At 55.8% G+C, this 49,544-nt stretch carries 58 protein-coding genes and 4 tRNA genes; 54 read left to right on the top strand and 8 right to left on the bottom strand.

The genetic code is table 11. The features are described from left to right. Positions 1-176 precede the first annotated feature (176 nt). From birA to bfr, 49 genes are all read left to right on the top strand, one after another. Positions 177-1,136: a bifunctional biotin--[acetyl-CoA-carboxylase] ligase/biotin operon repressor BirA gene (birA, locus tag ABJ99_RS13665; protein ID WP_054086290.1), complete on the top strand. Its 960-nt coding sequence runs from the start codon at positions 177-179 to the stop codon at positions 1,134-1,136. Beyond that, positions 1,126-1,875 (top strand): pantothenate kinase, encoded by a 750-nt coding sequence (locus tag ABJ99_RS13670; protein ID WP_054086291.1) that lies wholly within the window; start codon positions 1,126-1,128, stop codon positions 1,873-1,875. The genes birA and ABJ99_RS13670 overlap by 11 nt, the downstream gene beginning before the upstream one ends. Before the next feature lie 7 nt (positions 1,876-1,882). Continuing rightward, positions 1,883-2,311, top strand: coding sequence for a hypothetical protein (locus ABJ99_RS13675; RefSeq protein WP_054086292.1), 429 nt, complete (start codon positions 1,883-1,885; stop codon positions 2,309-2,311). Positions 2,312-2,453: 142 nt separating this feature from the next. Further along, a tRNA-Tyr gene (locus tag ABJ99_RS13680) sits at positions 2,454-2,538 on the top strand. 24 nt (positions 2,539-2,562) lie between these two features. Next, positions 2,563-2,636, top strand: a tRNA-Gly gene (locus tag ABJ99_RS13685). Between the two features lie 26 nt (positions 2,637-2,662). Further along, positions 2,663-2,738: transfer RNA gene (locus ABJ99_RS13690), tRNA-Thr, on the top strand. After that, entirely contained in the window at positions 2,739-2,915 is a 177-nt protein-coding gene (locus tag ABJ99_RS28270; RefSeq protein WP_154864428.1) for a hypothetical protein, read from the top strand. Further along, positions 2,906-2,981, top strand: a tRNA-Trp gene (locus ABJ99_RS13695). The genes ABJ99_RS28270 and ABJ99_RS13695 overlap by 10 nt, the downstream gene beginning before the upstream one ends. Before the next feature lie 46 nt (positions 2,982-3,027). Then, positions 3,028-3,396, top strand: a complete 369-nt coding sequence (gene secE / locus ABJ99_RS13700; RefSeq protein ID WP_005887064.1) for a preprotein translocase subunit SecE — start codon at positions 3,028-3,030, stop codon at positions 3,394-3,396. A gap of 9 nt (positions 3,397-3,405) precedes the next feature. Next, on the top strand, positions 3,406-3,939 hold the full coding sequence (nusG, locus tag ABJ99_RS13705) for a transcription termination/antitermination protein NusG (RefSeq protein ID WP_003186097.1): 534 nt from the start codon (positions 3,406-3,408) through the stop codon (positions 3,937-3,939). A gap of 118 nt (positions 3,940-4,057) precedes the next feature. Further along, positions 4,058-4,489: a 50S ribosomal protein L11 gene (gene rplK / locus ABJ99_RS13710; RefSeq protein WP_054086293.1), complete on the top strand. Its 432-nt coding sequence runs from the start codon at positions 4,058-4,060 to the stop codon at positions 4,487-4,489. Next, complete coding sequence (rplA, locus tag ABJ99_RS13715) at positions 4,489-5,184, top strand: 50S ribosomal protein L1 (protein WP_054086294.1); 696 nt, start codon at positions 4,489-4,491, stop codon at positions 5,182-5,184. Before rplK ends, rplA begins: the two co-directional genes overlap by 1 nt. A gap of 196 nt (positions 5,185-5,380) precedes the next feature. Further along, positions 5,381-5,881, top strand: coding sequence for a 50S ribosomal protein L10 (gene rplJ, locus ABJ99_RS13720; RefSeq protein ID WP_007253316.1), 501 nt, complete (start codon positions 5,381-5,383; stop codon positions 5,879-5,881). 79 nt (positions 5,882-5,960) lie between these two features. After that, entirely contained in the window at positions 5,961-6,326 is a 366-nt protein-coding gene (gene rplL, locus ABJ99_RS13725; RefSeq protein WP_002555497.1) for a 50S ribosomal protein L7/L12, read from the top strand. Between the two features lie 221 nt (positions 6,327-6,547). Continuing rightward, complete coding sequence (rpoB, locus tag ABJ99_RS13730) at positions 6,548-10,621, top strand: DNA-directed RNA polymerase subunit beta (protein WP_054086295.1); 4,074 nt, start codon at positions 6,548-6,550, stop codon at positions 10,619-10,621. A 63-nt stretch (positions 10,622-10,684) separates the two neighbouring features. Continuing rightward, positions 10,685-14,884 (top strand): DNA-directed RNA polymerase subunit beta', encoded by a 4,200-nt coding sequence (gene rpoC / locus ABJ99_RS13735; protein WP_054086296.1) that lies wholly within the window; start codon positions 10,685-10,687, stop codon positions 14,882-14,884. 197 nt (positions 14,885-15,081) lie between these two features. Continuing rightward, the gene (rpsL, locus tag ABJ99_RS13740; protein ID WP_002555494.1) at positions 15,082-15,453 is read left to right on the top strand and encodes a 30S ribosomal protein S12; all 372 of its coding nucleotides are present in this window, start codon (positions 15,082-15,084) and stop codon (positions 15,451-15,453) included. A gap of 122 nt (positions 15,454-15,575) precedes the next feature. Next, entirely contained in the window at positions 15,576-16,046 is a 471-nt protein-coding gene (gene rpsG, locus ABJ99_RS13745) for a 30S ribosomal protein S7 (protein ID WP_004397077.1), read from the top strand. A 30-nt stretch (positions 16,047-16,076) separates the two neighbouring features. Further along, on the top strand, positions 16,077-18,182 hold the full coding sequence (fusA, locus tag ABJ99_RS13750) for an elongation factor G (RefSeq protein ID WP_007253312.1): 2,106 nt from the start codon (positions 16,077-16,079) through the stop codon (positions 18,180-18,182). A gap of 31 nt (positions 18,183-18,213) precedes the next feature. After that, positions 18,214-19,407, top strand: a complete 1,194-nt coding sequence (tuf, locus tag ABJ99_RS13755; RefSeq protein ID WP_007245455.1) for an elongation factor Tu — start codon at positions 18,214-18,216, stop codon at positions 19,405-19,407. A gap of 141 nt (positions 19,408-19,548) precedes the next feature. Continuing rightward, positions 19,549-19,860 carry a 30S ribosomal protein S10 gene (gene rpsJ / locus ABJ99_RS13760; protein WP_003186070.1) on the top strand — a complete coding sequence of 104 codons (312 nt, stop codon included), beginning with the start codon at positions 19,549-19,551 and terminating at the stop codon, positions 19,858-19,860. Between the two features lie 81 nt (positions 19,861-19,941). Continuing rightward, complete coding sequence (rplC, locus tag ABJ99_RS13765; protein ID WP_007253310.1) at positions 19,942-20,577, top strand: 50S ribosomal protein L3; 636 nt, start codon at positions 19,942-19,944, stop codon at positions 20,575-20,577. Between the two features lie 12 nt (positions 20,578-20,589). Further along, positions 20,590-21,192, top strand: coding sequence for a 50S ribosomal protein L4 (rplD, locus tag ABJ99_RS13770; RefSeq protein ID WP_002555489.1), 603 nt, complete (start codon positions 20,590-20,592; stop codon positions 21,190-21,192). Continuing rightward, positions 21,189-21,488 carry a 50S ribosomal protein L23 gene (gene rplW / locus ABJ99_RS13775; RefSeq protein ID WP_002555488.1) on the top strand — a complete coding sequence of 100 codons (300 nt, stop codon included), beginning with the start codon at positions 21,189-21,191 and terminating at the stop codon, positions 21,486-21,488. Before rplD ends, rplW begins: the two co-directional genes overlap by 4 nt. 14 nt (positions 21,489-21,502) lie before the next feature. Beyond that, a complete protein-coding gene (rplB, locus tag ABJ99_RS13780; RefSeq protein ID WP_024646118.1) occupies positions 21,503-22,327 on the top strand; it encodes a 50S ribosomal protein L2 in 825 nt (274 codons plus the stop codon). Positions 22,328-22,343: 16 nt separating this feature from the next. Further along, positions 22,344-22,619, top strand: coding sequence for a 30S ribosomal protein S19 (gene rpsS / locus ABJ99_RS13785; protein ID WP_002555486.1), 276 nt, complete (start codon positions 22,344-22,346; stop codon positions 22,617-22,619). A gap of 13 nt (positions 22,620-22,632) precedes the next feature. Beyond that, a complete protein-coding gene (rplV, locus tag ABJ99_RS13790) occupies positions 22,633-22,965 on the top strand; it encodes a 50S ribosomal protein L22 (protein WP_002555485.1) in 333 nt (110 codons plus the stop codon). A gap of 13 nt (positions 22,966-22,978) precedes the next feature. After that, a complete protein-coding gene (rpsC, locus tag ABJ99_RS13795) occupies positions 22,979-23,665 on the top strand; it encodes a 30S ribosomal protein S3 (RefSeq protein WP_003176422.1) in 687 nt (228 codons plus the stop codon). A 12-nt stretch (positions 23,666-23,677) separates the two neighbouring features. After that, positions 23,678-24,091, top strand: coding sequence for a 50S ribosomal protein L16 (rplP, locus tag ABJ99_RS13800; RefSeq protein ID WP_002555482.1), 414 nt, complete (start codon positions 23,678-23,680; stop codon positions 24,089-24,091). After that, positions 24,091-24,282, top strand: a complete 192-nt coding sequence (gene rpmC, locus ABJ99_RS13805; RefSeq protein WP_002555481.1) for a 50S ribosomal protein L29 — start codon at positions 24,091-24,093, stop codon at positions 24,280-24,282. Before rplP ends, rpmC begins: the two co-directional genes overlap by 1 nt. Before the next feature lie 2 nt (positions 24,283-24,284). Then, a complete protein-coding gene (gene rpsQ / locus ABJ99_RS13810; RefSeq protein ID WP_002555480.1) occupies positions 24,285-24,551 on the top strand; it encodes a 30S ribosomal protein S17 in 267 nt (88 codons plus the stop codon). Between the two features lie 23 nt (positions 24,552-24,574). Beyond that, complete coding sequence (rplN, locus tag ABJ99_RS13815) at positions 24,575-24,943, top strand: 50S ribosomal protein L14 (protein WP_002555479.1); 369 nt, start codon at positions 24,575-24,577, stop codon at positions 24,941-24,943. Positions 24,944-24,954: 11 nt separating this feature from the next. Beyond that, positions 24,955-25,269, top strand: coding sequence for a 50S ribosomal protein L24 (gene rplX, locus ABJ99_RS13820; RefSeq protein WP_002555478.1), 315 nt, complete (start codon positions 24,955-24,957; stop codon positions 25,267-25,269). 20 nt (positions 25,270-25,289) lie between these two features. Further along, the gene (gene rplE, locus ABJ99_RS13825; protein WP_002555477.1) at positions 25,290-25,829 is read left to right on the top strand and encodes a 50S ribosomal protein L5; all 540 of its coding nucleotides are present in this window, start codon (positions 25,290-25,292) and stop codon (positions 25,827-25,829) included. 13 nt (positions 25,830-25,842) lie between these two features. Next, positions 25,843-26,148: a 30S ribosomal protein S14 gene (gene rpsN, locus ABJ99_RS13830; RefSeq protein ID WP_003400428.1), complete on the top strand. Its 306-nt coding sequence runs from the start codon at positions 25,843-25,845 to the stop codon at positions 26,146-26,148. Between the two features lie 213 nt (positions 26,149-26,361). After that, positions 26,362-26,754 (top strand): 30S ribosomal protein S8, encoded by a 393-nt coding sequence (rpsH, locus tag ABJ99_RS13835; RefSeq protein ID WP_002555475.1) that lies wholly within the window; start codon positions 26,362-26,364, stop codon positions 26,752-26,754. Positions 26,755-26,766: 12 nt separating this feature from the next. Continuing rightward, positions 26,767-27,300, top strand: coding sequence for a 50S ribosomal protein L6 (gene rplF / locus ABJ99_RS13840; RefSeq protein ID WP_002555474.1), 534 nt, complete (start codon positions 26,767-26,769; stop codon positions 27,298-27,300). A 10-nt stretch (positions 27,301-27,310) separates the two neighbouring features. Beyond that, entirely contained in the window at positions 27,311-27,661 is a 351-nt protein-coding gene (gene rplR, locus ABJ99_RS13845; RefSeq protein ID WP_002555473.1) for a 50S ribosomal protein L18, read from the top strand. A 3-nt stretch (positions 27,662-27,664) separates the two neighbouring features. Further along, on the top strand, positions 27,665-28,165 hold the full coding sequence (rpsE, locus tag ABJ99_RS13850) for a 30S ribosomal protein S5 (protein ID WP_003317099.1): 501 nt from the start codon (positions 27,665-27,667) through the stop codon (positions 28,163-28,165). 2 nt (positions 28,166-28,167) lie between these two features. Next, positions 28,168-28,344, top strand: a complete 177-nt coding sequence (rpmD, locus tag ABJ99_RS13855) for a 50S ribosomal protein L30 (RefSeq protein ID WP_002555471.1) — start codon at positions 28,168-28,170, stop codon at positions 28,342-28,344. 3 nt (positions 28,345-28,347) lie between these two features. Next, positions 28,348-28,782: a 50S ribosomal protein L15 gene (rplO, locus tag ABJ99_RS13860; protein ID WP_002555470.1), complete on the top strand. Its 435-nt coding sequence runs from the start codon at positions 28,348-28,350 to the stop codon at positions 28,780-28,782. Next, complete coding sequence (gene secY / locus ABJ99_RS13865) at positions 28,783-30,117, top strand: preprotein translocase subunit SecY (protein ID WP_002555469.1); 1,335 nt, start codon at positions 28,783-28,785, stop codon at positions 30,115-30,117. It begins immediately after the preceding gene. 28 nt (positions 30,118-30,145) lie between these two features. Continuing rightward, on the top strand, positions 30,146-30,262 hold the full coding sequence (gene rpmJ / locus ABJ99_RS27120) for a 50S ribosomal protein L36 (RefSeq protein ID WP_002555468.1): 117 nt from the start codon (positions 30,146-30,148) through the stop codon (positions 30,260-30,262). Between the two features lie 130 nt (positions 30,263-30,392). Continuing rightward, a complete protein-coding gene (gene rpsM / locus ABJ99_RS13870; RefSeq protein WP_002555467.1) occupies positions 30,393-30,749 on the top strand; it encodes a 30S ribosomal protein S13 in 357 nt (118 codons plus the stop codon). Between the two features lie 30 nt (positions 30,750-30,779). Next, the gene (gene rpsK / locus ABJ99_RS13875) at positions 30,780-31,169 is read left to right on the top strand and encodes a 30S ribosomal protein S11 (protein WP_002555466.1); all 390 of its coding nucleotides are present in this window, start codon (positions 30,780-30,782) and stop codon (positions 31,167-31,169) included. An 18-nt stretch (positions 31,170-31,187) separates the two neighbouring features. Then, complete coding sequence (gene rpsD / locus ABJ99_RS13880) at positions 31,188-31,808, top strand: 30S ribosomal protein S4 (protein ID WP_002555465.1); 621 nt, start codon at positions 31,188-31,190, stop codon at positions 31,806-31,808. A 22-nt stretch (positions 31,809-31,830) separates the two neighbouring features. Then, positions 31,831-32,832, top strand: a complete 1,002-nt coding sequence (locus ABJ99_RS13885; protein WP_003176403.1) for a DNA-directed RNA polymerase subunit alpha — start codon at positions 31,831-31,833, stop codon at positions 32,830-32,832. A 41-nt stretch (positions 32,833-32,873) separates the two neighbouring features. Further along, the gene (rplQ, locus tag ABJ99_RS13890) at positions 32,874-33,260 is read left to right on the top strand and encodes a 50S ribosomal protein L17 (protein WP_003317096.1); all 387 of its coding nucleotides are present in this window, start codon (positions 32,874-32,876) and stop codon (positions 33,258-33,260) included. Between the two features lie 261 nt (positions 33,261-33,521). Continuing rightward, positions 33,522-33,986 carry a bacterioferritin gene (bfr, locus tag ABJ99_RS13895; RefSeq protein WP_054086297.1) on the top strand — a complete coding sequence of 155 codons (465 nt, stop codon included), beginning with the start codon at positions 33,522-33,524 and terminating at the stop codon, positions 33,984-33,986. Between the two features lie 96 nt (positions 33,987-34,082). On the opposite strand, the gene uvrA is transcribed toward bfr, so the two are convergent. Further along, entirely contained in the window at positions 34,083-36,917 is a 2,835-nt protein-coding gene (gene uvrA / locus ABJ99_RS13900; RefSeq protein ID WP_054086298.1) for an excinuclease ABC subunit UvrA, read from the bottom strand. A 129-nt stretch (positions 36,918-37,046) separates the two neighbouring features. On the opposite strand from uvrA, the gene ABJ99_RS13905 reads away from it, so the two are divergent. Further along, positions 37,047-38,441 carry an MFS transporter gene (locus ABJ99_RS13905; protein WP_054086299.1) on the top strand — a complete coding sequence of 465 codons (1,395 nt, stop codon included), beginning with the start codon at positions 37,047-37,049 and terminating at the stop codon, positions 38,439-38,441. Positions 38,442-38,450: 9 nt separating this feature from the next. Further along, positions 38,451-39,020, top strand: coding sequence for a single-stranded DNA-binding protein (locus tag ABJ99_RS13910; RefSeq protein ID WP_054086300.1), 570 nt, complete (start codon positions 38,451-38,453; stop codon positions 39,018-39,020). A 342-nt stretch (positions 39,021-39,362) separates the two neighbouring features. Here the strand turns inward: ABJ99_RS13910 and ABJ99_RS13915 are convergent, their stop codons facing one another. The 7 genes from ABJ99_RS13915 to ABJ99_RS13945 form a co-directional block, all read right to left on the bottom strand. Further along, entirely contained in the window at positions 39,363-39,662 is a 300-nt protein-coding gene (locus ABJ99_RS13915) for a hypothetical protein (protein WP_054086301.1), read from the bottom strand. A gap of 200 nt (positions 39,663-39,862) precedes the next feature. Further along, a complete protein-coding gene (locus ABJ99_RS13920; protein WP_054086302.1) occupies positions 39,863-40,606 on the bottom strand; it encodes an inositol monophosphatase family protein in 744 nt (247 codons plus the stop codon). Next, positions 40,603-41,364, bottom strand: coding sequence for a glycerophosphoryl diester phosphodiesterase (locus ABJ99_RS13925; protein WP_054086303.1), 762 nt, complete (start codon positions 41,362-41,364; stop codon positions 40,603-40,605). The genes ABJ99_RS13920 and ABJ99_RS13925 overlap by 4 nt, the downstream gene beginning before the upstream one ends. A gap of 6 nt (positions 41,365-41,370) precedes the next feature. Beyond that, positions 41,371-42,477, bottom strand: a complete 1,107-nt coding sequence (locus tag ABJ99_RS13930; RefSeq protein WP_054086304.1) for an ABC transporter ATP-binding protein — start codon at positions 42,475-42,477, stop codon at positions 41,371-41,373. After that, positions 42,474-43,367 (bottom strand): ABC transporter permease subunit, encoded by an 894-nt coding sequence (locus ABJ99_RS13935; RefSeq protein ID WP_054086305.1) that lies wholly within the window; start codon positions 43,365-43,367, stop codon positions 42,474-42,476. The genes ABJ99_RS13930 and ABJ99_RS13935 overlap by 4 nt, the downstream gene beginning before the upstream one ends. Further along, positions 43,364-44,257: a carbohydrate ABC transporter permease gene (locus ABJ99_RS13940; RefSeq protein ID WP_054086306.1), complete on the bottom strand. Its 894-nt coding sequence runs from the start codon at positions 44,255-44,257 to the stop codon at positions 43,364-43,366. The genes ABJ99_RS13935 and ABJ99_RS13940 overlap by 4 nt, the downstream gene beginning before the upstream one ends. Further along, complete coding sequence (locus ABJ99_RS13945; protein WP_054086307.1) at positions 44,254-45,570, bottom strand: extracellular solute-binding protein; 1,317 nt, start codon at positions 45,568-45,570, stop codon at positions 44,254-44,256. The genes ABJ99_RS13940 and ABJ99_RS13945 overlap by 4 nt, the downstream gene beginning before the upstream one ends. A 165-nt stretch (positions 45,571-45,735) precedes the next feature. Here ABJ99_RS13945 and ABJ99_RS13950 point away from each other — a divergent pair, with 165 nt between their 5' ends. The 3 genes from ABJ99_RS13950 (at position 45,736) to hxsB (ending at position 49,017) form a co-directional block, all read left to right on the top strand. Next, positions 45,736-46,860: an ROK family transcriptional regulator gene (locus ABJ99_RS13950; RefSeq protein ID WP_054086308.1), complete on the top strand. Its 1,125-nt coding sequence runs from the start codon at positions 45,736-45,738 to the stop codon at positions 46,858-46,860. Positions 46,861-47,176: 316 nt separating this feature from the next. Continuing rightward, entirely contained in the window at positions 47,177-47,524 is a 348-nt protein-coding gene (locus ABJ99_RS13955; RefSeq protein WP_230081027.1) for a His-Xaa-Ser system protein HxsD, read from the top strand. 2 nt (positions 47,525-47,526) lie between these two features. Next, a complete protein-coding gene (gene hxsB, locus ABJ99_RS13960; RefSeq protein WP_054086309.1) occupies positions 47,527-49,017 on the top strand; it encodes a His-Xaa-Ser system radical SAM maturase HxsB in 1,491 nt (496 codons plus the stop codon). Positions 49,018-49,544: the final 527 nt, after the last annotated feature.

Raw genomic sequence — 49,544 nt, forward strand, 5'->3', positions numbered from 1 at the left:
GTAGTGTGGGGTTTCCCCATGTGAGAGTAGGTCATCGTCAAGATTAAATTCCAAAAACCCTCATCGCTCACGCGTTGAGGGTTTTTGTTTTTTTGGGCGCAGAAAACCTGTTTTCGTTTCTATGCACCATGCTCCTGCATGGCTATGATGCGTGCCTTATTGCCGGGCGATTCTAAATGCTGACCTTGTTAAAGCTTCTTGCCGATGGTGCGTTTCATTCCGGACAGGCTCTGGGTGAAGTGCTCGGTGTGAGTCGTAGTGCTGTATGGAAGCAGCTTCAACAGCTTGAAGCTGAGCTGGGAATTGAATTTCATAAAGTGCGTGGCCGTGGCTACCGGCTGGCGACGCCTATCTCTCTTTTGAGTCCTTCTGCCATTACCCAATCTGGACTTCCCGCAGGCTGGACTGTTCGTACTTATGATTCCATCGATTCAACCAACGCCGAGGCTGCGCGGTTGATTGCTGAAGGTATCTCCATGCCGCTTTTGGTGCTCGCCGAACAGCAGACCTCAGGCCGGGGGAGGCGTGGCCGAAAGTGGGTGAGCCCCTTTGCGGAAAATCTTTATTACAGCGTGGTTTTGCGCATTGACGGCGGAATGCGCCAGCTCGAAGGCATCAGCTTGCTGGTAGGACTGGCAGTGATGAATGTCTTGCGCGATCTCGGCGTGTCAGGTGCTGGCCTTAAATGGCCTAATGATGTGCTGGTCGGCAAGCAGAAAATTGCCGGTATTCTTCTCGAGCTGATCGGTGATCCTGCTGACGTCTGCCATGTGATTATCGGTATAGGTGTGAACGTGAATATGCAGGCCTCGACTGAAGTGGACCAGTCATGGACATCCATCCGTCTCGAAACAGGAAGCCTCGCTGATCGCAATGATGTAGCGGCCCGTATAAGCACCAGGCTGGACGCCCTCCTTCATGTGCATCGTGACAAAGGCTTTGCCGCATTTCGGGAAGATTGGGAGCGTGGCCATCTATGGCAGGGTGCTGCTGTCACGCTGCTTTCAGGCGTCCAGACGGTCGAAGGTGTGGTGCTGGGGGTCGACTTGCTCGGCGCTCTAAGGCTGGAAATCAATGGTGTGGAAAAGAGCTTTAGCGGTGGTGAGCTCAGCCTGAGGTTGCGCGATGATTCTTGAACTCGATTGTGGCAACAGCTTCATCAAGTGGCGCGTCATGGGAACTGACGGTACATCACTGTTGAGCGGTGGCGTTGTTGACTCGGACCAAGCCCTGTTGGAGCAACTGGGCAGTTTGGCGAGTGTAGAAGTGACTGGCTGTCGGCTCGTCAGTGTTCGCAGTTCTGAGGAGACCGACGAACTGGTGTCTGCGTTGACTGCTGCTCTGGCGATATCGCCCGTACGTGCGTTGCCCGCGCGCGAGCTTGCGGGCGTGACCAATGGCTATGATGACTACATGCGTCTTGGGCTGGATCGCTGGCTTGCTTTCGTGGGTGCATACACCATCGTCCGAAATGCATGCATGGTGATTGATCTGGGTACTGCAGTCACGTCGGACTTCGTTGACGCCCAAGGGCAGCACCTCGGCGGTTTCATATGCCCTGGCATGCCGTTGATGCGCAGTGAGTTGCGAACCCATACCCGGCGTATCAGGTATAACGACACCGAAGCTGAAAAAGCGCTTGTTCGGCTCGTCCCGGGGCGGGCTACGGCTGAAGCCGTAGAGCGAGGATGTTCGTTGATGCTGCGCGGTTTTGTTCTGACTCAGCTCGAAATAGCACGCGGGTATTGGGGGGATGACTTTACTGTCTTCGTGACCGGAGGAGACGCTCCTCTGGTTTCTGATGTCGTACCAGGAGCGCGCGTGGTGCCCGATCTGATATTCGTTGGCCTGGCTCTCGCTTGCCCTTTGCGTTGAGGTCTTTATGCGTTGGTTATTTCTTCTGCTGTTGATGCTCAATGGCTTCTACTACGTGTGGCACCAGCAGGAAGCGCCGCTCAAGGCCAAACAGATCATGCCTTTATCGCTTAATCGGGCTCCGCAGCAGGATATCCGCCTGCTGAGTGAGTCCGACGCGGGGCACTCGTCGCGCGATGTCGACAGCAATTGCCTGTATCTGGGTGGGCTTGCGCGGCAGGAAGATGTGCGCATGGTTGAGCAGCGCCTGAACAGCCTTGATATTCAGTCGAAATTTCAGGTGCAGCAGGTGAATGGCTCTGTCGTGTACTGGGTAAAAATTGCCCCGGAAAGCAGGCGTCTGGTGGAGTCTGATCTGATCACTCAGATGGGCAAGGATTTCCCGCAATTAAAAAATCAAATAATGTCGTGCGAGGGCATTGCAACTACGCAGTAGTTTACATAGAATGGCGCCCGCTTCGCAGCGAGCTGAAAATCTTGCGAACGGAGTGGAAGTTGTCAACGCATGTAACCTCAGGTTTTTAATGAGAAAAAGGTTGACAGAAGGGTAGCATGAGTTGAGAATGCTGCCTCGCTTAGGAGGGGTTCCCGAGCGGCCAAAGGGATCAGACTGTAAATCTGACGTCTACGACTTCGAAGGTTCGAATCCTTCCCCCTCCACCAGATTTAGCGCAAGCTGCAAATTGCGCGGGTATAGTTTAGTGGTAGAACCTCAGCCTTCCAAGCTGATGATGCGGGTTCGATTCCCGCTACCCGCTCCAAGCTTGCAGCTTATGCATTGTGTTTTGCTCTTGTAGCTCAGTTGGTAGAGCACACCCTTGGTAAGGGTGAGGTCAGCGGTTCAAATCCGCTCAGGAGCTCCATTGCTAAAGGCAGATATGAAAATATCTGCCTTTGTTTTAGGTGGGTCGGCCTTACTTGATCTGCCTGATGCTTTGTTCGGTTTCTGCTTTTGGGGCAGAGGTGTGCTGAATGAAGTGTTGAAAAACTCTCGTCAGGTCCGCATAATGGTCGGCCTGATTTCGCTTTTAGGTCAGTAGCTCAATTGGCAGAGCGACGGTCTCCAAAACCGTAGGTTGGGGGTTCGATTCCCTCCTGACCTGCCAGATTCCCTAGATGTAATCTGGCTTTCTTTTCACAGGATCTCCGTAGATGAATCCCAAGGCTGAAGCATCAGACTCTCGCTTTGACTTGCTGAAATGGCTCCTGGTGGTCGTTTTGGTTGTCGTGGGTGTCGTCGGTAATCAGTATTATTCTGCTGAGCCGATCCTGTACCGTGTTCTCGCTCTCCTTGTGATTGCCGCTGCCGCTGCCTTCGTAGCGCTGCAGACGGGTAAAGGTAAGGCTTTCTTCGTTTTGGCGAAAGAAGCTCGCGCTGAGATTCGTAAAGTCGTATGGCCTACTCGCCAAGAAACCACGCAAACCACTCTGATTGTTGTGGCTGTTGTGTTGGTTATGGCGTTGCTGTTGTGGGGGCTAGATTCCCTGCTCGGCTGGCTTGTTTCCTTGATAGTTGGCTAAGGGTGTCCCGTGGCTAAGCGTTGGTACGTAGTGCATGCTTACTCGGGTTACGAGAAGCATGTTATGCGCTCGTTGGTCGAGCGTGTGAAGCTGGCAGGCATGGAAGATGGCTTCGGCGAAATTCTGGTTCCCACTGAAGAAGTGGTTGAAATGCGTAATGGCCAGAAGCGGAAAAGTGAGCGCAAATTCTTCCCGGGTTACGTGCTTGTTCAGATGGACATGAATGAGGGTACTTGGCACTTGGTCAAGGATACCCCGCGTGTCATGGGCTTCATTGGCGGTACTGCCGATAAGCCAGCACCGATCACTGACAAGGAAGCAGAAGCGATTCTGCGCCGTGTTGCTGACGGTAGCGATAAACCGAAGCCAAAAACACTGTTCGAGCCGGGTGAGGTTGTACGTGTCACTGACGGTCCGTTCGCTGATTTTAACGGTACGGTTGAAGAAGTTAACTACGAAAAGAGCCGTATCCAGGTGGCGGTGCTCATTTTCGGACGTTCTACTCCGGTAGAGCTAGAGTTCAGCCAGGTCGAAAAGGTCTAGCTGATCTGCAATCCCATACCCCGCAGCCTTAGGCTGTGGGGTTTTTTCGTCACTGGGATATACGCGTAAGTAACCGGGGAGCCTTTATTGGCGCTTGAACCCGTAATTGGAGTGCCTCATGGCCAAGAAGATAACCGCATACATCAAGCTGCAAGTGAAAGCCGCTCATGCTAACCCTAGCCCGCCAGTTGGTCCTGCTCTGGGTCAGCACGGTGTGAATATCATGGAATTCTGCAAAGCGTTCAACGCCCGTACTCAGGGTATTGAGCAAGGTCTGCCGACTCCAGTGATCATCACTGTATACAGCGACCGTAGCTTCACTTTCGAAACAAAAAGTACCCCTGCATCGGTTCTGCTGAAGAAAGCTGCAGGCTTGACCAGCGGCTCGGCTCGCCCGAACACCGTTAAAGTTGGCACCGTGACTCGTGCTCAGCTGGAAGATATCGCTAAAGCAAAAAATGCGGATCTGACTGCAGCTGACATGGAAGCGGCCGTGCGTACCATCGCCGGTTCCGCTCGTAGCATGGGCCTTAACGTGGAGGGTGTGTAATGGCTAAGCTGACCAAGCGCCAAAAGGCAATCGCCAGCAAAATCGAAGCTGGCAAGTCTTACAATTTTGTAGACGCTGCTGCTCTGCTGGCTGAGCTGTCGACTGTCAAGTTCAGCGAGTCTGTAGACGTTGCTGTCAACCTGGGCGTTGATCCTCGTAAATCCGATCAGGTTGTTCGTAGCGCTACCGTACTGCCGCACGGCACCGGTAAAACTGTACGCGTTGCAGTTTTCACCCAGGGCCCTGCTGCTGAAGCTGCTCTGGCTGCTGGTGCTGATCGCGTTGGTATGGACGATCTGGCTGCCGAAATGAAAGCTGGCGATCTGAACTATGACGTCGTTATCGCTTCTCCTGATGCGATGCGTGTTGTAGGTCAATTGGGTCAGATTCTCGGTCCTCGCGGCCTGATGCCTAACCCGAAAGTCGGCACTGTTACTCCTGACGTGGCTAACGCTGTCAAGAACGCCAAGGCTGGTCAGGTTCGTTATCGCACCGACAAAAACGGCATCATCCACACTTCCGTTGGCAAGGTCGGTTTCGACGTTGTCAAGCTTAAGGAAAACGTTGAAGCCCTGATCGCTGATCTGAAGCGTATCAAGCCAGCTTCCTCGAAAGGTATTTATGTCAAGCGCATCACCCTGAGCACCACCATGGGCCCGGGCCTGGTCATCGACCAGGGTTCGCTGGAAGCGTAAGACAAAGCGGCATGGTTTTCCGTGCCGTTTGAAAGATTGGGGTCCCTGCCTGGCGGGGGCTATCCAAGACCGTAGGCGACGCAAGTCTTAAACCTCAAGCCTACGCAGATGGTGCTCCCGGTTCCTTACCGAATCAGACACCAAAACGACATCTGGCTTCGGTCGGATGAAACGGTAACAAGCAGGAGTTAAACCCGTGGCAATTAAACTCGAAGACAAGAAGGCCATCGTCGCTGAAGTCAACGAGGCTGCCAAAGCTGGTCTGTCCGCTGTCGTGGCTGATGCCCGTGGTGTGACGGTTAGCGCTATGACCGGACTCCGTAAAGAGGCTCGTGAAGCTGGCGTTTACGTACGCGTTGTACGTAACACCCTGCTCAAACGCGCTGTTGCTGACACTGAATTCAGTGTTCTCAACGACGTGTTCACCGGCCCGACCTTGATCGCGTTCTCCAACGAACATCCTGGCGCTGCTGCCCGTTTGTTCAAGGAATTCTCGAAAGGTCAGGACAAGTTCGAGATCAAGGCAGCTGCGTTCGAGGGCAAGTTCCTCGCAGCTAATCAGATCGATGTACTGGCAAGCCTGCCGACCCGTAACGAAGCAATTTCTCAGCTGATGAGCGTGATTCAAGGCGCTACCAGCAAGTTGGCTCGTACTCTGGCGGCTGTTCGCGACCAAAAAGAAGCAGCTGCAGCCTAAGGCTGAGTCAGATCTTTTCGCGTATTTTTGTTTATTTTGATGGTCGCGTAGGCCGTCCCCCAATTCAGGAAATTGAGTCATGTCCATCTCTCAAGACGATATCCTTAACGCCGTAGCTGAAATGTCCGTTCTGCAGGTTGTAGAGCTGATCAAGGCGTTCGAAGAGAAGTTCGGCGTTACTGCTGCTGCTGGCTCTGCCGGCCCAGCTGTTGCTGCAGCGGTTGTTGAAGAACAAACTGAATTCAACGTCATGCTGCTGGAAGCTGGCGAGAAGAAAGTTAACGTGATCAAGGCTGTACGTGAACTGACCGGTCTGGGCCTGAAAGAAGCCAAGGCAGTCGTTGACGGCGCTCCAGCCATGGTTCTGGAAGCTGTTGCCAAAGACGCAGCTGACAAAGCCAAAGCTACTCTGGAAGAAGCAGGCGCTAAAGTCGAGCTGAAATAAGCATCGATTTTGAGTGTCCAGCCCACGCGTTTAGCGAAAGGCTGATGGCTGGTGGCTTTTGCCACCGGCCTTTTTCCGTTATAGACGATTGGCGCTGTCAACGTTTGTAACGTGCGGTATCCACCGATGGCGGTGGCGCAAACCAAAGGGTTTGCAAGATTTTCTGGCTGCTTCCGTCGGGAGGGAGCCAAACAAGCAGGTGACCAAGCTGGGGAACGCTGATGGCTTACTCATATACTGAGAAAAAACGTATCCGCAAGGACTTTAGCAAGTTGCCGGACGTAATGGATGTGCCGTATCTCTTGGCCATTCAGCTGGATTCGTATCGCGAATTCCTGCAGGCGGGAGCGACCAAAGATCAGTTCCGCGACGTCGGTCTGCATGCAGCCTTCAAATCCGTTTTCCCGATCATCAGCTACTCCGGCAATGCTGCGCTGGAGTATGTAGGTTATCGCTTGGGCGAACCGGCATTTGATGTCAAGGAATGCGTGCTGCGCGGTGTGACTTACGCAGTACCTCTGCGGGTCAAGGTCCGTCTGATCATTTTCGACAAAGAATCGTCGAACAAAGCGATCAAGGACATCAAAGAGCAAGAAGTCTACATGGGTGAAATTCCCCTGATGACTGAAAACGGTACCTTTGTAATCAATGGCACCGAGCGCGTTATCGTGTCTCAGCTGCACCGTTCGCCAGGCGTATTCTTCGACCACGACCGTGGCAAGACGCACAGCTCCGGTAAGCTGCTTTACTCCGCTCGTATCATTCCTTACCGCGGTTCGTGGCTGGACTTCGAGTTCGATCCGAAAGACTGCGTATTCGTCCGTATCGACCGTCGTCGCAAGCTGCCTGCGTCTGTACTTCTGCGCGCGCTGGGTTACACCACCGAGCAAGTGCTCGATGCTTTCTACACCACCAACGTCTTCCATGTGCGCGGCGAAAACCTGAGCCTGGAACTGGTGCCTCAGCGCCTGCGTGGTGAAATTGCCGTTCTGGACATCCTGGACGACAAGGGCAAGGTCATTGTCGAGCAGGGTCGCCGTATCACTGCCCGTCACATCAACCAGCTGGAAAAGGCCGGGATCAAAGAGCTGGAAGTACCTCTGGACTACGTCCTGGGCCGTACGACTGCCAAGGTCATCGTGCATCCGGCAACCGGCGAGATCATTGCCGAGTGCAACACCGAGCTGAACACTGAAATCCTCGGCAAGATCGCCAAGGCTCAGGTTGTTCGCATCGAAACGCTGTACACCAACGACATCGATTGCGGCCCGTTCGTTTCCGATACGTTGAAGATCGACTCCACCAGCAACCAACTGGAAGCGCTGGTCGAAATCTATCGCATGATGCGTCCTGGCGAGCCACCGACCAAGGATGCTGCTGAAACCCTGTTCAACAATTTGTTCTTCAGCCCAGAGCGCTATGACCTGTCCGCTGTAGGCCGGATGAAGTTCAACCGTCGTATCGGTCGTACCGAAATCGAAGGTTCGGGGGTGTTGTGCAAGGAAGATATCGTCGCGGTTCTCAAGACCCTCGTTGATATCCGTAACGGCAAAGGCATCGTCGATGACATCGACCACCTCGGTAACCGTCGCGTTCGCTGCGTAGGCGAGATGGCCGAGAACCAGTTCCGTGTAGGTCTGGTCCGCGTCGAGCGTGCTGTCAAAGAACGTCTGTCCATGGCGGAAAGCGAAGGCCTGATGCCTCAGGACCTGATCAATGCCAAGCCTGTTGCGGCCGCGGTCAAAGAGTTCTTCGGTTCCAGCCAGCTTTCCCAGTTCATGGACCAGAACAACCCGCTTTCCGAGATCACCCACAAGCGTCGTGTTTCTGCACTCGGCCCTGGCGGTCTGACTCGTGAGCGCGCCGGCTTTGAAGTTCGCGACGTTCACCCGACTCACTATGGTCGTGTGTGCCCGATCGAAACGCCGGAAGGTCCGAACATCGGTCTGATCAACTCCCTGGCGGCCTATGCCCGCACCAACCAGTACGGTTTCCTCGAGAGCCCGTACCGTGTTGTAAAGGAAGGTCTGGTCACCGATGAAATCGTGTTCCTTTCGGCGATCGAAGAAGCTGACCACGTCATTGCCCAGGCTTCGGCTGCAATGAACGACAAGCAAGAGCTTATCGACGAGCTGGTTGCTGTGCGTCACTTGAACGAATTCACCGTCAAGGCGCCAGCCGATGTCACCCTGATGGACGTTTCGCCCAAGCAGGTTGTCTCGGTAGCGGCTTCGCTGATCCCGTTCCTCGAGCACGATGACGCCAACCGTGCGTTGATGGGTTCGAACATGCAGCGTCAGGCTGTACCAACCCTGCGTGCCGACAAGCCGCTCGTGGGTACCGGCATGGAGCGCAACGTTGCTCGCGACTCCGGCGTTTGCGTCGTGGCCCGTCGTGGTGGCGTGATCGATTCGGTTGATGCCAGCCGTATCGTTGTTCGCGTTGCTGATGACGAAGTTGAAACAGGTGAAGCAGGTGTAGACATCTACAACCTGACCAAATACACCCGTTCGAACCAGAACACCTGCATCAACCAGCGTCCGCTGGTCAGCAAGGGTGATCGTGTTCAGCGCAGCGACATCATGGCCGACGGCCCGTCCACTGATATGGGTGAGCTGGCACTGGGTCAGAACATGCGCATCGCGTTCATGGCCTGGAACGGTTTCAACTTCGAAGACTCCATCTGTCTCTCTGAGCGCGTCGTTCAGGAAGACCGCTTCACCACGATCCACATTCAGGAACTGACCTGTGTGGCTCGTGACACCAAGCTTGGGCCTGAGGAAATCACAGCTGACATCCCGAACGTGGGTGAAGCTGCTCTGAACAAGCTGGACGAAGCCGGTATCGTTTACGTAGGTGCCGAAGTTGGTGCTGGCGACATCCTGGTGGGCAAGGTCACTCCGAAAGGCGAGACCCAGCTGACGCCGGAAGAAAAACTGTTGCGCGCGATCTTCGGTGAGAAGGCCAGCGACGTTAAGGACACTTCCCTGCGTGTGCCTACCGGCACCAAAGGTACTGTCATTGACGTTCAGGTCTTCACCCGTGATGGTGTCGAGCGTGATGCACGTGCCCTGTCCATCGAGAAATCGCAGCTCGACGAGATCCGCAAGGACCTCAACGAAGAGTTCCGCATTGTCGAAGGCGCTACCTTCGAACGTCTGCGCTCTGCGCTGGTCGGTCGTGTAGCAGAAGGCGGTGCTGGCCTGAAGAAAGGCCAGGAAATCACCAACGAAGTGCTCGACGGTCTCGAGCATGGTCAATGGTTCAAGCTGCGCATGGCTGAAGACGCTCTGAACGAGCAGCTTGAGAAGGCGCAGGCTTACATCGTTGATCGTCGTCGTCTTCTGGATGACAAGTTCGAAGACAAGAAGCGCAAGCTGCAGCAGGGCGATGACCTGGCTCCGGGCGTGCTGAAAATCGTCAAGGTTTACCTGGCAATCCGCCGTCGCATCCAGCCGGGCGACAAGATGGCCGGTCGTCACGGTAACAAGGGTGTGGTCTCCGTGATCATGCCGGTTGAAGACATGCCGCACGATGCCAATGGCACGCCGGTAGACATCGTCCTCAACCCGCTGGGCGTACCTTCGCGTATGAACGTGGGTCAGATTCTCGAAACTCACCTTGGCCTCGCCGCCAAAGGTCTGGGCGAGAAGATCAACCGCATGCTCGAAGAGCAGCGTAAAGTGGTCGAGCTGCGCAAGTTCCTGAACGAGATATACAACGAGATCGGTGGTCGCCAGGAAAGTCTGGAAGACCTCTCCGACAAGGAGATCCTCGATCTTGCGAAGAACCTTCGCAACGGTGTGCCAATGGCTACACCGGTGTTCGACGGTGCTAAAGAAAGCGAAATCAAGGCAATGCTCAAGCTGGCAGATATGCCGGAAAGCGGCCAGATGCAGCTGTTTGACGGTCGTACTGGCAACAAGTTTGAGCGCCCGGTAACGGTCGGCTACATGTACATGCTGAAGCTGAACCACTTGGTGGACGACAAGATGCACGCGCGTTCCACTGGTTCGTACAGCCTGGTTACCCAGCAGCCGCTGGGTGGTAAGGCCCAGTTCGGTGGTCAGCGTTTCGGGGAGATGGAAGTGTGGGCGCTGGAAGCATACGGCGCGGCGTACACTCTGCAAGAAATGCTCACAGTGAAGTCGGACGATGTGAACGGTCGTACCAAGATGTACAAAAACATCGTGGACGGCGATCACCGTATGGAGCCGGGCATGCCCGAGTCTTTCAACGTGTTGATCAAAGAAATCCGTTCGCTCGGTATCGATATCGATCTGGAAACCGAATAACACGTGACGTGAATCGGGGGCAGGGCGGTCATGCCTGCTCCCTGCTCCGCCAGGAGGAAAGCCTTGAAAGACTTACTGAATTTGCTGAAAAACCAGGGTCAGGTCGAAGAGTTCGACGCAATCCGTATCGGACTTGCATCGCCTGAGATGATCCGTTCCTGGTCGTTCGGTGAAGTTAAAAAGCCGGAAACCATCAACTACCGTACGTTCAAGCCTGAGCGTGACGGTCTGTTCTGCGCCAAGATCTTTGGCCCGGTAAAAGATTACGAGTGCCTGTGCGGTAAGTACAAGCGCCTGAAGCACCGCGGCGTCATCTGCGAAAAATGCGGTGTTGAAGTGGCCCTGGCCAAGGTTCGTCGCGAGCGTATGGCTCACATCGAACTGGCTTCGCCGGTTGCCCACATCTGGTTCCTGAAATCGCTGCCGTCCCGTATCGGCTTGCTGATGGACATGACCCTGCGTGATATCGAACGCGTTCTCTACTTCGAGAGCTATGTCGTTATCGATCCAGGCATGACCACCCTTGAAAAAGGCCAGCTGCTGAACGACGAGCAGTACTTCGAAGCGCTCGAAGAGTTCGGTGATGACTTTGACGCCCGCATGGGTGCTGAAGCTGTTCGCGAATTGCTGCACGCTATCGATCTGGAACACGAAATCGGCCGTCTGCGTGAAGAGATTCCGCAAACCAATTCCGAAACCAAGATCAAGAAGCTGTCCAAGCGTCTGAAGCTGATGGAAGCCTTCCAGGGTTCCGGCAACCTCCCCGAGTGGATGGTGCTGACCGTTCTGCCGGTTCTGCCGCCAGATCTGCGTCCTCTGGTTCCGCTTGACGGTGGCCGTTTCGCGACGTCCGACCTCAACGATCTGTATCGTCGAGTGATCAACCGTAACAACCGTCTGAAGCGTCTGCTGGATCTGTCCGCTCCCGATATCATCGTGCGCAACGAAAAGCGCATGCTGCAGGAAGCGGTCGATGCACTGCTCGACAACGGTCGTCGCGGTCGCGCCATCACCGGTTCCAACAAGCGTCCTCTCAAATCCCTGGCTGACATGATCAAGGGTAAGCAGGGTCGTTTCCGTCAGAACTTGCTCGGTAAGCGTGTTGACTACTCGGGTCGTTCGGTAATTACCGTAGGTCCGACCCTGCGTCTGCACCAGTGCGGTCTGCCGAAAAAGATGGCTCTTGAGCTGTTCAAGCCGTTCATCTTCGGCAAGCTGGAAATGCGTGGCCTGGCTACCACCATCAAAGCTGCCAAGAAAATGGTCGAGCGCGAGCTGCCAGAAGTCTGGGACGTTCTTGCCGAAGTGATTCGCGAACACCCAGTGCTCCTGAACCGTGCGCCAACGCTTCACCGTCTTGGTATCCAGGCCTTTGAACCGGTTCTGATCGAAGGTAAGGCTATCCAGCTGCACCCGCTGGTCTGTGCTGCGTACAACGCCGACTTCGACGGTGACCAGATGGCCGTTCACGTGCCTTTGACGCTGGAAGCCCAGCTCGAAGCGCGCGCACTGATGATGTCGACCAACAACATTCTGTCGCCAGCCAACGGTGAGCCGATCATCGTTCCTTCTCAGGACGTTGTATTGGGTCTGTACTACATGACTCGTGAAGCGATCAACGCCAAAGGCGAAGGTCGTGTGTTTGCGGATCTGCAGGAAGTCGACCGCGTATTCCGCGCCGGCGAAGCGGCTCTGCACGCCAAGGTCAAGGTTCGTATCCACGAAACGGTCAATGATCGTGATGGTGGCAGCGTCAAGAACACTCGTATCGTTGACACCACTGTCGGCCGTGCGTTGCTGTTCCAGGTGGTTCCGGCCGGCCTGTCCTACGACGTCGTCAACCAGCCGATGAAGAAAAAAGCGATCTCCAAACTGATCAACCAGTGCTACCGCGTGGTTGGTTTGAAAGAGACCGTTATCTTCGCTGACCAGTTGATGTATACCGGTTTTGCCTACTCGACCATTTCGGGTGTTTCCATCGGCGTTAACGACTTCGTTATCCCGGATGAGAAAGCTCGCATCATCGACGCGGCCACCGAAGAAGTTAAAGAGATCGAAAGCCAGTACGCTTCCGGCCTGGTAACCCAGGGCGAGAAGTACAACAAGGTGATCGACCTTTGGTCCAAGGCGAACGACGAAGTCTCGAAAGCGATGATGTCGAACCTGTCCAAAGAGCGCGTTATCGACCGTCACGGCGTCGAAGTTGATCAGGAATCCTTCAACTCGATGTACATGATGGCTGACTCCGGGGCGCGTGGTTCTGCTGCCCAGATTCGTCAGCTGGCCGGTATGCGTGGTCTGATGGCCAAGCCTGACGGCTCCATCATCGAAACGCCGATCACTGCGAACTTCCGTGAAGGTTTGAGCGTACTTCAGTACTTCATCTCCACTCACGGTGCTCGTAAGGGTCTTGCGGATACTGCGTTGAAAACCGCTAACTCCGGTTATCTGACTCGTCGTCTGGTAGACGTGGCTCAGGATCTGGTCGTTACCGAAGTAGACTGCGGTACCGAACACGGCCTGCTGATGACTCCGCACATTGAAGGCGGCGACGTTGTAGAGCCGCTGGGTGAGCGCGTACTGGGTCGAGTCATTGCCCGTGACGTGTTCAAGCCGGGTACAGAAGAAATCATCGTGCCTGCAGGCACTCTGGTTGACGAGAAATGGGTTGAGTTCATCGAGCTGAACAGCATCGACGAAGTCATTGTCCGCTCGCCAATCAGTTGTGAAACCCGCTACGGTATTTGCGCCAAGTGCTATGGTCGCGACCTGGCTCGCGGTCACCAGGTCAACATCGGTGAAGCTGTAGGCGTTATCGCTGCACAGTCGATCGGTGAGCCGGGTACCCAGCTGACAATGCGTACGTTCCACATTGGTGGTGCGGCAAGCCGGACCTCGGCCGCCGACAGCGTTCAGGTGAAGAACGGCGGTACTGTCCGTCTTCACAACCTGAAGCACGTAGAGCGTGTCGACGGTCACCTGGTTGCGGTATCCCGCTCCGGTGAGCTGGCAATCGCTGATGACTTCGGTCGTGAGCGTGAGCGTTACAAACTGCCATACGGTGCAGTGATTTCGGTGAAGGAAGGCGACAAGGTCGACGCTGGTTCGATCGTGGCCAAGTGGGATCCGCACACTCACCCGATTGTCACCGAGATGAAAGGTACTGTTACCTACGTCGGCATGGAAGAAGGCATCACGATCAAGCGTCAGACAGACGAATTGACCGGTATGACCAACATTGAAGTGCTTGATGCCAAAGACCGCCCGGCTGCTGGCAAGGACATCCGTCCTGCCGTGAAGATGGTTGGTCTGGATGGCAAGGATCTGCTGCTGCCAGGTACCGACGTGCCGGCTCAGTACTTCTTGCCGGCTAACGCCCTGGTTGGTGTGGCTGACGGTGCGCAGATCGCGATCGGTGATGTTATCGCTCGTATTCCGCAGGAAACTTCGAAGACCCGTGACATCACCGGTGGTCTGCCGCGTGTTGCCGACCTGTTCGAAGCGCGTCGTCCGAAAGAGGCGTCGATCCTTGCAGAAGTCAGCGGTACCATCGCATTCGGTAAAGAGACCAAAGGCAAGCGCCGTCTGGTCATTACCCCGAACGACGGTAGCGATCCGTATGAGGAGCTGATTCCGAAGTGGCGTCACCTGAACGTCTTCGAAGGCGAGCAAGTGAACCGCGGCGAAGTTATCTCCGACGGCCCGAGCGATCCACACGACATCCTGCGTTTGCTGGGTGTGAGTGCGCTGGCCAAGTACATCGTCAACGAGATTCAGGACGTATACCGTCTGCAAGGCGTGAAAATCAACGACAAGCACATCGAGACCATCTTGCGTCAGATGCTGCGTAAAGTTGAGATTGCCGAGTCTGGCGACTCCAGCTTCATCAAGGGCGACCAGATGGAACTGACTCACGTACTGGTAGAAAACGAGCGTCTGAGCACGGAAGACAAGTTTGTTTCCAAGTTCACTCGTGTGTTGCTGGGTATCACCAAGGCATCGCTGTCCACCGAGTCGTTCATCTCTGCGGCCTCCTTCCAGGAGACAACCCGCGTACTGACCGAAGCGGCTGTGACAGGCAAGCGCGATTACTTGCGCGGCCTGAAGGAAAACGTGGTTGTGGGTCGTTTGATCCCGGCCGGTACCGGTCTGGCTTATCACAGCGAGCGCAAGCGTCGCCGTGAAATGGACAAACCAACCCGTGTCAGCGCCAGCGAAGTAGAAGCAGCTCTGACGGAAGCGTTGAACTCCAGCGGTAACTAAGACCAAAGCCTCGGCATTTTCATTCGGCAGGCAGCACATTTTGTGCTGTTTGCCAGACGAAGCGGCCGGGGCTTTGTCTTGACTGGGGGCGGGATCCTCTTTAGACTCTTGTACCCCTAAATTTGGCGGGGTCTGTGCCCTGTCATTTGCTTTTCTTGTAAGACAATAGCGTCGCAAGACAACAGTGGAGCTAGTAGATGGCAACTATCAACCAGCTGGTACGTCAGCCGCGTAAGCGTATCGTCGAGAAATCCGACGTGCCTGCGCTGCAGAATTGCCCGCAACGTCGCGGTGTGTGCACTCGTGTGTATACCACCACGCCGAAAAAACCTAACTCGGCATTGCGTAAAGTCTGCCGTGTGCGCCTGACCAACGGTTTCGAGGTTTCCTCGTACATCGGTGGTGAAGGTCACAACCTGCAAGAGCACAGCGTGGTACTGATCCGTGGCGGTCGTGTAAAAGACTTGCCAGGTGTTCGTTATCACACCGTTCGTGGTTCTCTGGATACCTCCGGCGTTAAAGGCCGTAACCAGGGTCGCTCGAAATACGGTACCAAGAAGCCTAAGTAGTCTTTGGCTTCTGTTTGAAATTGCAGATTTCTATTTTTCTGAGTCGATAAGAGTAAGGTCGGGCGCATCCTTAGCAGGATGGTGGTCCCGAGCTAACCTGAAGACCGTTTGAGGGCTTATCCATGCCAAGAAGACGCGTAGCAGCCAAGCGCGAAGTGCTTGACGATCCAAAATACGGCAGCCAGATTCTGGCCAAGTTCATGAACCACGTGATGGAGAGCGGCAAGAAAGCCGTTGCCGAGCGTATCGTTTATGGCGCGCTGGAAAAGGTTAAAGAACGTAAGAACAGCGATCCCCTGGAAATCTTCGAGAAAGCTCTCGACGCCATCGCTCCGCTGGTCGAAGTAAAGTCGCGCCGTGTAGGCGGTGCTACTTACCAGGTTCCTGTCGAAGTTCGTCCGTCCCGTCGTAATGCTCTGGCAATGCGTTGGCTGGTAGACTTCGCGCGTAAGCGCGGTGAGAAGTCCATGGCTCTGCGTTTGGCTGGCGAACTGATGGACGCCGCCGAAGGTAAAGGTGCTGCGGTCAAGAAGCGTGAAGACGTGCACCGTATGGCCGAGGCCAACAAGGCTTTCTCGCACTACCGCTTCTAATTTCAGCGTCACTAATTTTGCGAGGGCTTTATGGCTCGTACTACTCCGATTGGCCGCTACCGTAACATTGGTATCGTCGCTCACGTGGATGCTGGTAAAACCACCACCACCGAGCGCGTACTTTTTTACACCGGCAAAAGCCACAAAATGGGCGAGGTGCATGATGGCGCCGCGACCACGGACTGGATGGTTCAGGAGCAGGAGCGTGGTATTACCATTACTTCTGCTGCTATTACTGCCTTTTGGCAGGGTTCCGAGAAGCAACACAAAGACCAATACCGTTTCAACGTCATTGACACTCCGGGCCACGTTGACTTCACTATTGAAGTTGAGCGTTCCCTGCGTGTGCTCGACGGCGCGGTCGTTGTGTTCTGTGGTACTTCCGGCGTAGAGCCCCAGTCCGAAACTGTATGGCGTCAAGCCAACAAGTACGGTGTTCCACGTATCGTTTACGTGAACAAGATGGACCGTGCCGGCGCCAACTTTCTGCGCGTAATCGCTCAGATCAAGCAGCGTCTGGGTCACACTCCGGTGCCGATCCAGCTGGCTATTGGTGCTGAAGACAACTTCCAGGGTCAAATCGACCTGATGTCCATGGAAGCTGTTTACTGGAGCGATGCTGACAAGGGTATGGTTCCACGTCGCGAGCCTATTCCTGCTGAACTGCAGGAGCTGGCTAACGAGTGGCGCAGCAACATGGTTGAAGCTGCTGCTGAAGCCAACGAAGAGCTGATGAACAAATACCTTGAAGGTGAAGAACTCACCAATGAGGAAATCAAGGCCGCTCTGCGTCAGCGTACTATCGCTGGTGAGATCGTTCTTGCTGTTTGCGGTTCTTCCTTCAAGAACAAGGGCGTTCCCCTTGTTCTCGACGCCGTGATCGACTACCTGCCGGCTCCAATCGACATTCCAGCTATCAAGGGTTCCGATCCTGATAACGAAGAAGTGCTGATGGAGCGTCATGCAGACGACAACGAGCCGTTCTCGGCTCTGGCGTTCAAGATCGCCACCGACCCATTCGTGGGTACTTTGACTTTCGTCCGTGTTTACTCGGGCGTGTTGGCATCCGGCGACGGTGTGATCAACTCGGTCAAAGGCAAGAAAGAGCGCGTGGGTCGTATGGTGCAAATGCACGCAAACGCCCGCGAAGAGATCAAGGAAGTGCGCGCTGGTGACATCGCGGCCTTGATCGGCATGAAGGACGTCACCACTGGTGAAACCTTGTGCAACGCTGACAAGCCAATCATCCTGGTTCGTATGGACTTCCCGGAGCCGGTTATTTCGGTTGCTGTTGAGCCAAAGACCAAGGATGACCAGGAAAAAATGGGTATCGCACTGGGCAAACTTGCTCAGGAAGACCCGTCTTTCCGCGTCAAAACTGATGAAGAGACTGGTCAAACGATCATCTCTGGCATGGGCGAGCTCCACCTGGACATCCTGGTTGACCGGATGCGCCGTGAGTTCAACGTCGAAGCCAACATCGGCAAGCCTCAGGTTTCCTATCGTGAGCGCATCACGAAGAACTGTGAGATCGAAGGCAAGTTCGTTCGTCAATCCGGCGGTCGTGGCCAGTTTGGTCATTGCTGGATCCGTTTTGCACCTGCTGACGAAGGTCAGGAAGGTCTGCAATTCGTAAACGAAGTGGTGGGTGGTGTTGTTCCCAAGGAATACATCCCGGCTATCCAGAAGGGCATCGAAGAGCAGATGAAGAACGGCGTTGTTGCCGGTTATCCGCTGATCGGCCTGAAGGCTACCGTGTTTGATGGTTCCTACCATGACGTCGACTCGAACGAGATGGCGTTTAAGGTGGCTGCTTCCATGGCGACCAAGCAACTGGCCCAGAAGGGCGGTGGTGAGTTGCTTGAGCCGATCATGGCGGTAGAGGTTGTTACGCCTGAAGACTATATGGGTGACGTGATGGGCGACCTTAACCGTCGTCGCGGCATGATTCTGGGTATGGAAGATACGGTTTCCGGCAAAGTGATTCGTGCCGAGGTTCCGTTGGGCGAGATGTTCGGTTATGCGACCGATGTCCGCTCCATGTCCCAGGGTCGCGCAAGCTACTCTATGGAATTCAAAAAATACAATACAGCGCCGTCGCACATCGTCGAAACTGTAACCAAAAAACAAGGCTGATTCAGCGCCTTTAGGCTAGGAGTTATTTGTCGTGGCTAAAGAAAAATTTGATCGTTCCCTCCCGCATTGCAACGTCGGCACCATTGGTCACGTTGACCATGGCAAGACCACGCTGACCGCTGCTCTGACTCGCGTCTGCTCCGAAGTTTTCGGTTCGGCTCGTGTTGACTTCGACAAGATCGACAGCGCACCAGAAGAGAAAGCTCGCGGTATCACCATCAACACCGCTCACGTTGAGTACAACTCGGCTACGCGTCACTACGCGCACGTTGACTGCCCAGGTCACGCTGACTACGTGAAGAACATGATCACCGGTGCTGCGCAGATGGACGGCGCTATCCTGGTTTGTTCGGCTGCTGATGGTCCGATGCCGCAAACCCGTGAGCACATCCTGCTGTCCCGTCAGGTTGGCGTTCCGTACATCGTGGTCTTCCTGAACAAGGCTGACCTGGTAGACGACGCTGAGCTGCTGGAACTGGTTGAGATGGAAGTGCGCGATCTGCTGAGCACTTACGACTTCCCGGGCGACGACACTCCAATCATCATCGGCTCCGCCCGTATGGCATTGGAAGGCAAAGACGACAACGAGATGGGCACCACTGCCGTCAAGAAGTTGGTTGAGACTCTGGACAGCTACATTCCTCAGCCAGAGCGTGCTGTCGACAAGCCGTTCCTGATGCCAATCGAAGACGTATTCTCGATCTCCGGTCGCGGTACTGTTGTGACTGGTCGTGTTGAGCGCGGTATCGTCAAGGTTCAGGATCCACTGGAAATCGTTGGTCTGCGTGACACTACCGTCACCACCTGCACCGGTGTTGAAATGTTCCGTAAACTGCTCGACGAAGGTCGTGCTGGCGAGAACTGCGGCGTTCTGCTGCGTGGTACCAAGCGTGACGACGTTGAGCGTGGCCAGGTTCTGGTCAAGCCAGGCACTGTCAAGCCGCACACTCAGTTCGAAGCTGAAATCTACGTTCTGAGCAAAGAAGAAGGCGGTCGTCACACTCCGTTCTTCAAAGGCTACCGTCCACAGTTCTACTTCCGTACTACCGACGTTACCGGTAGCTGCGAACTGCCGGAAGGCGTAGAAATGGTTATGCCAGGTGATAACGTTAAAGTTTCCGTTACCCTGATCAAGCCAATCGCAATGGAAGATGGTCTGCGTTTCGCAATCCGTGAAGGCGGTCGTACCGTCGGCGCTGGCGTCGTAGCCAAAATCATCGCGTAAGCGTTGATTCCCAAAAAGAGCCCCCGCACTGCGGGGGCTTTTTTATTGGGTTGACACCCCGTTAGCACGTCTATAGAATTGCGCCTCCTTTTAACGGGCGTATTGCGCTCGGTGGGAACAGCAATCTGGAGTCTGAATCCAATGCAAAACCAGCAAATCCGTATCAGGTTGAAGGCTTTTGACCATCGCCTGATCGACCAATCAACCCAGGAAATCGTGGAAACCGCGAAACGTACTGGTGCACAGGTGCGTGGTCCGATTCCACTGCCGACTCGTAAAGAGCGGTTCACCGTTCTGGTTTCTCCGCACGTCAACAAAGACGCGCGCGACCAGTATGAGATCCGTACTCACAAGCGTGTTCTGGATATCGTCCAGCCAACGGATAAAACCGTTGACGCGCTTATGAAGCTTGATCTTGCAGCCGGTGTGGAAGTTCAGATCAGCCTCGGCTAAGACTTGGGTCTTAGTCGTGTAACGCTCTGAAATGGGCGGCCATAGCGGGTGAAAGCCCCGTACACTCATGAGGTTTACAACATGACTATTGGTGTAGTCGGTCGTAAATGCGGTATGACCCGTATTTTCACCGAAGAAGGTGTCTCCATTCCGGTCACGGTCATTGAGATCGAGCCGAATCGCGTCACTCAGTTCAAAACCGAAGAAACCGATGGCTATCGTGCAGTGCAAGTCACTGTCGGCGAGCGTCGTGCTTCGCGTGTCACAGCCGCTCAGGCTGGCCACTTCGCTAAAGCGAACGTTGCCGCCGGTCGTACTGTCATGGAGTTCCGTCTTGAAGAAGGCGACTACCAGGCTGGCGATCTGATCAACGCTGAAATCTTCGCTGCTGGTCAACTGGTTGATGTGACCGGTCAGTCCAAGGGTAAAGGCTTCCAGGGTACGATCAAGCGTTGGAATTTCCGTGGTCAGGACAATACCCACGGTAACTCCGTCTCCCACCGCGTCCCGGGCTCTATCGGCCAGTGCCAGACTCCTGGTCGTGTATTCAAGGGCAAAAAAATGTCCGGTCATATGGGCGCTGAGCGCGTGACCGTGCAGTCCCTCGAAGTAGTGCGCGTGGACGCTGAACGCAATCTGTTGTTGGTCAAGGGTGCTGTTCCTGGCGCTACTGGCGGCAACCTGGTTGTACGTCCGGCAGCCAAGGCTCGCGGTTAAGGGGAAGCTGACATGCAATTAAATGTAAATGACGCTCAGGCAATCGAAGTTTCCGAACTGACATTTGGCGGCGAGTTCAACGAGACGCTGGTTCACCAGGCAGTCGTGGCCTACATGGCTGGCGGTCGTCAAGGTAGCAAGCAGCAAAAGACCCGTTCCGACGTTCGTGGTGGCGGTAAGCGCCCTTGGCGTCAGAAAGGTACTGGCCGTGCTCGTGCCGGTACTATTCGTAGCCCAATCTGGCGCGGCGGCGGTACCACTTTCGCAGCTCGTCCACAGGATCACACTCAGAAGCTCAACAAGAAGATGTATCGCGCAGCACTGCGCTCCATTCTTGCTGAACTGGTTCGTACTGATCGTCTGGTCGTGGTTCAGGATTTCGCTGTTGAAGCACCGAAAACCAAAGATTTGCTGAACAAGCTGACTGGCATGGGCCTGACTGACGTCCTGATCGTGTCCGATGCTGTTGACCAGAATCTGTACCTGGCTGCTCGCAACCTGCCGCACGTTGATGTACGTGACGTTCAAGGTTCCGATCCAGTTAGTCTGATCGCATACGACAAAGTGTTGATCACTGTGTCGGCCGTGAAGAAATTCGAGGAGCTGCTGGGATGAACCAGGAACGCGTATTTAAAGTTCTGCTTGGCCCGCACGTTTCCGAAAAGGCTACGGTTCTCGCAGACAAAAAAGGTCAGTTCGTTTTCAAGGTTGCTACTGACGCAACCAAGCTGGAAATCAAGAAGGCCGTCGAAAGCCTGTTCAGCGTGAAAGTAGAGCGTGTTACTACCCTGAATGTTCTGGGTAAGAGCAAGCGCACTGCTCGCGGTCTGGGCAAGCGTAATGACTGGAAGAAGGCGGTTATCTCCCTTCAGCCAGGCCAAGATCTCGATTTCAGCAGCAGTGCTGAGTAAGGAAGGGGTGCATCATGGCAATCGTTAAATGCAAACCGACTTCCCCTGGCCGCCGTTTTGTGGTCAAGGTGGTCAATCAGGAGCTGCATAAAGGCGCTCCTCACGCACCGCTGCTCGAGAAAAAATCGAAGACTGGTGGTCGTAACAACAATGGTCGTATTACTACCCGTCATATCGGTGGTGGCCATAAGCAGCATTATCGTCTGGTCGATTTCCGTCGCAACGACAAGGATGGCATCGCTGCCACCGTCGAGCGTATCGAATACGATCCAAACCGTACTGCTCACATTGCTCTGCTGCTGTACGCAGACGGCGAGCGCCGCTACATCATCGCCCCTAAAGGCGTGAGTGCTGGCGACCAGCTGATTGCAGGTGCTCTGGCACCAATCAAGCCGGGCAATGCTCTTCAACTGCGCAACATTCCAGTTGGTAGCACCGTACACGGCATCGAACTGAAGCCAGGTAAAGGCGCACAGATCGCTCGTTCCGCTGGTGCTTCTGCACAGCTGATCGCACGTGAAGGTGTGTACGTAACCCTGCGTCTTCGCTCCGGTGAAATGCGTAAAGTACTTTCTGAGTGCCGTGCAACGCTGGGCGAAGTCTCGAACTCCGAGCACAGCCTTCGTTCGCTGGGTAAAGCAGGTGCCAAACGCTGGCGTGGCGTTCGCCCAACCGTTCGTGGTGTTGCCATGAACCCGGTTGACCACCCACATGGTGGTGGTGAAGGTCGTACCTCTGGTGGTCGTCATCCGGTATCGCCGTGGGGCTTCCCGACTAAGGGCGCGAAGACTCGTGGTAATAAGCGTACCGACAAAATGATCGTCCGTCGTCGCAAGTAAATAGAGGGATACGACAGTGCCACGTTCTCTGAAAAAAGGTCCTTTTATTGATCTTCACCTACTGAAGAAGATCGAAGTGGCGGCGGAAAAGAACGATCGCAAACCGGTGAAAACCTGGTCGCGTCGTTCGATGATCCTGCCACAAATGGTCGGTCTGACCATTGCAGTGCATAACGGTCGTCAACATGTCCCTGTTCTCGTGAACGAAGACATGGTCGGCCATAAACTAGGCGAGTTTGCCGGTACCCGCACATATCGTGGGCACGTGGCAGACAAGAAAGCCAAGCGTTAAGGGGTAAGGAACGATGGAAGTAGCCGCTAAGTTGTCGGGCGCTCGAATCTCCGCCCAGAAAGCCCGCTTGGTCGCCGACCAGATCCGCGGGAAGAAGGTGGGCGAAGCGCTCAACCTGTTGGCTTTCAGCAGTAAGAAAGCCGCCGAGATCCTGAAGAAAGTGCTGGAGTCGGCTGTAGCCAACGCCGAGCATAACGAAGGCGCAGACGTTGATGACCTCAAGGTCTCCACCGTTTTCGTCAACGAAGGGCGTTCGCTGAAGCGCATCATGCCACGTGCTAAAGGCCGTGCTGATCGCATCGTCAAGCGGTCTTGCCATATCACTGTCAAGGTTGCTGACAAGTAACGGAGTCGAAGAGATGGGTCAGAAAGTACATCCCATTGGCATTCGCCTGGGAATCGTCAAGGAGCACACCTCCGTCTGGTACGCAGACGGTCGGACTTATGCGGACTATTTGTTCGCTGATCTGAAAGTGCGTGAGTACCTCCAAGACAAATTAAAAAGCGCGTCCGTCAGCCGTATCGATATCCATCGTCCGGCTCAGACAGCACGTATCACCATCCACACCGCTCGTCCAGGTATCGTTATCGGGAAGAAAGGTGAAGATGTTGAGAAACTGCGTCAGGACCTGACCAAGCAAATGGGTGTGCCTGTGCACATCAATATCGAAGAGATCCGCAAGCCGGAGCTTGACGGTATGCTGGTTGCGCAGAGCGTAGCTCAGCAGCTGGAGCGTCGCGTAATGTTCCGTCGCGCTATGAAGCGCGCTGTTCAGAACGCCATGCGCATTGGTGCCAAAGGCATCAAAATCCAAGTGAGCGGTCGTCTCGGCGGTGCTGAAATCGCACGTACTGAATGGTATCGCGAAGGTCGTGTGCCACTGCACACCCTGCGTGCCGACATCGACTATGCCAACTACGAAGCTCACACCACTTACGGTGTGATCGGTGTAAAGGTTTGGATCTTCAAAGGCGAAGTAATTGGTGGTCGCCAAGAAGAACTGAAACCACAAGCACCAGCGCCTCGTAAAAAAGCTGCTAAGTAAGGGGTACGCCAAATGTTGCAACCAAAGCGTACGAAGTTCCGCAAGCAGATGACCGGCCACAACCGTGGTCTGGCACTGCGCGGTAGCAAAGTCAGCTTCGGCGAGTTCGCGCTGAAGTCTGTAGCTCGTGGTCGTCTCACCGCTCGTCAGATCGAGTCAGCGCGTCGTGCTCTGACCCGTCACGTTAAACGTGGCGGCAAGATCTGGATCCGTGTATTCCCGGACAAGCCTGTCACCAAGAAGCCACTCGAAGTTCGGATGGGTAAAGGTAAGGGTAACGTGGAGTACTGGGTTGCCCAGATTCAGCCAGGCAAAGTCCTGTATGAAATCGAGGGTGTTACTGAAGAGCTGGCGCGTGAGGCTTTCGCCCTGGCTGCTGCAAAGCTGCCGCTCGCCACCTCCTTTGTTAAGCGGACGGTGATGTGATGAAAGCGAATGAACTTCGTGAAAAATCAGCACAGCAGCTGAACGAGCAACTGCTCGGCCTGCTGCGCGACCAGTTCAATCTGCGTATGCAGAAGGCAACTGGCCAGTTGGGGCAGTCTCATCTGCTCTCGCAAGTTAAGCGTGACATCGCTCGCGTGAAAACTGTGCTCAACCAGCAGGCAGGTAAGTAATCATGGCTGAAGCCGAAAAAACTGTCCGTACGCTGACTGGCCGTGTTGTCAGCGACAAGATGGACAAGACCATCACCGTTCTGATTGAGCGTCGCGTAAAGCACCCAATCTACGGTAAATACGTTAAGCGTTCGACTAAGCTGCACGCGCACGACGAAACCAACCAATGCCATATCGGCGACAAGGTCACTATTCGTGAAACTCGTCCGGTAGCCAAGACTAAGTCTTGGGCGTTGGTTGATATCCTCGAACGCGCTGTGGAAGTCTAAGGACTAGGGGTCGGAGAAATTATATGATTCAGACTCAATCCATGCTCGATGTGGCCGATAACAGCGGCGCTCGCCGCGTTATGTGCATCAAGGTGCTGGGTGGCTCCCATCGTCGTTACGCTGGTATCGGTGACATCATCAAAGTGACCGTCAAGGAAGCAATTCCGCGCGGCAAGGTGAAAAAAGGCCAAGTGATGACTGCAGTTGTAGTCCGCACTCGCCACGGTGTTCGCCGTGCAGACGGCTCCATCATCCGCTTTGATGGCAACGCTGCTGTTCTGTTGAACAACAAGCAAGAGCCGATCGGTACCCGTATTTTTGGGCCAGTGACCCGTGAACTTCGTACTGAGAAGTTCATGAAGATCGTCTCGCTCGCCCCTGAAGTGCTTTAAGGAGATCCGACATGCAAAAGATTCGTCGTGACGACGAGATCATCGTGATCGCCGGCAAAGACAAAGGTAAGCGCGGTAAGGTGCTCAAGGTTCTCGCTGACGACCGTTTGGTCGTTGGTGGGATCAACCTGGTGAAGCGTCATACCAAGCCAAACCCGATGTCGGGCGTACAGGGCGGTATCGTCGAGAAAGAAGCGCCACTGCACGCTTCCAACGTCGCCATTTTCAACGGCGCAACCAACAAGGCTGACCGCGTTGGTTTCAAAGTTGAAGACGGCAAGAAAATTCGTGTCTTCAAGTCGACCCAAAAAGCGGTTGATGCTTGAACACTGCTAGGTAGAAGACCATGGCACGACTAAAAGAGATTTACCGGAAGGAAATCGCTCCGAAACTTAAGGAAGAACTTAAGCTTTCGAACGTGATGGAAGTTCCGCGCGTTACCAAAATCACCCTGAACATGGGTCTGGGCGAAGCGATCGGCGACAAAAAAGTCATCGAGCACGCTGTTGCTGACCTGGAAAAGATCACCGGTCAAAAGGTCGTTGTGACTTACGCTCGGAAATCCATCGCTGGCTTTAAAGTCCGTGAAGGTTGGCCGATCGGCGTCAAAGTGACCCTGCGCCGCGATCGTATGTACGAGTTCCTGGATCGTCTGCTGTCGATCTCCCTGCCTCGGGTTCGCGACTTCCGCGGCCTGAATGCCAAGTCCTTCGATGGTCGTGGTAACTACAGCATGGGCGTCAAAGAGCAGATCATTTTCCCGGAAATTGACTACGACAAGATCGATGCTCTTCGCGGTCTGGACATCACCCTGACCACCACTGCCAAGAACGATGATGAAGGTCGCGCATTGCTGCGTGCTTTCAAATTCCCGTTCCGCAACTGATTGGAGTAGGACAATGGCCAAGATGAGCATGAAAAACCGTGAGCTGAAGCGTCAGCTCACTGTTGCCAAGTACGCCAAGAAGCGTGCAGAGCTGAAAGCTATCATCGTCGATCTGAACGCAAGTCCAGAAGCGCGTTGGGAAGCTACCGTAGCCCTGCAGAAGCAACCACGTGACGCAAGCGCTGCGCGCATGCGTAACCGTTGCCGCATCACTGGTCGTCCACACGGCGTCTATCGCAAATTCGGCCTCGGCCGTAACAAGCTGCGTGAAGCAGCTATGCGTGGCGACGTTCCAGGTCTGGTCAAAGCCAGCTGGTAAGGCGCACCTCTCGTTTCTTTCCGGCCGGTCACGCAAGTCACTGGTCGGTATGAAGCCTGAATTTGAATCAAGCCCCTTTTGGGGCTTGATTCATTTCTGGGGTAGGACTAGAATTGCCGGCTCGCCTGAGCCCGTGTTTTTACTTGCCCGGAAGTTCTCGGCGATCAAGCTGTAGCCGCAAGGCTAATTATTTTGTTTAGGAGCGTCTAGCCCATGAGTATGCAGGACCCGTTAGCGGACATGCTAACTCGTATCCGTAATGCCCAGATGGCTGAAAAGCCCGTCGTCAGCATGCCATCTTCCACGTTGAAGGTTGCTGTAGCAAAAGTCCTGAAGGACGAAGGCTACATTGCGGGTTATCAGATCAGCAGCGAAGTTAAATCCTCGCTGTCCATCGAGCTTAAGTACTTCGAAGGCCGTCCGGTCATTGAAGAGGTTAAGCGCGTCAGCCGCCCAGGCTTGCGTCAGTACAAGTCCTCCGATGATCTGCCGAAAGTTCGTGGCGGTCTTGGTGTGTCTATCGTCTCCACCAGTAAAGGTGTGATGACGGATCGTGCTGCGCGCGCTGCCGGTGTCGGTGGCGAAGTGCTTTGCACTGTGTTCTAAGGGGGGATAAGCATGTCACGCGTAGCTAAGAACCCCGTTAAGTTGCCATCCGGCGTCGAAGTCAAACTCGTCGGACAGCTGCTTTCGGTGAAGGGTGCCAAGGGCACTCTAGAACTGAACATCCATTCGTCCGTTGAGATTGTTGAAGAAGCTGGTGAGCTGCGTTTCGCTGCTCGCAATGGCGATCAACAAACCCGCGCAATGGCAGGCACCACTCGTGCACTGGTAAACAATATGGTCCAGGGCGTAAGCCAAGGCTTCGAGCGTAAGCTCCAGCTGGTCGGTGTTGGTTACAAGGCGCAAGCAAAAGGCACGGTATTGAACCTTGCACTTGGCTTCTCGCACCCGGTGGACTACGAATTGCCGAATGGCATCACCGCTGAGACCCCCAGCCAGACCGATATCCTGATTCGCGGTATCGATAAGCAGTTGGTTGGTCAAGTGGCCGCTGAGATCCGCGACTTCCGCCGTCCTGAGCCTTACAAAGGCAAAGGTGTGCGTTACGCGGACGAAGTCGTCCGCCGTAAAGAAGCCAAGAAGAAGTAGGGCATAGCAAATGACCGTCAAAAAAGTTACCCGACTGCGTCGCGCTCGCAAAGCACGCCTGAAAATGCACGAGCTGGAAGTCGTGCGTCTCTGCGTGCACCGCTCTTCGCAGCACATTTATGCCCAGGTCATTTCGGCCGACGGCAGCAAAGTCCTGGCAAGCGCCTCGACTTTGGACAAAGAACTGCGTGATGGCGCCACTGGCAACATCGACGCGGCCACTAAGGTTGGCAAGCTGGTCGCCGAGCGCGCGAAAGCCGCGGGTGTATCGCAAGTCGCTTTCGACCGTTCTGGCTTCAAGTACCACGGCCGTGTCAAAGCGCTGGCTGATGCTGCTCGTGAAGGCGGGCTGGAGTTCTAAGTTATGTCAAATCACGACCAAAAACGCGACGAAGGCTACATCGAGAAACTGGTTCAAGTTAACCGCGTGGCTAAAACCGTAAAAGGCGGCCGTATCTTCACTTTCACTGCGTTGACCGTAGTGGGTGATGGTAAAGGGCGCGTTGGCTTCGGCCGTGGCAAGTCACGTGAAGTGCCTGCTGCGATCCAGAAAGCGATGGAAGCTGCTCGCCGCAACATGATTCAGGTTGATCTGAACGGTACGACGCTGCAGTACGCAATGAAGTCTGCTCATGGCGCCTCCAAGGTGTACATGCAGCCTGCTTCCGAAGGTACCGGTATCATCGCTGGCGGCGCAATGCGCGCAGTGCTGGAAGTTGCTGGTGTCCAGAACGTATTGGCCAAGTGCTACGGTTCGACTAACCCGGTAAACGTGGTTCATGCTACGTTCAAGGGTTTGAAGGGCATGCAGTCTCCTGAGTCGATCGCTGCCAAACGTGGCAAGCGTGTTGAGGAGATCATCTGATCATGGCTACCGTTAAAGTAACGCTGATCAAAAGCATGACCGGCCGCATCCCTAATCACAGATTGTGCATTAAGGGTTTGGGTCTGCGTCGCATCGGTCACACTGTAGAAGTCCTGGATACTCCCGAGAATCGCGGGATGATCAACAAGGCTTACTACATGCTGCGAGTCGAGGGTTAATCGATGAAACTCAATGATCTGAGTCCAGCGCCGGGTTCCCGTCGTGAAAAGCATCGTCCGGGCCGTGGTATCGGTAGCGGTTTGGGTAAGACTGGTGGCCGTGGCCACAAAGGTCAAAGCTCCCGCTCCGGTGGCACTATTGCTCCGGGCTTTGAGGGCGGCCAACAACCGCTGCATCGTCGCCTGCCAAAATTCGGTTTCGTTTCACTGAAGGCCATGGATCGCGCAGAAGTGCGTTTGTCCGAGCTGGCTAAAGTGGAAGGCGACATCGTAACTGTGCAGTCCCTGAAGGATGCCAACGTGATTAACCAGAACGTACAGCGTGTGAAAATCATGCTGTCGGGCGAAGTTACTCGCGCTGTCACTATCAAGGGTATCGCCGCCACCAAAGGTGCGCGTGCGGCTATCGAAGCAGCTGGCGGCAAGTTCGAGGAATAAATGGCTAAGCAAGGTGCTCTCTCTGCGCTCGGCAAAGGCGGTATGTCTGAACTCTGGGCTCGTCTGCGTTTTCTGTTCCTGGCGATTATCGTCTACCGAATAGGCGCACACATCCCGGTTCCAGGTATCAACCCGGACCGACTCGCAGAACTGTTTCGACAGAATGAGGGGACCATTCTTAGCTTGTTCAACATGTTTTCCGGCGGTGCGCTGGAGCGGATGAGCATCTTTGCGTTGGGGATCATGCCGTACATTTCGGCATCGATCATCATGCAACTGATGACCGCCGTCAGCCCACAGCTGGAGCAGTTGAAGAAGGAAGGTGAAGCTGGCCGTCGCAAGATTAGCCAGTACACCCGCTACGGCACCGTTGTCCTGGCATTGGTTCAAGCTATCGGCATGTCCGTTGGCTTGGCCAGTCAGGGCGTCGCGTTTTCTGGAGACCTGGGTTTCCACTTTGTGGCCGTTACCACCTTCGTGGCTGGTGCGATGTTCATGATGTGGCTGGGCGAGCAGATTACCGAGCGCGGTGTCGGCAACGGTATCTCGATGTTGATTTTCGCAGGTATCGTCGCCGGTCTTCCGAGAGCGATAGGGCAGTCTTTCGAGTCTGCACGTCAGGGTGATATCAATATCTTCGCTCTGGTCGCAATCGGATTGCTGGCAGTAGCGATCATCGGTTTCGTGGTGTTCATTGAGCGTGGTCAGCGTCGTATTGCTGTTCACTACGCCAAGCGTCAGCAGGGCCGTAAGGTCTTCGCTGCGCAGACCAGCCACTTGCCGCTGAAAGTGAACATGGCAGGTGTAATTCCGGCCATTTTTGCAAGCAGCATTTTGCTGTTCCCGGCTTCGTTGGGGTCCTGGTTCGGTCAGTCTGAAGGTCTGGGCTGGTTGCAGGACATCTCGCAGTCGATCGCTCCTGGTCAGCCGTTGAATATTCTGCTGTTTAGTGCAGGGATTATTTTCTTCTGCTTCTTCTATACGGCGTTGATGTTCAATCCGAAAGACGTAGCGGAAAACCTGAAGAAGTCCGGTGCCTTTATTCCGGGTATTCGTCCAGGTGAGCAGTCGGCGCGCTACATTGATGGCGTTTTGACTCGCTTGACCATGTTCGGTGCTCTATATATGACGGCCGTGTGTTTGCTTCCCCAGTTTCTGGTGGTCGCGGCAAACGTACCGTTCTACCTTGGCGGGACCTCGTTGCTGATCGTGGTCGTGGTTGTGATGGACTTTATGTCGCAAGTACAATCGCACCTCGTTTCGCACCAGTATGAATCCCTGATGAAGAAAGCCAACCTGAAGGGCTACGGTGGCAGCGGCGGTATGCTGCGCTGAAGCACCCCTAAGGTTCGAGGAGTTGGTGATGAAAGTTCGTGCATCGGTGAAAAAGCTGTGCCGTAACTGCAAGATTATTCGCCGCGAAGGTGTTGTTCGAGTAATTTGCAGTGCGGAACCACGTCATAAGCAGCGCCAAGGCTGATTGTGATTTGTGCTTAAGCCCAGCAGCTAGTGCGCTGCTGGGTTGATTATTTGTTACTACAGCGATATTATCTCGCGCCCTATTTCTTGGCTTCCGGGGCGTAGGTAGCTGTCAATTGGAGTCCCACTGAATGGCCCGTATTGCAGGCGTTAACATTCCAGATAACAAGCATACTGTTATCTCGCTGACCTACATCTATGGTGTTGGTCGCACCACTGCACAGAAAATTTGTGCAACCACCGGGGTTAACCCGGCGGTGAAAATCAAAGATCTGAGCGACGAGCAGATTGAACAGCTGCGTGGCGAAGTGGCGAAGTTCACCACTGAAGGTGACCTGCGTCGCGAAATCAACATGAAAATCAAGCGCTTGATGGACTTGGGCTGCTACCGCGGTCTGCGTCATCGTCGTGGTCTTCCAGTGCGCGGTCAGCGTACCAAGACCAACGCGCGTACTCGCAAAGGTCCGCGTAAGCCGATCCGCAAGTAATCGCTCCAGCGCAACGACAGGAATTTAGTCATGGCAAAACCTGCTGCTCGTCCTCGTAAAAAAGTTAAAAAGACAGTGGTTGATGGCATCGCCCACATCCACGCGTCGTTTAACAACACAATCGTCACCATCACCGATCGTCAAGGTAACGCGCTTTCTTGGGCTACCTCCGGCGGTTCGGGTTTCCGTGGTTCTCGCAAGTCCACCCCGTTCGCTGCTCAAGTAGCTGCTGAGCGTGCTGGTCAAGCTGCGCTGGAGTACGGTCTGAAGAACCTCGACGTCAATGTCAAGGGTCCAGGCCCAGGTCGTGAATCCGCTGTCCGTGCATTGAACGGCTGTGGCTATAAGATCGCCAGCATCACCGACGTGACGCCAATCCCGCACAACGGGTGCCGTCCGCCGAAGAAGCGCCGCGTGTAATCCAGGAGACTGTAAGAAATGGCTCGTTACATTGGTCCAAAATGCAAACTTGCTCGTCGTGAAGGCACCGATCTCTTTTTGAAGAGCGGCGTTCGCGCTATCGAATCCAAGTGCAACATCGAAGCAGCTCCGGGTATCCACGGCCAACGCCGCGGTCGCCAGTCCGATTACGGTACTCAGCTGCGTGAAAAGCAAAAAGTCCGTCGTATCTACGGCGTTCTCGAGCGTCAGTTCAGCGGCTACTACAAAGAAGCCGCCGGCAAGAAAGGTGCAACAGGCGAGAACCTGCTGCAACTGCTCGAATGCCGTCTGGACAACGTTGTATACCGTATGGGCTTCGGCTCCACTCGTGCAGAATCCCGTCAATTGGTTTCGCACAAGTCGGTTAGCGTAAACGGCAAAACCGTTAACGTTCCTTCTTATCAGGTTCGTGCTGGCGACGTTGTTGCTATCCGCGAAAAAGCTAAGAACCAGCTGCGTATTGTCCAGGCTCTCGATCTGTGTGCCCAACGTGGCCGCGTAGAATGGGTAGAAGTAGACACTGAGAAGAAATCGGGCGTTTTCAAGAACGTACCAGCTCGCAGTGATCTGTCCGCCGACATCAACGAAAGCCTGATTGTCGAGCTCTACTCCAAGTAAGGGCTAGAAAATAGGTGCATCCATGCAGATTTCGGTAAATGAGTTCCTGACACCCCGCCACATTGATGTGCAGGTTGTCAGTCCAACCCGCGCCAAGATCACTCTCGAGCCTCTCGAGCGTGGTTTCGGCCATACCCTGGGCAACGCGCTTCGCCGCATTTTGTTGTCCTCCATGCCCGGCTGTGCAGTAGTCGAGGCCGAGATTGACGGTGTGCTCCATGAGTACAGCGCCATCGAAGGTGTACAGGAAGACGTCATTGAAATCCTGTTGAACCTTAAAGGTCTGGCTATCAAGCTGCACGGTCGAGACGAAGTTACGCTGACCTTGTCGAAGAAGGGTTCGGGGGTGGTTACCGCTGCCGATATTCAGCTGGATCATGATGTCGAGATCGTTAACCCCGATCACGTAATCGCTAACCTGGCGTCTAACGGCGCCTTGAACATGAAGCTCACCGTAGCTCGTGGTCGTGGTTATGAGCCGGCAGACTCGCGTCAAAGCGATGAAGACGAAAGCCGCAGCATTGGTCGCTTGCAGCTCGACTCTTCGTTCAGCCCGGTTCGCCGTATCGCATACGTGGTGGAAAACGCCCGTGTCGAGCAGCGTACTAACCTGGACAAGCTGGTTATTGATCTGGAAACCAACGGTACTCTGGACCCTGAAGAGGCAATCCGTCGCGCTGCAACCATCCTGCAACAGCAGTTGGCTGCGTTCGTGGATCTCAAAGGCGACAGCGAACCAGTGGTAATCGAACAGGAAGACGAGATCGATCCGATCCTGCTTCGTCCGGTTGACGATTTGGAACTGACCGTGCGTTCGGCCAACTGCCTTAAGGCGGAGAACATCTACTACATCGGCGACCTGATTCAGCGCACCGAAGTAGAGTTGTTGAAGACTCCGAACCTGGGCAAGAAATCCTTGACCGAGATCAAGGACGTTCTGGCTTCTCGTGGTCTGTCCCTCGGCATGCGCCTCGACAACTGGCCGCCGGCAAGTCTTAAGAAGGACGACAAGGCTACGGCCTGATCGTCGTAATCACCGAACGCGAGTTTGGTAAGGAATGAACCATGCGTCATCGTAAAAGTGGACGTCACCTGAGCCGTACCAGCTCTCACCGCAAAGCCATGTTTCAAAACATGGCGGTGTCGCTGTTCGAGCACGAGCTGATCAAAACTACCCTGCCGAAAGCCAAGGAACTGCGCCGCGTTGCCGAGCCGCTGATCACCCTGGCCAAGGAAGACAGTGTTGCCAACCGTCGTCTGGCTTTCGACCGTACTCGTTCGAAAGAAATCGTCGGCAAACTGTTCAACGATCTGGGCAAACGCTATGCAACCCGTCAGGGCGGCTACCTGCGTATCCTCAAGTGCGGTTTCCGCGCTGGCGACAACGCGCCTATGGCGTACGTCGAGTTGGTTGATCGTCCTATTGGTGGCTCTGTAGAAGCCGCTGAATAAGACATCAGTTTGAACATCAAACCGGGCCCAGGCCCGGTTTTTTGTTTTCCACGATTCAAGCAGGCCAAACCAGGTATCAATCAGCATACGTTGAAATATCGGGCTGACTCGAAGTGAGAAACAGAACCGCCCTCATTTGGGCGGTTTTTCGCTTCTTAACGGCGTAATATCGATGCTTTTTGTCTGTTTATTGCGTTTTTTCCAGTGACCTTACGCATCGCTTGGTTCAAACTAACGTCTTTGAAGCAGGAGTCTGTTGCGATGCAAGGCCACCCGGAAGTAATCGATTATCTCAACACGTTGCTCACGGGCGAATTGGCTGCTCGTGACCAATATTTCGTTCACTCGCGCATGTACGAAGACTGGGGCTTTTCCAAGCTCTATGAGCGTATCAACCACGAGATGGAAGAAGAGGCGCAACACGCTGATGCGCTGATGCGCCGCATCCTGATGCTGGAAGGCACGCCACGTATGCGTCCGGATGACCTGGACGTCGGCACCACGGTGCCTGAGATGCTCGCCAGTGATCTTCGTCTCGAATACAAAGTCCGTGCCGCCCTGTGCAAGGGTATCGCGCTGTGCGAGCTGCACGGTGACTATGTGACCCGCGAGATACTGTGCGTGCAGTTGGCCGACACGGAAGAAGACCACACCTATTGGCTGGAACAGCAAATGGGGCTGATCAAATCCATCGGTCTGCAGAACTACCTGCAATCGCAGTTCTGATTCAGCGCTCACAAAAAAGCTCCTGCACGTACGTGACAGGAGCTTTTTTGTATCTGGTGGGCTTGGCCAAAGCCAAGCCCGTTTTCAACGCATCAGTTATGCCTTGTCTCTGATCAACAGCGGCTTGAGGTAATGCCCGGTGTAAGACTGCTTCATCTCGGCGACCTGTTCAGGTGTGCCCGTCGCAATGATCTGTCCACCCCTCGACCCGCCTTCCGGCCCAAGATCAACCAGCCAGTCCGCAGTCTTGATCACATCCAGGTTGTGCTCAATCACAACCACCGTGTTGCCGTGGTCGCGCAGACGATGCAGAACATCCAGCAATTGCTGAATATCGGCGAAATGCAGGCCGGTAGTCGGTTCGTCGAGGATGTACAGCGTCTTGCCGGTATCACGCTTGGACAGCTCGCGCGACAACTTGACCCGCTGCGCCTCACCCCCCGACAACGTCGTCGCCGACTGGCCCAGCTTGATATAGGAAAGCCCCACATCCATCAGGGTCTGCAGCTTGCGCGCCAAGGCGGGAACGGCGTCGAAGAACTCGCGGGCTTCCTCGATGGTCATCTCCAGCACTTCGTGGATGTTCTTGCCCTTGTACTTGACCTCAAGCGTCTCGCGGTTGTAACGCTTGCTCTTGCATACATCGCACGGCACGTAGATGTCCGGCAGAAAATGCATCTCGACCTTGATCAGACCGTCGCCCTGGCATGCTTCGCAGCGCCCACCCTTGACGTTGAACGAAAACCGGCCCGGCCCGTAGCCCCGCGAGCGGGATTCCGGCACGCCGGCGAACAGTTCGCGGATCGGCGTGAACAGCCCGGTGTACGTCGCCGGGTTGGAACGTGGCGTACGACCGATCGGGCTCTGATCGATGTCCACGACCTTGTCCAGATGCTGCAGGCCGTTGATGCTGTCGTGAGTCGCAGCCTCAAGCGTCGTTGCGCCGTTAAGTGCTGTGGCGCTGAGCGGGAACAGGGTGTTGTTGATCAGCGTCGACTTGCCCGACCCGGAAACCCCCGTCACACACGTCAGCAAACCGATCGGTATCTCAAGGTTCACGTTCTGCAAGTTATTGCCACGTGCGCCCTTGAGGGTTAGCGAGAGCTTTTTGTTACGCGGTGTACGCTTGGCCGGCACGGCGATCTTCACGCGGCCTGACAGGTATTTGCCCGTCAGCGAGTCTGGGTGCGCCATCACCTCGTCCGGGGTACCTTCTGCGACGATATGGCCGCCATGCACGCCGGCACCCGGGCCGATGTCGACCACATAGTCGGCCAGACGAATCGCATCCTCGTCGTGCTCGACCACAATCACCGTATTGCCGATATCGCGCAGGTGCTTGAGGGTGCCCAGCAGACGATCGTTATCGCGCTGGTGCAGGCCAATCGACGGTTCGTCGAGGATGTACATCACCCCGACCAGACCCGCACCAATCTGGCTGGCCAGACGAATCCGCTGGGCTTCGCCGCCAGAAAGGGTGTCCGCACTGCGATCCAGGGTCAGGTAGTCCAGGCCGACGTTCACCAGGAATTGCAGGCGCTCACGAATTTCCTTGAGGATCTTGTCGGCAATTTCACCGCGCCGCCCGGTCAGCTTCAGTGTGTCGAAATACTGCGTTGCATCGCCAATCGGCAGATTGGTCACCGCAGGCAAGGTCTTTTCACCCACCCACACATGACGCGCCTCGCGACGCAGGCGAGTGCCGCGGCAGTCAGGGCAGGGCTGTGTACCGAGAAACTTGGCCAGCTCCTCGCGCACGGTTGCCGATTCGGTTTCCCGATAGCGACGTTCCAGGTTCGGCACGATGCCTTCGAACGGGTGCGCGCGCTTGACGATATCGCCGCGGTCATTCAGATAGCGGAAGTCGACATTCTGCGAGCCGCTGCCGTTGAGCAGGATCTTCTGCATGTCGGCGCCCAGCTCTTTGAACGGCACTTCAAGACTGAAGCCGTAGTGCTTGGACAGCGAGCCAAGCATCTGGAAGTAATAGACGTTACGCCTGTCCCAGCCTCGTATCGCGCCCTCGGCCAGCGTCAGTTCGGCATTCACCAGCCGCTTGATATCGAAGAACTGTTTCAAGCCCAGGCCGTCGCAGGTCGGGCATGCACCGGCCGGGTTGTTGAAGGAGAACAGCTTCGGCTCCAGCTCGCTGATCGCATGGCCGCAGATCGGACACGCGAAGCGCGCGGAGAAAATCACTTCCTCGCCCGGCTCGTCGTCCATCGGCGCGACCAGGGCAATGCCATCTGCCAGCTTCAACGCGGTTTCAAAAGATTCAGCCAGACGCTGTTGCAGGTCTGCGCGAACCTTGAAGCGGTCCACCACCACATCGATGGAATGTTTCTTCTGCTTGTCCAGCTTCGGCAGCTCATCCAGCTCACACAGCTTGCCGTTGACCCGCGCCCGGACGAAGCCCTGGGCACGCAGCTCTTCGAAAACCGAAAGGTGCTCACCTTTGCGCTCACGAATGACTGGAGCCAGCAGCATCAATTTGCTGCCTTCAGGCTGGGTCAGCACCAGATCAACCATCTGGCTGACGGTCTGGGCTTCCAGCGGAATATCGTGATCCGGGCAACGTGGCTGCCCAACCCGCGCGTACAGAAGGCGCAGGTAGTCGTAAATTTCGGTGATCGTGCCCACGGTCGAGCGCGGGTTATGCGACGTAGACTTCTGCTCGATGGAAATCGCAGGCGACAGACCTTCAATCGTGTCGACGTCCGGTTTTTCCATCATCGACAGGAACTGCCGGGCATAGGCCGACAGCGATTCGACGTAGCGGCGTTGCCCTTCGGCGTACAGCGTATCGAAAGCCAGCGAAGACTTGCCTGAGCCGGAGAGCCCGGTAATAACGATCAGTTTGTCGCGGGGAAGTGTCAGGTCAATATTTTTCAGGTTGTGGGTTCGTGCCCCACGTATCAGGATCTTGTCCACTGCGGCCTCGCTTGGCGGGCATAAACGACGGAGTATAAGGCTCCGAGCCATTACGCGGCAAAGCGTCGCGTATGTGCTGTACAACGATGGGACTGGTAGAATCGCCGCCGGTTCACACGAGGTTATTCCATGCACGATACCCACAGCGAGCGTATGAGTAGCGGCGAGACCCGCGCAGCAGGCGGTCTGGCCTTGGTGTTCGCGTTCCGCATGCTTGGCATGTTCATGGTTTTGCCGGTTCTGGCAACCTATGGCATGGACCTGGCTGGCGCGAGCCCTGCACTGATTGGCCTGGCAATCGGCGCCTATGGCCTGACACAGGCGGTGTTGCAGATCCCGTTCGGAATACTTTCCGACCGGATCGGCCGGCGACCGATCATTTATTTCGGGCTGATCATCTTTGCTATCGGCAGCGTAGTGGCCGCCAACGCGGACTCGATCTGGGGCATCATCGCCGGCCGCGTCCTGCAAGGTGCCGGGGCTATTTCCGCCGCGGTCATGGCCCTGCTCTCCGACCTGACCCGAGAACAACATCGCACCAAAGCGATGGCCATGATCGGCATGACCATTGGCCTGTCGTTCGCCGTCGCCATGGTCATCGGCCCGGTGATCACCGGCGCGTTTGGGCTGTCTGGCCTGTTTCTGGCAACCGGCGGCATGGCGCTGCTGGGTATCCTGATCGTCGCCTTCGTGGTGCCCAAGGCCAACGGCCCGTTGCTGCATCGGGAGTCCGGCGTCGCCAAACAGGCGCTGGGGGCAACCTTGCGGCACCCGGACCTGCTGCGTCTGGATTTGGGTATCTTCGTGTTGCATGCGATGCTCATGTCCAGCTTCGTGGCATTGCCACTGGCGCTGGTCGAAAAAGCCGGTTTGCCCAAGGAAGAACACTGGTGGGTCTACTTGACCGCTTTGCTGATTTCCTTCTTCGCGATGATCCCGTTCATCATCTATGGCGAGAAGAAGCGTCAAATGAAGCGCGTTCTGCTTGGCGCCGTCACCGTTTTGATGCTGGCTGAGCTATTCTTCTGGGCATTCGGAGACACGTTGCGGGCACTGGTCATCGGAACAGTGGTATTCTTCACGGCATTTAATTTGCTGGAAGCGTCCTTGCCGTCGCTGATCAGCAAGGTTTCACCGGCCGGCGGAAAAGGCACGGCGATGGGGGTATATTCTACCAGCCAGTTTCTTGGTTCGGCCGCAGGTGGGATACTGGGCGGCTGGTTGTTCCAGCACGGTGGGCTCGATGTGGTGTTCCTTGGCGGTGCAGCCATGGCCGCCGTCTGGCTCGCCTTCGCAGTGACCATGCGCGAACCGCCTTACGTGACCAGCCTTCGTCTGCCGTTGTCGCCGCAGGCGCAGCGTGAAGCAGGCCTGGCAGAGCGTTTGATGTCCGTAGCAGGCGTGACAGATGCAGTGGTGGTTGCCGAAGAGGCGGCCATCTACATAAAACTCGACACAAAATTATTGGATCGTGCCTCTCTCGAAAAGCTGGTCAATCCAGCATCAGAAGCGTGCGAAGCCTAGGAGAACGTTATGGCCCGTGGGGTTAACAAAGTCATATTGGTCGGTACATGCGGCCAGGATCCCGAAGTTCGCTACTTGCCTAACGGTAACGCCGTGACCAACCTGAGTCTGGCCACCAGTGAGCAGTGGACTGACAAGCAGAGCGGGCAGAAGATCGAGAAGACCGAATGGCACCGCGTGTCGCTGTTCGGCAAGGTCGCTGAAATCGCCGGCGAATACCTGCGCAAGGGGTCGCAGGTCTACATCGAGGGCAAGCTGCAAACCCGCGAATGGGAAAAGGACGGTATCAAGCGCTACACCACGGAAATCGTCGTGGACATGCAAGGCACCATGCAACTGCTGGGCGGCCGTCCACAGGGTGACGCTCAACAAGGTCAGGGCGGTGGCGGCAACTACAACCAGTCCGCACCTCGTCCACAGCAGTCGCGCCCACAACAGTCGGCGCCGCAGCAGTCTGCCCCTCAGCAGAACTACAACCAGCAGCCGCCACAACAGCGCGACTCCCGTCCAGCGCCGCAACAACAGGCGCCGCAGCCTGCTGCTGATTTTGATAGCTTTGACGATGATATTCCGTTCTAGCGGTCACCTTAGACTTTTTTGTAAGGTTTCTCTTGAAAGCCCCACGTTTTTGTAAAGAAACGTGGGGCTTTTGCGTTACACCCGTTTGAATGGCTGCGGGGTTGATCCAAGGTTTGCTGGCCGAGATAGAGGCGCAGCTGCCAAAGGCGTCTTGGGCTAACTTTCACCGACAATTGAGTTGGAACATTCCAACGAGTATGGTCCATTGAGTAACGCTTCGCGAAAGGCGCCAGAAGGTTTATGCCTGCCTTTAATAGTGAGGCGAAAGCACTGGTAGTCTTCCGCGTAGCGGCTTTAGCGACCCCCTCTTCGCTGTAAAGAAAAGAGGTTTTTTACACCTGCTTACTGATGAGTATCCACATTCTCTGCCGGGTAAAACTCGCCCTCGCTCCCCATCCTTTCCAGTCGCTCGCGCACGATCACCTCGACGCTGGCCACTGCGGCCTGATCGTCAGGGTTGACCAGCTGCAAGCACAAGCGCCGGACATTCTGATCGTGGGTGCCTTCGCTGAGCATGTCGTGGGTGAAAACTTGTTCGCCACGCCACAGGCATAACTGGGTATGGGTCCCGCCGAGCCATATCTCGTTGATTGATCTGAGGTCAGTGGTGGCCAGTTGGTCTACGGTGATCGTCTTGTCCATTTCGCTGTACCTTTCAGTGAGTCGATACAGGTCTGACGTACAGGCGCAGCGCGTCGTTCCCCGCTTCGGCGGTTCGACTGCGCCACCGGTAGTGAGGCGACGCTTCAAAACAAATTCGATCAATCGATAGCTTCAAAAGACAGGGGCAATCCCTGCCTGTGTTTACCTTGAACCCGGGACACGTATCATTCAGGGCGATATCACCCCGCAAAAATCCCCATCAGTTCCTCACCCCCGACCATTACTGTCATCGAGCCTTGCTTCTGTTCGCCTTCAATCTCGCACAACAAGCCGGCTTCCCGGCAAATCACTGCGCCTGCGGCGATGTCCCACAGGCTGGTGAATTTCTCCATGTACCCGTCGGTCTGCCCCAGTGCGGCGAAGGCCAGGCCGATGGTGGCGCAGCGGTAGCCGGCCAGGCCCCAGCCTTGTTGGCGGAGGTTCAATTGCAGCCTGCCCAGCGCTTCGGCGTCCCAGCGGGTGTTTTCGCCCACGCCAGCAATGCGCAGGTGCTCTGGCGGTTGCGGGCGGACGAAAGGGACGCCATTGCGCAGCAAGCCATCGCCGGTGCGGGCGGCCAGTGTGTAGCCCAGGGCCGGGTAGGCGACGACGCCGATTTCTGGCACGCCGGCCGACATGTAGGCCACGGCGATGCCCCACAGCGGGGTGCCGCGCAGGTAGTTGCCGGTGCCGTCGATAGGGTCGATGACCCAGCCGTCGGTGATGAATCCGCCACCCATTTCTTCGCCGAGAATGGCGTCGTCGGGGAAGTGTTTGCTCAGTTCGGCGCGGAGCAGTTGTTCCACTTCAAAGTCGGCACGGGAGACGAGGTCTTGCGGATTTTTGGTGGTGACGTCGAGCGTGTGTCGGTCGTTGAAGTAAGCCATGGCCAGGCCGGTGGCATTTTCTACGGCTTGCATGGCGACGCTGAGTCGATCGTTCATTGTAGGCAGCCTCCATTTGGCATGTTCAACAGGTCCGGGTAATCGCTGAGAATCGATTGCGCGCCGTGTTCAAGCAGGTAACGCGCGCGTTTCGGGCTGTTGATGGTAGCGACGGCGAATTCGATGCCGCTACTTTTCAGGCGACCAAGGTGATGGTCATCGAGCATGTCGTCAAGTACATGAAGGATCCGGCAATCATATTCGGCGAGCAGGGCGGCCGGGTCAGCAGGCGTGACGACAGAGGCGATTGCCAGTGGCACCTCGGCCCACAACCGGCGCGCGGCGGTGAGTGAGCGTACCGAAAAACTGGAGACAAATAACTGGTCGTTGTCGGTCGGCCACAGTCGCTTGAGGATCGGCATGACGACCTCCGCGGTCTCCACATCGTCGCCGGTGGTTGGCTTGAGTTCCACTTGCAGGCCAAGGTTCAGGCGCAAGGCGCAGGCCACGATTTCTTCGAACGTGGGGATCTGCAGGCCCGCGAATTCTGGTGCGAACCAACTGCCCGCGTCCAGTTTGCGAATGGCATCCAGATCATGCAGCACCACCGCGCCGCGCCCGTTGCTGGTTCGGTCCAGCAGGTCGTCATGAATGACCACCGGTTTGCCGTCGCGAGTCAGTTTCACATCGATCTCGACCCACTCGGCGCCGTATTCGGCAGCTTTTTCGAGGGCCAGCAGGGTGTTTTCCGGCACATAGGCCTTGGCGCCGCGATGAGCGATCAGCGGCGAGCGGACGAGAGGCGATTGTTTTGACATGGACGGTCACTTGGCGGGTTGGGAAAAAGAGGCGAGTTGGCGTTGGCCGGTCTCGATATCGAACAACAGGGGGGTGGAACCGATTGCCAGTCGAACCTGGGTGCCTGGCGTCAGGTGCTGGCGTCCGGCGAGGCTGACCACGCAGCGCGTTCCGGCCAGTTGGCAATACAGCAGACTGTGGCTGCCCAGGTTTTCTGCGGACTCCACGATGGCCGTCATGCCCTCCTGGTTCAGCGTCAAGGCTTCAGGCCGCAGCCCGATCAACCATTTGCCTGCCCGGTTGGAGGCAATGCCAAGCTTGACCGGCAGGCGCTGTCCATCTGCGAGCATCAGCACCTTGTCGTCCAGGCAATGCACAGGCAGCAGGTTCATCGGCGGTGTGCCGATAAAACCGGCAACAAAGGTGCTGGCCGGTTGCGCATAAATATCAGCGGGCGTACCCACCTGTTCGACGTGCCCTTTATTGAGAATCATCACTCGGTCAGCGAGTGTCATGGCTTCGGTCTGATCGTGGGTGACATAGAGAATCGTGGCGCCGGTCTGCTGATGGAGGTTACGGATCAACAAACGCATCTCATGACGCAAGGCGCTGTCCAGATTGCACAGCGGCTCATCGAACAGCAGCACCGGCGGCTTGCGAATCAGCGCGCGGCCAATGGCGACCCGCTGGCGCTGACCACCCGACAGCTCGCCGGGCTTGCGTTGCAGCAGATCTTCCAGCCCCAGCGATGTTGCGCACGCCTGAATGCGTTGCGCTCGATCCTTGCGGGAAACTCCGGCCAGCTTGAGTGCGTAACCGATGTTTTCGGCCACGCTCATGTGCGGGTAGAGCGCGTAATTCTGGAACACCATGGCGCAGCCGCGTTCTTTGGGTGGCAGCAGGGTCACATCCCGACCGCCCATCAGTACTTGCCCCTCGCTGACGTCTTCCAGACCGGCTACCAAGCGCAGTAATGTCGACTTGCCGCAGCCGGACGGGCCAAGGATGACACTCAGTTCGCCGGCCTTGAACGTCAGGTCGAGCCCGTGAAGGATCTGCCCGGCACCGTAACTTTTGTGCAGGCCTTTGAGGACGATATGCGGGGCGCAGGCAATGGGGGTGAGCGAGGTCATTTACCGACTCCAATCAGGCCTTTGACGAACCATCGCTGCATGAATGCAATGACGAGGACAGGGGGCAGCATGCTGACCACGGCGGCGGTCATCAGCAGGTTCCATTCGGGGATTTGTGTGGCGTCGGTTGGCAGGAAGGTCGCGACACCCAGCACCAGCGTGCGCATGCCCTCGCGATTGGTCGCAACCAACGGCCACAGGTAGTCTTTCCAGGCACCGATGAACACCAGCGTGCCGAGCGCTGCGAAGTTGGTCTTGGACAAAGGCAGCAAAATATCAACGAAAAAGCGCCACGGTCCGGCGCCATCCATGCGCGCCGCTTCGACCAGTTCGGCGGGCAGGGTCTGGTAAAACTGTCGAAACAGAAACGTGCCGGTGGCCGAGGCAATCAGCGGCAGGGCAAGGCCGGGGTAGCTGTCGAGCAGATTGATCGTGGGTATCGGAAGCCACTGAATGCCCAGCCATTGTAGAACGGTGCGTACAGGGCCGAACAGATCGCTGGCCACGGCGTAGGTCGGGATAATGCGCACTTCCAGCGGCAGCAACAGCGCACCCAGCACAGCGAAGAAAATCACCGAGGTGAAACGGCTGCGAAAGTACACCACCGCGAAGGCGGTCAATGCCGAAAGCGTCAGTTTGCCGATTACGACCAGGGTGGCGACCAGCAGGCTGTTGCCCAGCAAGCGCAACAGGTCCAGCCGTCGAGTGACCTGTTGCAGGTTCGCCAGCAACTGGTCACCGGGAATCATCGCGAGGCCTTGGCTGAATAGCTGCGAGTTGCTGACCGTTGCCGAGCAGACCGCCATATACAGCGGCCCCAACGCGAATATCAGGCCCAGCGTCAGCAGCAGATAGGCGCCCGCGTTGAACAGCCGATTGTGCTCGATCATGCTTTCACCCCACGGCGCTTGAAGTGCGACATGAGTTTGAACTGGACGACGCTCAGCACCACGACCGCCAGCAGCATGAGCACCGAAAGCGTCGACGAGCCCGCCAGGTCCAGCCCCATGAAACCGTCGGTGTAGATTTTGTAAGCCAACACGTTGGTGGTATCCCCCGGCCCGCCGTGCGTCAGGGTGTCGACCAGGCCGAAACTGTTGGACAGGCTTTCCAGCAAGCCGATAACGAACACGAACAGCAGATACGGCGCGATCAGCGGCAACTGGATATCCAGCATGCGCCGCAACGGACCGGCGCCGTCCAGCGCTGCGGCGGCGAGGTAATCGTCCGGCACTGACTTCAGGCTGGCGACCAGCATCACGAAGTTGAACGGCACCAGGCACCACGCGTAAGCCACGATCAACAGCAGCATGCTGTGCATCGGATTAGCGTAGGGCGCCCAGGTACCGGGTGCTATCGCGTTGAGCCAGGCAAAAATGCCCATCACCGGATTGGCCAACACATGGAAGACGATACCGATGGTGGCGCTCGAGACCGCGTAGGGCCAGATCAGCAGGTTGCGAAACAGCGCATTGCCACGCAATTTCAGCTCAAGACACAAGGCAAGCACCAGCGCGATGAGGATCGAAAGCACCACGCTCGACAGGCTGAACACCAGCGTCGAGCCCAGCGATGCTAGGACGCCAGGGTCCTTCAGCACGCGCCAGTAATTGTTCAGGCCGACAAATACCTCATTGCCACCAAAAGGCGGCACCAGATGAAACGACCACCAGAGCGCCTGGACCGCAGGCCAGTAGAAAAACAGCCCGAGCGCCAGCAATTGCGGCAGGGCGAACAGCAGCGCCATGCGCGGCTGGGGAAAGTGCGCGCGGGGCTTCATGGTTTCGCCTTGTCGGATGGAGTGCTGGTGGGTGTGCGATGCATTTGTTGAAACAGGCTCAGCAGCTCGTTGGCGCGCAGGGTTGACTGATGCAGGGCGTGATCAACGCTCTGTCGGCCGGCCAGCGCGTTTTCCATTTCTTGCAACCAGATCAGGCGCATCAACGTGATGAACCCGCAACGCAAGGGCATGGACGGCTGACCCTCGATGTCGTTGAGTGCCGCGAGGCCAGCCGTCACCGCAGAGGGTCTGTGTGCACTGGATTGCAGCGTCGTTGCAGCCGCTTGAGTGACCGGCAAGTAGCCTGTTCGTGCGCTGAAAGTCAGCTGGTTTTCCGGTAACAGCACGAACGCCAGAAACTCCGAGACCAACCGATAATCCCGCGCTGAATGCCCACGCATCACCCACAGCGACGAGCCGCCGGGTACATTGGAACTGCGTGCTGTACCGGCGTAGACCGGCAGCGGGGTCACGTCGATGTCCGACTGCAGCTCGCCGTGCATGACACTCCACGCACCAGTCGAGTCCACCAGCATCGCGCAGTCATCCGTGGCGAACGCCCGCGCCTGCTGACCGCCGCGGGTCGAATCCTCGTAGCGAACCAGTCCTTCAGCAGTCCATCGCGCAAGATCATTCATGAGGCGCGCGTGCGGGCCCTTGTCGAACTGGTAACGGACCGTCCCGTCAACGCGCGTCGCGACCTCGGTACCCTGCGCAGCGCTGATTTGTTCCAGCCAGATCCACGGCGCGAATTGAGTGACGACAGGGCAGGCATGCCCGTTTTTCTTCAGCGCACGCAGCGCCGTGGCAAATGCTTCCCAGGTCGCAGGCGGCTGATAGATACCGGCTGCTGCCAGCGCGTTTCGATGGGTATACAACACCGCCGTTGAGGCGGCGAATGGCTGGGCCGCCAGCACGCCATGATCGTCCGCATAGTAGCGACGCAACGCCGGCAAAAAAGTGTCGCCCGCATAGGCCCGCTGGTGATCGGCCATCAAAGTTTCGACGGACTGTGTAGCGCCGCCCTGCAACATGTCCGGCGTGGCGACGTCGTAAATCTCCACCAGTGCCGGGCCGATGCCTGCCCGATAGGCGGCCACGGTTTTCTGCAAGGTCTGTTCGTAGGTTCCCTGGCGGATGCAGTGCAAACGATCGCCTTCTTCACGCTGGGCGTTAAAGCTTTTGCACAGATCGGCGATGGCAGCGGCCGCCGCGCCGCTGTGGCTGTACCAGAACTCGGCTGGCGCAGCGAGGGTCTGGGCGGCAAGCGGCAGCAGAGCCAGCACGGACAGGATTTTATTGATCGCACGCATGAGAGCACTCACAGAAACTGAGTGCTAGTTAATACAGGTTGTGTGTAGTATTTGTGACCTGTTGGGCTTTTATTAAATTTTCATGATTGAAAGGTGTAATCGACGACGGGCGATACACTGCTTCACTCGCCGACTGTTTTAATCCTCCTCTGACATGTTGATTCCATGCCCCTTGATCTCCAGACGCAGCCGCACCCGCTACTGAGCCTCAACGAACGCAAGCTGCTGGATATCCTTCGGCGGCGCGGCGCGATCACGCGCGCCACCGTCTCCACCGAAATGGATCTGGCCCAGCAGTCGGTTCATCGGCTGATCGAAGAGCTGATCAGTCGCGGGCTGCTGCGCAGCGGCGAGCGCGTGAAGAACGGCCGTGGTCAGCCCAGCCCGCGTATCGAACTGGTCAACGAGGCCGTGTATGCCATCGGCGTGTCGATCAACACCGACTCGGCAGTGGTGTGCATTGCCGATCTGGGCTGCAACGTGCTGGAACAGATCACCCTGCGCACGCCACCGTTGAGCCGCAACAGCACGCTGGATTCGCTGGAGAACGCCATCGAACAGATGCTGCAACGCAATGGCATCGATGCAGACCGGGTCATCGGGATCGGCTTCGCCATTGCCGGTTTTTTCCTGCAGAACCGCCAGATCAACGCGCCCGAGCCGCTGCGTGACTGGTCGCTGATGGACTTGCAGCCGGTCCTCGAAGAACGCTTCGGCCTGCCGGTCTGGCTGGAAAACAACGCCACCACCGCAGCCATCGGCGAAAGCCTGGTAGGCGTCGGCGCCTGGGCCAGCAACTTCATCTACCTGTCATTCAACTTCGGGTTCGGCGCAGGCGTGGTCATCAACGGCAAACCGTACTTCGGCAGCCACGGTAACGCGGGCGAGATCACCCTGTTTAACGACGAAGAATCGATAAATCGTCCGGCCATGCGTTTTTTGCTGGATGAATTGCACAAGAACGGCGTACAGGTGGATTCAATCGAAGACCTGCGCGCGCGCTTCGACCCCGACTGGCCCGGCGTAGACACCTGGCTGAAACGCGTCCAGCCAACGCTTGACCGATTGGTCAATGCGCTGGCCGGGCTGTTCGACCCACAGGCCGTGGTGTTCGGCGGTCAGATGCCACCCGAACTGGGCAGACGCCTGATCGCCGCGACGACCTTCTGGGGCACTCATCGCTACAACTCACCACCGCCGCGTCCTCAGTTATTACTGAGTGAGACGAATGGGAATGCGGCGGCGATTGGTGCCGCGCTGGTGCCGTTGAAGGAGCGGTTTTTTGTTTGATGTTTTGTTTTGCGCGTGGTTAATAGTGTCTAGCTGCTTCCGGTCAGGGGCTGTGGGTCATGCCCCTTCACATACCCGGCTGCATTACTCACGAAGCATAAGGCCCTTAAGTCCGGTGTCGAGAAGCAGTGCTGACTAGTGATCTACATTTGACTTCATGAAGATCCTTTTCCAAAACAAGGCTACCGGCCCGACCTTCATAATCCAAGGAATGTCGGAATCGATGTGCTGAAGTTAGCTCTGCGCACGCGGATCCATTGTTACAGTCCGTCGGGCAAGCTGAATATTTTGTTACATGTGATGGCGTTTCGCATGCATGCAGGTCATCATTTCAAAATATAGCCGCCCGAATGGACTCAAAATGAGCTGGGATTTATTTATCACGTTGAACTGCGGCGCCTACTCGCTAAGCGTCGCCCAGCGCGTCGCCTATGCCCTTGCCTCATCTCTGTGTATCAGCGTTCAGCATTCAGAAGCTGATATGACTCTGTATATCGTTCCGACTGTATTAGCCGGTCATGATACGGCGCTGAGTGCTGAAGCTGCTCGTGAGCTTGTTTTACGCCACCTGACCGACTTTGCATTGCGTGAGGAGATTCAGCGCGAGACCTCAGGGCTACGGGAGATCATTGCCAGTGCTGCGCTTCGCGGGACTGGCATCTGATCATGCGAGCTCAATTGATAGCAAAAGACGTTGCCTACCGCCTCCTGCCCTTTCGCTTCATGCGCATGGTGGATGGGAGTGATCTGAATATTTTGCTCACCGCCGAAACCGGTGAATACCTGTTTGTTTCGGAGTCCAACCTGCATGCTCTTGTGCGCAAGCAGTTGAATGAAAAGTCAGCGCTTTACAAAGACTTATTGGCTCGGCATTTTATTTACGAGCCCGCTGGCCACAACCCAGTCCCCGAGATTGCAGCTCAATATCGAAGCCGTAAAAGCTTCATTTTTGATGGGCCCGCGCTGCACATCTTCGTCGTTACTCTTCGATGTAATCACACCTGCCAGTACTGCCAGGTCTCTCGTGCTCCATTGAGTGGTTCGGGCCACGACCTGTCTGCCGAAGACGCGTACCACGCTATTGATCGCGTATTTGAGTCACCTTCACCGACGTTGACGATTGAATTTCAGGGAGGAGAACCTCTACTCGCTTTTGATCGCATCCAGCATATTGTCGAGTCCATCGTGCAACGAAACGAGTCGGAAAATCGAAGCATCCAGTTCGTCATTACAACCACGCTGCATCATCTGACCGAAGAAATTCTGAATTTTGCTCAAGAGCATCAAATCCAGTTTTCGACTTCGTTGGATGGACCAGCTTTTCTTCACAACTCGAACCGGCCGTCGCCAGGAAAAAACTCGTATGAGCGAACTGTTGAGGGGATACAGAGGGCTCGTGCAAAGCTTGGCCATGACGCGGTATCGGCACTTACAACCCTCACTGTAAAAAGCCTTCAGCATCCTTTCGAGATAATCGATGAGTATGTTGCCCAAGGTTTCAAAAGCATTTCGCTGCGCCCGTTAAGCCCATATGGTTTCGCTAAAACCTCCGCAAAACGGCTCGACTACACCATGGGTGAATTCATCGCCTTCTACAAGAAAGCGATGGCCTACCTTATTTCACTTAATGCCGATGGCACCTTTCTCGCTGAAGGGTATATGTCGCTCCTGCTCTCAAGTGTGCTCACCCCCTTCGGGTCAGGCTATGTCGATCTTAGGTCACCATTGGGGGCTGGCCTGGGGACCCTCGTCTACAACTACGATGGTGACGTGTACCCCTCCGACGAGTCTCGAATGCTTCTTGAAATGGGCGAAAGCGGTTTGAGATTGGGCAGCGTAAGGCAGCCATTAGGTGAATTACTCCGTTCACCGGTCATTGATCTGCTGATTAACGCCGGAATCGCAGAGACACTTCCAGGATGTTCCGATTGTGCACTGGTCCCGTACTGCGGCGCAGACCCTATTGAGCAGTATGCAAGGCAGGGCGACCCAATCGGACATCGTAGTTTCAGCTCCTTTTGCGAAAAAAACACAGCGTTGCTGATTTATCTGTTTGATCAACTAAAAAATGGTAATGACAAAACTCAGAAGGTAATGATGTCTTGGCTCTCACGACGATCAGTAGCGGGCTTGCCCTCTGCTGGATATAGAGTGTAATCATGCTCCGCAGGGATACCCAATTTGAACTCCGCAACGTCACTGTGCCAAAGCTGCTGAAGGTTATCACCCCTGAAGAACTGATTGAAAAAGGCACTGCCGCTTGTGCGGGAAGAGTCGATTTCGATGATTTGATTCTGTGGATGGTGGACGCCCCTCAAACCCACCATGAGAAGCTTCTAACGCTGCCTGTCGGGGGGTTTCTATTTCGCAACGAGCCGCTAAGAGAAGCGTGCCCAGGTGCCATTGCCCTATATTGTCCAAAGGACCCGGAGGTTGTTCGCCCAGGCGATGTGATTGCAGTTAGCCCAGATACCAATGTGGTACGCGTCCTTTATCGCCGGGGCGCCAACAGCAACCTGCTATTCATCACAGATCGGTGCAATAGCCTATGTCTAATGTGCTCTCAACCCCCTAAAGATGTCGATGACCGCTGGCATATTGAATGTATAGGAATTTCAATAATTCCTATACAGGGTAATCCTCCTAAAAAGGCACCCTCTGCGTGATGCCAACGTGGCGTCGAT

The organism is Pseudomonas syringae pv. cilantro (genome assembly GCF_001293775.1).
In the GTDB taxonomy this organism is placed as follows: Bacteria; Pseudomonadota; Gammaproteobacteria; order Pseudomonadales; family Pseudomonadaceae; genus Aquipseudomonas; species Aquipseudomonas syringae_P.

Coding starts and splice junctions, on each gene's coding strand:
- birA (WP_054086290.1), top strand. CDS start 177: ATGCTGACCTTGTTAAAGCTTCTTGCCGATGGTGCGTTTCATTCCGGA.
- ABJ99_RS13670 (WP_054086291.1), top strand. CDS start 1,126: ATGATTCTTGAACTCGATTGTGGCAACAGCTTCATCAAGTGGCGCGTC.
- ABJ99_RS13675 (WP_054086292.1), top strand. CDS start 1,883: ATGCGTTGGTTATTTCTTCTGCTGTTGATGCTCAATGGCTTCTACTAC.
- secE (WP_005887064.1), top strand. CDS start 3,028: ATGAATCCCAAGGCTGAAGCATCAGACTCTCGCTTTGACTTGCTGAAA.
- rplK (WP_054086293.1), top strand. CDS start 4,058: ATGGCCAAGAAGATAACCGCATACATCAAGCTGCAAGTGAAAGCCGCT.
- rplA (WP_054086294.1), top strand. CDS start 4,489: ATGGCTAAGCTGACCAAGCGCCAAAAGGCAATCGCCAGCAAAATCGAA.
- rplL (WP_002555497.1), top strand. CDS start 5,961: ATGTCCATCTCTCAAGACGATATCCTTAACGCCGTAGCTGAAATGTCC.
- rpoB (WP_054086295.1), top strand. CDS start 6,548: ATGGCTTACTCATATACTGAGAAAAAACGTATCCGCAAGGACTTTAGC.
- rpsL (WP_002555494.1), top strand. CDS start 15,082: ATGGCAACTATCAACCAGCTGGTACGTCAGCCGCGTAAGCGTATCGTC.
- rpsG (WP_004397077.1), top strand. CDS start 15,576: ATGCCAAGAAGACGCGTAGCAGCCAAGCGCGAAGTGCTTGACGATCCA.
- fusA (WP_007253312.1), top strand. CDS start 16,077: ATGGCTCGTACTACTCCGATTGGCCGCTACCGTAACATTGGTATCGTC.
- rpsJ (WP_003186070.1), top strand. CDS start 19,549: ATGCAAAACCAGCAAATCCGTATCAGGTTGAAGGCTTTTGACCATCGC.
- rplC (WP_007253310.1), top strand. CDS start 19,942: ATGACTATTGGTGTAGTCGGTCGTAAATGCGGTATGACCCGTATTTTC.
- rplD (WP_002555489.1), top strand. CDS start 20,590: ATGCAATTAAATGTAAATGACGCTCAGGCAATCGAAGTTTCCGAACTG.
- rplW (WP_002555488.1), top strand. CDS start 21,189: ATGAACCAGGAACGCGTATTTAAAGTTCTGCTTGGCCCGCACGTTTCC.
- rplB (WP_024646118.1), top strand. CDS start 21,503: ATGGCAATCGTTAAATGCAAACCGACTTCCCCTGGCCGCCGTTTTGTG.
- rplV (WP_002555485.1), top strand. CDS start 22,633: ATGGAAGTAGCCGCTAAGTTGTCGGGCGCTCGAATCTCCGCCCAGAAA.
- rpsC (WP_003176422.1), top strand. CDS start 22,979: ATGGGTCAGAAAGTACATCCCATTGGCATTCGCCTGGGAATCGTCAAG.
- rplP (WP_002555482.1), top strand. CDS start 23,678: ATGTTGCAACCAAAGCGTACGAAGTTCCGCAAGCAGATGACCGGCCAC.
- rpmC (WP_002555481.1), top strand. CDS start 24,091: ATGAAAGCGAATGAACTTCGTGAAAAATCAGCACAGCAGCTGAACGAG.
- rpsQ (WP_002555480.1), top strand. CDS start 24,285: ATGGCTGAAGCCGAAAAAACTGTCCGTACGCTGACTGGCCGTGTTGTC.
- rplN (WP_002555479.1), top strand. CDS start 24,575: ATGATTCAGACTCAATCCATGCTCGATGTGGCCGATAACAGCGGCGCT.
- rplX (WP_002555478.1), top strand. CDS start 24,955: ATGCAAAAGATTCGTCGTGACGACGAGATCATCGTGATCGCCGGCAAA.
- rplE (WP_002555477.1), top strand. CDS start 25,290: ATGGCACGACTAAAAGAGATTTACCGGAAGGAAATCGCTCCGAAACTT.
- rpsN (WP_003400428.1), top strand. CDS start 25,843: ATGGCCAAGATGAGCATGAAAAACCGTGAGCTGAAGCGTCAGCTCACT.
- rpsH (WP_002555475.1), top strand. CDS start 26,362: ATGAGTATGCAGGACCCGTTAGCGGACATGCTAACTCGTATCCGTAAT.
- rplF (WP_002555474.1), top strand. CDS start 26,767: ATGTCACGCGTAGCTAAGAACCCCGTTAAGTTGCCATCCGGCGTCGAA.
- rplR (WP_002555473.1), top strand. CDS start 27,311: ATGACCGTCAAAAAAGTTACCCGACTGCGTCGCGCTCGCAAAGCACGC.
- rpsE (WP_003317099.1), top strand. CDS start 27,665: ATGTCAAATCACGACCAAAAACGCGACGAAGGCTACATCGAGAAACTG.
- rpmD (WP_002555471.1), top strand. CDS start 28,168: ATGGCTACCGTTAAAGTAACGCTGATCAAAAGCATGACCGGCCGCATC.
- rplO (WP_002555470.1), top strand. CDS start 28,348: ATGAAACTCAATGATCTGAGTCCAGCGCCGGGTTCCCGTCGTGAAAAG.
- secY (WP_002555469.1), top strand. CDS start 28,783: ATGGCTAAGCAAGGTGCTCTCTCTGCGCTCGGCAAAGGCGGTATGTCT.
- rpmJ (WP_002555468.1), top strand. CDS start 30,146: ATGAAAGTTCGTGCATCGGTGAAAAAGCTGTGCCGTAACTGCAAGATT.
- rpsM (WP_002555467.1), top strand. CDS start 30,393: ATGGCCCGTATTGCAGGCGTTAACATTCCAGATAACAAGCATACTGTT.
- rpsK (WP_002555466.1), top strand. CDS start 30,780: ATGGCAAAACCTGCTGCTCGTCCTCGTAAAAAAGTTAAAAAGACAGTG.
- rpsD (WP_002555465.1), top strand. CDS start 31,188: ATGGCTCGTTACATTGGTCCAAAATGCAAACTTGCTCGTCGTGAAGGC.
- ABJ99_RS13885 (WP_003176403.1), top strand. CDS start 31,831: ATGCAGATTTCGGTAAATGAGTTCCTGACACCCCGCCACATTGATGTG.
- rplQ (WP_003317096.1), top strand. CDS start 32,874: ATGCGTCATCGTAAAAGTGGACGTCACCTGAGCCGTACCAGCTCTCAC.
- bfr (WP_054086297.1), top strand. CDS start 33,522: ATGCAAGGCCACCCGGAAGTAATCGATTATCTCAACACGTTGCTCACG.
- ABJ99_RS13905 (WP_054086299.1), top strand. CDS start 37,047: ATGCACGATACCCACAGCGAGCGTATGAGTAGCGGCGAGACCCGCGCA.
- ABJ99_RS13910 (WP_054086300.1), top strand. CDS start 38,451: ATGGCCCGTGGGGTTAACAAAGTCATATTGGTCGGTACATGCGGCCAG.
- ABJ99_RS13915 (WP_054086301.1), bottom strand. CDS start 39,662: ATGGACAAGACGATCACCGTAGACCAACTGGCCACCACTGACCTCAGA.
- ABJ99_RS13920 (WP_054086302.1), bottom strand. CDS start 40,606: ATGAACGATCGACTCAGCGTCGCCATGCAAGCCGTAGAAAATGCCACC.
- ABJ99_RS13925 (WP_054086303.1), bottom strand. CDS start 41,364: ATGTCAAAACAATCGCCTCTCGTCCGCTCGCCGCTGATCGCTCATCGC.
- ABJ99_RS13930 (WP_054086304.1), bottom strand. CDS start 42,477: ATGACCTCGCTCACCCCCATTGCCTGCGCCCCGCATATCGTCCTCAAA.
- ABJ99_RS13935 (WP_054086305.1), bottom strand. CDS start 43,367: ATGATCGAGCACAATCGGCTGTTCAACGCGGGCGCCTATCTGCTGCTG.
- ABJ99_RS13940 (WP_054086306.1), bottom strand. CDS start 44,257: ATGAAGCCCCGCGCGCACTTTCCCCAGCCGCGCATGGCGCTGCTGTTC.
- ABJ99_RS13945 (WP_054086307.1), bottom strand. CDS start 45,570: ATGCGTGCGATCAATAAAATCCTGTCCGTGCTGGCTCTGCTGCCGCTT.
- ABJ99_RS13950 (WP_054086308.1), top strand. CDS start 45,736: ATGCCCCTTGATCTCCAGACGCAGCCGCACCCGCTACTGAGCCTCAAC.
- ABJ99_RS13955 (WP_230081027.1), top strand. CDS start 47,177: ATGCAGGTCATCATTTCAAAATATAGCCGCCCGAATGGACTCAAAATG.
- hxsB (WP_054086309.1), top strand. CDS start 47,527: ATGCGAGCTCAATTGATAGCAAAAGACGTTGCCTACCGCCTCCTGCCC.